Origin of the sequence: Reichenbachiella sp. (assembly GCF_039969095.1) — a bacterium.
Classification (GTDB): domain Bacteria; phylum Bacteroidota; class Bacteroidia; order Cytophagales; family Cyclobacteriaceae; genus Reichenbachiella.
Map to the genome: position 1 here is coordinate 461,372 of NZ_JBDVOL010000015.1, position 57,671 is coordinate 519,042.

Below are 57,671 nucleotides of genomic sequence, written 5' to 3' on the forward strand. Positions count from 1 at the left end.
ATTCCTCAATATTTGACCAAGCATCATCGATCAAATATGCAGACAGAATTATTTGGGCATACTTATGATGCGCCTTTTGGGATTTCTCCAATTGGGTTACAAGGATTGATTTGGCCGAAGGCACCGGAGATTTTGGCAAAAGCAGCTCATAAGCATAACATTCCCTTTATCCTTAGTACAGTCACTACAATGGATATAGAGAAAGCTAGCGAACTGACAGAGGGAAAAGCTTGGTTTCAATTGTACCATCCAGCCGAAGATCGCTTGAGAGACGATGTAATCGCTCGCGCAGCAGCAGCTGGCTGTGAAGTGCTAGTGCTCTTGGCCGATGTACCAACTTTTGGCTTTCGCCCAAGAGATATTAGGAACGGTTTAGCCATGCCACCTCGAATGACATTTCGAAATATTAGGCAAATTATGACACGACCAGAGTGGGCCTTAAGAACATTGATTCATGGTCAGCCTCAATTTCAAACGCTGAAGCGCTATATGCCCAAAGGATTAGACATGAAGCAACTGGGTCAATACATGGACACAACTTTTTCTGGCCGACTGAATGAGGAGAAGATTGCACCAATCAGGGATAAATGGAAAGGGAAGATTGTATTGAAAGGGCTAGCTAGCATGGAAGATGCCGAAAAGGCAGTTCAACTCGGTTTGGATGGCATTATAGTTTCTAATCATGGAGGAAGACAATTGGATGCTGGGCAGTCCACAATAAATCCTATGAAAGGTATTGCCGCAGCTTATAAAGACCAAATTAAAGTCATGATGGATAGTGGTGTGAGGTCAGGTCCCGACATTGCGAGAACATTAGCCAATGGAGCGGATTTTGCGTTTTTAGGTCGAACCTTTATGTACAGTGTAGCTGCTTTAGGAAGTAAGGGTGGTGACCATGCCATCGGGCTGCTCAAAACACAGCTACAGCAAGTCATGGAGCAAATCTGCTGTGAAGAGACGCAAGACTTTTCTAATTTTAGAGCTGAATAAAAATGGATAATTATTGGATCATTGAAGAATTCCGAAGAATCAGCGAAGAATCGATTAGTTTAGTCTCAAGCTTGGCATCAGGATTTTCTATCTGATTAAGTAAGGTTGCAATAGCCATTTTTCCCATTTCTAAAGGGCTTTGATTGACAGAGGTTAGTGAGGGAGTGGTGTATGCTCCCAGCGGTTCGTTACTAAAACCTACAATGGCAATGTCTTTTGGGACATTGATTCCTGATTCTTGAAGTACTTGCATACAGGATATTGCTGCAATGTCATTTGCAGAAAAGATAGCATCAGGTTTTTGTTTCAGGCTGAGTATTAGATTGGCGAGCTGTTTACCATCTTGCGATTTTAGTGAGCTTTTGTAAATCAAAGTAGGATCTTCAGTCAGGTTATACTTTTGTAGAGCCTGTTTATATCCTGTGAGCCGATCCTGATAGATGCTGACATTTTCTAATCCTGTAAAATGAGCAATGCGCTTACGTCCACTTAGTATAAGGTGCTCTGTGGCGTCAAATGCTCTTGCGCAATCATCGATAAGTATATTGTTGGCTGGAATTGCATCACATCTTCGATCGAAAAAAACAATTGGTGTTTTTTGAGCTACAATTCTTTCTAGATGATCATATTGATTGGTCTCCATGGCCATCGACATTATTATTCCATCTACCTGACTGGACAACAGTGTTTCTATTAGCTGCCTTTCTTTGTCCAATTGATCCATAGACTGACCAATTATTACTCGATAGTTATTCTCAAAAGCAATCTCCTCAATTCCTGCAATAGCGGTAGAAAGAAAGTATCGAGAAATACGGGGTACAACTACCCCAATGGTTCGAGTTTTTTGGCTTCGCAGATTTGAAGCCAAAGTGTTTCTGAAGTAGCCTAATTCCTTAGCCTTGGCTTGAATTAAATCACGCGTTTTTTTCGTCACTCTCGGGCTATCAGCAAGCGCTCTGGATATCGTAGAGCTATCTTTTTTGAGAATCCGAGCAAGGTCGTGGATCGTGATTTTGTTCTTCATTATTGCAATTTAGACACTTTTTAAAGATTAAAATACAATCGATTGTATTTTTGTGTACTTTTGAATAAATGAAAATAAAATGAGTATGAAACATGAAGTGAGATATGCTTCTTCACCAGAGGCAGTAAAGCAGTATGATACGGCTGCTTTGAGAAAGGAATTTTTAGTTGAAGACTTGATGGCGCCCGATGAGGTGGTATTGGTTTATTCTCATTACGATAGATATATAACAGGTTCAGCCGTTCCTGTAAAAGGTGATTTATCACTGGAAGCCATAGACCCTTTGAAAGCAGAACACTTTTTAGACAGAAGAGAACTAGGTGTCATCAATGTTGGAGGAGAGGGTGTGGTTACCGTGGACGGATCGGCATTTGAACTGTCCTATAAGGATGCGCTTTACGTGGCTAAGGATAGTAAGTCAGTGGTATTTTCTAGTAAAGATGCTGCTAAGCCGGCAAAATTCTATTTGAATTCTGCACCTGCCCACCAAGCATTTACAACAAAAAAGATCACGAAAGAACAGGCAAATAAAATTGAACTTGGTTCTTTAGAAACAGCAAATCACAGGATAGTAAACCAGATGATAGTGTCTAGCGTTGTCGAGACCTGTCAGTTGCAAATGGGAATGACTGAATTGAAAACCGGTAGTGTTTGGAATACTTTGCCTTCACATGTCCATGATAGAAGGATGGAGGTTTATTTCTACATCGAGGTACCGGAAGGTCAATCTGTGTGCCACTTTATGGGGCAGACCGATGAGACTAGACACATCTGGATGCAAAATGAGCAGGCAGTGATTTCACCGCCATGGTCGATCCATTCAGGTGCTGGCACATCGAATTATACGTTCATATGGGGTATGGCTGGTGAAAACCTAGACTATGGAGATATGGATGTTTGTCCAATTCAAGAATTAAGATAAAAGATATGTCATTAGAATTATTTAACCTCAAGGGCAAAATAGCATTAGTTACTGGTGCTACACATGGTTTAGGTATGGCCATGGCCATGGGACTTGGAAAAGCATGTGCTACTGTGATCATCAATGGTAATTCTTCTCAAGAGAAGATTGACAATGCCTTGAAGGAATATGAGGCAGCTGGTATTTCAGCCAAAGGCTACAAGTTTGACGTGACCAATGAAGCTGATGTGAAAGCAAATGTTGCAAAGATCGAATCAGAAGTGGGCCCCATTGATATTTTGGTAAACAATGCAGGAATCATCAAAAGAGTACCATTGGAGGAGATGGAAGTTTCTGAATTTGAGCAGGTGATCAAGGTAGATTTGGTAAGTCCATTTATTGTTTCTAAATCGGTAGTCAAAGGTATGATTGCTAGAAAATCGGGTAAGATTATCAATATCTGCTCTATGATGAGTGAATTGGGTAGAAACACAGTTGGTGCCTATGCGGCTGCTAAGGGTGGATTGAAGATGCTTACGCAAAATATGGCAACAGAATGGGCCAAGCATAACATTCAAACCAATGGAATAGGGCCTGGCTACTTTGCCACAAGCCAGACTGCACCAATCAGGGTGGATGGTCATCCTTTTAATGACTTTATAGTCGGCAGGACTCCAGCAGGTAAATGGGGAGATCCTTCTGATTTGGAAGGAGCAGCCATATTCCTGTCCTCAAAAGCCAGTGATTTTGTAAACGGACAAGTGATTTATGTGGATGGTGGCATCTTAGCAACTATTGGTAAACCTGCCAACGAGGATTAATAGTAGAGGATCGCGATAGAAGTCGCGAACTCTTTTTTATTTGAACATGATCTAATAAATAATGAAATCAGCATACTTTTTTTTATCGTTAGCACTAGTCATTTGCTCTTGTGCACCTAAGGATACGAATGTTTCGTTTGTCGTTTCGAATACCTTACCATTTGAAAGAAGCAGTGAAGTCATTCAAGTGCCTAACGATATGATTCTTTTGAAGGAAGGTCAGCAATTAGAAAACCTCGGAATTGAAGATGAACAAGGCAACTTAATTTTGGCACAATATATAGATGATAATCAGGATGATATTTCTGATGGAATCTTATTTCAGCCGACAGTGCCAGCCAACGGTCAGGTAAAGTATGTTTTGAAAGAATTAAGTGCTGATGAGCAAACACCTTTAACTAAGAATATCTGTTTCTCAAGATTTGTACCAGAACGCACGGACGATTATGCATGGGAAAATGACAAGGTGGCCTTTAGAGTTTTTGGGCCAACCGCCCAAAAGATGATAGAAGAAGGAGTGCGAGGAGGAACACTTACTAGCGGTATAGATTGTTGGCTCAAGAAAGTAGAGTATCCTATTATTAACAAATGGTATAAAAAGTATGAATCTGATCCCAGTGCTTACCATGTAGATTCTGGTGAAGGTCTGGATAATTTTCATGTAGGTATTAGTAGAGGATGCGGAGGGATTGCGGTAAAAGCTAAGGATAAATTCTTTACTTCAAAAAATTTCACTTCTTACCATACGGTATCCAATGGTCTATTAAGAACAGATTTTATATTAGATTATGCTGACTGGTATGCAGGGGATTCAAATAGGATACATACTTCTAAGAGGATCAGCCTTGACAAAAAGAGCAACCTTAGTAAAATCGAAATGCAAGTAACTGGTACAGATGACATTTGGGCAGGTCTTACTTTGCATGAAAATGATGGAGAAGTAACCGTAGACTCTTTGGGGGGATGGGTGAGCTATTATCAGCCTCATGGAGAAAGCCATCTGGCAACTGCGATTGTAGCCAGCCCAGGTACATTTAGAGGATTTGAAAAAATAGTAACATCTGAAAAGGATTTAAGTCACACCTATATTGACCTAGCTGTAAAAGAAGGGAAGGCCGTGTATTACACTGGATTCTTTTGGGAAGAAAGTGGTCAGTTTGAAAGCAAGGAGGCATGGGAGTTGTACCTCAATCAGTTTGTTGCTCAGCTGAATAGTCCAATGAGCATTACTTTAGAATAACGGAGGCAGGAGAATACCCACCTTTTGAATCTTTGATCGGTTTTCTCAAACAGACTCTCTTCTTCTCTTGTATTTTCTTACAGCCGCCCTCACTAAAAAATAACTAAGCACTGATATAGGAATCGAAAGGAAAAGATTACCAACCATAAACCTCAGGGTATAATCAAATACTTGATCCAGCTGTTGGAATTCAAACGCTACGACTTCTGTATCGCCAAAAATGGCTTCGCCTATTTCATAGCTTGCCCAGTAGATAGGAGCTAGTGTCCAAATATTCCAAACCACCATAGCCGAAAACAACGCATATTTATTAATCGTTTTGAAAATAGCAACTATAGCCACACCGATTAAAATACTAATACCCGGAGTAGGTAAAATGGCTACAAAGCTCCCAACAGCAAAGCCCACGGCTACCGAATGATCAGAAGTCTTGGTCTTCAATACTTCGATAAAGTGTCGTTTGACCTTGTACAACAGTAAGTCTTTGTAATTTTTCACAGTATCAGATTAAATCCATTTCTTGACTTTAAAATAGATGAGCATGGAAATAAAAATAGCTCCCATCACTCCCCAAGTATAGAAATAGCCATTAGGATGATGAAGCTCTGGCATATTTTCGAAGTTCATCCCATAGATGCCGGCGATGAAGGTGAGTGGGATGAAAATAGTCGCTACTGTTGTGAGTACCTTCATCGTTTCATTCATTTTTTGGCTTTGAGAAGCAAAACAGATATTGGTCAAACCTTCTAGTGTTCGCAAAGTCGCTTCTATTTCTTCCATGGCTGCGGAAGCAGAGTTGCCCAAATCTCGATAGTATTTTAGGTTGTTAGCGTGAATAAATTTGCTGTCTCCATTCATTAGATTGGTTAAGGCTTCTTTGAATGGGCTCAATGCTTTTTTAATTATCTGCGCATTTTGTTTGTGTTTTTCAAGCACGATTAAAGTGGATTTATCAGGATCTTCGATAACTACCTTTTCTATCAGCGAAATAGCCTCATTAGTCTGATCTATAGTTTCAAAGTAGTTGTCTAAAATGGCGTCAAGCAACTGTGATAACAAATAGTCACTGGATCGCTTGCGAATGAAACCAAGTCCTTCTTTGAGCTTATTGCGAATTCCTTCGAAGTGATCACCAATTTCCTCCTGAAAGGATACCGCATAATGAGCACCTAATACAAAGGACAACTGCTCCACATCGATTTCTTCATTGTTTTTGGCAATGGATTTAACACTGAAAAACAAATGATCATCATATTCTTCTACCTTGGGTCGCTGGGTAGTATCCAGGATTTGCCTAATGGTGAGTCGATCCAGGTGTACTGCTTTGCCCACTGTTTTGAGCAGTTCTACGTCGTGGACACCGTGGAAATTTAGCCAAGATATATTGTTGCCTTGTGCCTCTTTTAGGAAAGAAAAATCGTCCAAATCATTTTCCACAGTATAGGTCTTGGCGTCAAATTGATAGAGCTGACTTTGAACCGACTCCATTTTCTTCTTCCCAATAAAGGTAAGCTCAGCTTTCGCTTTGGCTTCAGACTTCTTGTCGGAGTACAAATTTTGCCCGAAGGCGCCCAGACTCTTTATGCCTTTTAGCAAAAGTTTGTCAGGTCTGGTGATATCTATGGCTTTCATTTCATTTTCCTTTAAAATTTGCTTCTCTTCTCTCCAAAAAAGACATCAAGCCTTCCTTGGCATCCTCGGTTTGCATCAAGTGGTTTAGTGCAGGCATCAAGCCCTGTTCCGCTAGGTTCGATCCGTCCAAAATGGCAGTTTTGGCACTGGCTAATGTGGCCTGAACAGCCAGTGGGGCTTGCTGGGCTATCCGTTCGGCAATAGCAGTAGCCTGACTTACAGGATCCTTGCTCAATTCCTGTACAAGCCCAATCTTCAAGGCTTCTTGCGCTTCGAACATATCGCCAGTCAACAGATACTTCATGGCATTGCCCCAGCCACATCGCTGCTGAAATCTGATCGTAGCACCACCAAATGCGAGGATGCCGCGTTTGACTTCTATCTGACCGAATTTGCAGTCATTGCCAGCGATGCAAATGTCATTGGCTAGTATCATTTCGATTCCTATGGTCAAGCAAGTGCCTTGCACTGCAATGACTACCGGTTTCGTTCTCTTTTTGTCAAAAATTTGAAGTGGGTCTATTTTACCATCTTCAAAAAGTTTTGCTCCTTGCTGAATGTGTTTAGAAACATCTGCCAAATCCAGTCCAGCTGTAAAATGATCACCATTAGCATACAAAAGCCCACATCGGATGTCAGGGTCAGATTCCATGCGTGTGTATGCCTCTGATAACTCTTGCAGCATCGCATAGGTGAAAGCATTCATCTTATCGGCCCGATTGAGTGTGATGTGCAAAACGTGATTTATTACAACAGTTTGGACTAACTTTTCTTTCATGATTAAAATTTGATAATATCCATTCTAAGCTAATGAAAAGAGGTTTCCAGTCATACTGAAAACCTCTTTATTTCAAAGATATCTAGCGCCTAGGCTGACTGACTTATTTCCCTTAGTGCTTTCAAAGCGAACTGCACTTCTTCCTCTGTATTGATCACACAAGGCGTCAACCTTGGAATACTGTCTAGATAAGGGGAAGCACTGGCAATTACGCCTTTATGGTGAAAGGCTTTTACCACCTCTTCTGCACTCATTCCCTTCACCCTAAATCCATTGATTCCTGAAGAAAGGTAGGGGTCCATAGGTGTGGTACCTTTAACATTGTTCATTTCAGCAATACCTTCTTTGACCATTAGAGCCAGTTGTCGTGTTCTACTTTCAACCTTTTCTTTTCCGATGGCCATTTGAAACTTAAAACCTTCGTGAAGCGACCAACGGTGTTCGAAAGTATGAAACCCTCCAGGTGTTTGGAGTTGATTGAAAGCTATGGGACCTTCTGGTGTAATACCCATCCACATATTGTATGGGTCGTCAGAAAATGCCGGAATAGTAGGTAGAACCATATCCCAGGCGTCTTTTTTAGCCCAGATAATACCTGTGCCTCTTGGGCCAAAAATCCATTTGTGTGTACCTGCACAAAAGAAATCACAGCCCATGGCTTTAATGTCTATGTTTTCAACACCGAATCCATGTACACCATCTACACAGAGATAAATTCTATCGGCTTCATCTCTGTTGCTGTTGGCTTTTTTTACGACCTCAGCAATTTCTTTTATCGGGTGTTTCAATCCGTCACAGGAATGTACCCAGGTAATGGCGACAATTCTTGTTTTTTCTGAAATGGCAGCCGCTATTTTACTTGTAATTTCGTCTACGGTTGCTTCTGCTGGATCGTCATATTCAGCTATTCTTTTTACCGTAGCTCCATTTTTTGCAGCGGCATAGTCAATGGCTTTATCAGTCACGAAATGATCGTGTGTGGTACTCAATATTTCATCGCCTGCTTTTAGTTTCAAACCAGAGTATAGCAGTGCCAATCCCATGGTGGTACTGTCAGTCAAAGCGATTTCTTCTTTTTCGGCTCCCATATATTTGGCCGCCGCTTCGCATTGAATATCATCGATGGTCATAAAATTTTCTTCCCAATATTCTACAGGACTTTCATCAAATTTTTGTCTATGCATTTCAATGGCTTTCCGCACAGGGTATGGGTGGGAGGCAAATAGCATTTGTGCCATTTGGACATTTTTGTGAGACAATATGAACTGGTTACGAACAGATTCCCAAGAGCCGTCGAGGGTGGGAATGGATGGGGTGGTTTTAGATTCGGCTTCACAGCCAGCTAGAGCAGGTAGTGCAAGTGCAGCACCAAATGCCAGACTTGAGTTTGACAGAAAATTTCGTCGTTTCATGAATTTATGGTTTGTTGAGGTGTATAAGTTACTGAATTCCACAGAAATGTCGAAGAAGGTTGGCGCGTACCTATGACATTCATCAAATCGCTAAGAATCATGGCAGAACAAAAATATGAAACTAGCTTTGTGTCATGAGAGAACAAGAGCAATTGGAGGAAGACCTTAAACTAGTCGTATGTAGCGCAGCCGCCTCAGCCAAAAAGTTTGTAGGAACTGGTGAGAAGGAAGCTGGAGATCAGGCGGCAGTTGATGCTATGCGTAGGGCTTTCGAACAAGCAAAGATGGATGCAGTTGTGCGTGTAGGAGAAGGTGAAAAGGACGAAGCACCGATGCTCTATGTGGGTGAAAAATTAGGAAATGGTGGAGGGCTAAAATTGGATATTGCTGTTGACCCGGTGGAAGGAACTTCTCTAATGGCTGCAGGAAAACCGAATGCGATTGCTGTTGTTGCGGCGACTGAACGAAATGGTTTTTGGAGTGCTGGTAGTGCTTATTATATGAAAAAGATTGTGGTTGGACCTACAGCAAAAAGAGCCGTTGATATTACTAAATCCACAGAAGAAAATTTGAAAGCCATTGCTCAAGCAACTGGTAAAAAAACAGAAGACTTGGTCGTTTATGTGTTGGACAAACCTCGTCATGTTGAACTGAGAAAAGAAATTGAAGCATGCGGAGCGACAGTGGATTTACATCCAGAAGGTGATGTGATCGGATCAGTTTTGGCACTGATGCCGGATAGTGAAGTGGATGCACTGATGGGAATTGGAGGCGCGCCTGAGGCAGTGATCACGGCTGCGGCTGTGTTGGCACTAGGTGGTGATATGCAAGGACAGTTGGCACCGCAACATAAGGAGGAACGAGAGGCACTTTTGAAAGATGGAAAGGATTTGAGTCAGGTGCTTTATCTCCATGATTTAGTAAAAGCCGATTGGGCAGTTTTTGCAGCCGCTGGAGTTACTGCAGGTGTATTGTTGGATCAACCTAAAGAAACCACGACAGAAGAAATTTTGGTTGATTGTCTTGTGATTGGACCTGAGTCAGGGAAAATTCATAGTGAACTTTATTCTTATTCACCTATTAATACAAACGGAGCCCAATAGTAAGGTCTGCTGTACTCTTCATCATTAATCAACTTCATTTTTGCTTTTCTCAAAGCACCACTAAAAGTATTATAAGTAGTAGAATACAAGTGATTGTGATAAAAATCGATCATTAATTTTGACGTCGATTCATCTGCCACGGTCCACAGAGAAACTACAAGGTTCTTAGCTCCAGCATAAAGCAATGCCCGAGACAAACCTATGATCCCTTCTCCTTTAGAGATTTTCCCAAGACCTGTTTCGCAGGCGCTTAAGCAGACCAAGTCGGCATTGATATCTATGTTGTAAATATCACCTGAATAAAGACTGCCGTCTTGCAAGAATATTCTAGACAGATTAGGTTCGGATTCGTTGACCATTCCGTGCGTGGCAAAGTGGATGTACTTGTATTGCTTGACGTCTCCTTTGGTCAGATTAGCTTTGGAAGCTTGTGATTCTGTAAGTAATTCAGCTTGTCGATCGTTGGCTTTAAAGAGATATTTGATTTCTTCAATCTCAGCTTTCGAACCTGGTAAGTCGTTCAATCTGCCAGTCAAACCTTGATAACGCTGATTTTGAAAGTTGATCGGAGCTACCAATAGTATGTTTTCAGTTGCACCTTGATAGGTGTCTATTTCTTTCTTACGCTGGACAAACAAAGTAGCAGAGTTGTCATAGCTTACGTTATACTTTTTAATCAGATAAGGCAATTGAGAATAACTCAACTCATCATCCAATTTTGTCTCTGTAATTAAGGCTTCAAAAGGTATGGTTGAGAGGCTACCTTCAGGGATGATAATGAGTTGATTGATATTGCTTTTGAGCTTCATCGGGAAGAGCTCAGTGTACAATCTTTGAGCGGTTTCAGTGAAGGAATTTTTCACATCATACTTCATTGAATTTCTCAATCCTAGTATCTGTTTATCAAAATCATCGGCTTTGGGCTGATTAAACATTTGGTAATTATCAGCAGTAATGCAGAAGGAGAAAATTCTCGAGTCAGTAATGAAATGGGTAATTAGAGCTGTATTGTCATTCAATTCACTTTGAAGTGCGGTTAATTCCACATGCTTCACATTAAATTTCAAATTGTAATAATTTGGGTAATCGGCTTCTAACTGTCTTACGAATTCATTGTATGAATTATTCAGGGTAAGTAATCTTTGTTTTAGCTCAGCCTCTTTATCAGGATATTGATTGGTAGCTAGCATTTGTTCTTGCAATACAATGTCAGCTTTAAGCGTACTTTCTTGAGTAATTAATTCAGTTGGAATACCTGAAAATTCTTTGGCATTGGTGTCCTGAATAGCAGATAATAAGACCGCCGATTTACTTTTTTCTGCAAATGAGAATGCTTTTTCCAAATAGGGTTTGGAATTTAAAACCACCTGACTCATTTGATAGGAAAGCGATACCCCTGACTCATATATTTCTGATGCTTTAGCGCTCAAGGTGATTTTATCTTTTTCACTCAATCTAATTTGACGAATATGACTCACCAATTCATCCGCTTTTTCGAGCGTTTGTAGTGCCGCTTTCAGGTCTCTGAATTTGAGCGTCTTGTTGTAATGGTACAACTCTAGAGCATCAGCTTTTTGCTGCAATGAACTGAGTAGAATATCAGCATTGTAATAATTTTCCAGCTTTGGATTTTGGTATATATCAGTAAGGCCTTGACCTGCTAAATTAGCATAAATGGCTTTTTGAATGGTCTCAACAGCCATTTTATATTTTTCCTGCTTTAAATAAATATCACCTTTTAGGTTATAAAGGTTAGCGATTTCGGGATGTTTTTTACCATATAATCTCGTATACATGCTTAATGCTTTGTCCTGATAGTTCAAGGCCTCATCGAATGCTTGCTGATGATAGTAGACATTACTGATGCTGAAGGCTACAAATGCCTTGCTTGGGTGATCGCCTTCATATAAATTGTCCCAGATGTCCGAGACTTTTTGAAGGTTTTCCAGGGCTTGTGGATAATCCTCTTGAGCGTCATATTGCAAGGCAAGATTATTGAGCACCAGTGCAACTTTAGGATGATTTTCATCATATAGTGAGCGATAAACTTTCAAAGCATTGTTGAAATAAATGACTGCAGCAAAACTATTCACATCCGCATTGACCAAGCCGATATTGTTGTAAGAGTCAGCTACTTGAGGGTGATTTTTACCGTATAATTCTTCGCGAATGTTTAAAGCATTTTGAAGATACTGAAGCGAAAGATCAGCGTTTCCGTTATTCCAATACGCGATGCCTAAATCGTTGTAGCAATTAGCTATTTCCTTTGAAGAAGTAGCTCCAGCAGTTTCAAATAAATTTTGCGCTTTCAACAGGTCGTCTAGTGCTTCTGCATTTCTACCAAGATGCAGATAGGCATCGCCTTTCACGCTATAGTTTTCTGCCAAAAGCAATGGAGTATATTGTAGCTTTTCTTCAATCGCATTGCATATTTCTAATCCTGCTTTAGCATTTCCGAGTCTTGTATTTACTTCAGCTATTCTCAGTTGGCATTGATTGGCATCAGAAGATGTAGCGTTTTTGAGTACCTCAGTATAAAGATCCAATGCCAATCTATATTCACCAGCTTCAAGGTGTTCTTCCCCTTTTTGGTAAACCTCATTGTATTCTAATTTTTGTCCTGTAGTGAATAGAGGAATTAGGCAAATGATGAAGATAGATAATTGTCTTTTCATGCTGTTAAAATCTAAATCCATAAGCAACAATAAATACCTGTTTTCTTGTCAACCCATCTGGGTTTACCTCTCGATCTGTAATCTTATGTCCATAAGAAATTTTGATGCTATTGGTCACGTCAAAATTATAGGTGAAGCTGGATAAAAGAGTAAGCGCAAGGCCTGTTGTTCCTTCCAGTTTTGAATACTCGCCTGTGTCTCTGTCGGCGATTTGATCTTTGGTGATTCTATAGATAGGCAACAGTCCCAGATTAAAACTGTAATTAGAAAATCGAAAATTTCTTTCCACCCGAAGCATGATATCTGTTCCTCGTTTAAGTTTGGTGGCATTATCGTACGTTAGAACGTATTCTGCGTCTGGGTATACCGGAGGCTGCCATTCTCCTCTCCAGAAATTATTTTCGTTCGCGGTTAGTGCCATTTGTACACCAGTGGCAAACAACCACTTGGAACTAATCATGGAAGCTCCAGCGACAAAATCAAAGCTTCCTAAACTGGTCTGATAATACATCGGCAGTGACAACCCTTTGGCAGCTGGATTTTTAGATCCACTGTCTTTTATGTTGGCATCATTGCTTGGTATTTTCATACCCAATGTAGCGTTGAGGTCAAATTTTTCTGTGCTTTTTAGTCGTTGTGTGGCACTTAGTGAGATATCTCCCATTCCAGAGGTATTATCAAAATTTCCATTGACCCATTGATAAGGAACCTTGATTTGAAACCCTAAATTTTGTGTAATGGAAAAAGAAGCATCCAAGTTGGCTACCTGTATAATTGGAGAAGTGGTTGTTTCTCCATAGTAGTAGCTAAGCTCAATAGTTCTCAGTTTTAGTTTAACTTTTTTGTTGTAGGCTTGGTCAGGTTTCATGGCTCCCATGGTACAAAATCCAGCATCGCTACAGCCTTGAGCAAATACTTTTTGATCAGCCATCAGACAAATCACTACTAATAGTGCAAGCCCCCATTTTATTTTTTCCATAGCTCGAAATTAACGGTTGTTTTGTATTGCTAAAATTTCTTAGTTCAACGCAGGTTTTTATTCGATCAATTGAAATCAATCTTCGGTTGAGTCATCACCAATAGAGCTAACTATTGGATCAGTGCTTAAGTTCCCACTTTCGGATAGGGCAATCGCCACAAACCTTAAACTCGGAATTTCTTCGCATACAATAATCATCATCACCGTGATCGGTACACTCAGAATCATACCCATAATTCCCCAGATGGCTCCCCAAATGGTCAACGACAGCACCACGACCAATGAACTCATATTCAGGGAATTTCCCATCATTTTGGGTTCGATAATATTGCCAACAATTACTTGTATAACGCCAACAGAAACTAATATGTACACGAAAGGCGCCAATTCACCAAATTGCAAAATGGCAAAGAATGCTGGGAATAAGGTAGCTATCAATGATCCTACAGTAGGGATATAATTCAGTACAAAAATTAACATGGCCCAAAAGAATGGCGAATCGATACCGAATAGAAAGAGTACTATATAACTTAATAGTCCCGTGATGAAACTGACAAAAGTTTTCAACAAAAGATATCGACCAATGTTTCTGTCCATCTTGTTGAGTAAGCTGAATTTTTTCTTACGTGATTCGTCATTAGGATAAAAAGCCTCCATTTTTTTATCAAAAACGGTTTCCTCTATCAATAAGAAAATGATGTAGATCAAAATCAAAAAAGCATCTCCAAAAAGCGTGGTTGCAGTATCAATCATCATGCTGATGAATTGCGTAAAATCTGCATTAGTTACATATCCGATGAGCTGATCTGAGACATTGATGCCTGCGAGTCCATCCAATTCTTCTAGTGCCAATAGCAAATTTGCCTGATATTCTTCAAGATTTTCTGAGAGCTGAGACATACTGGCATAAAGTAATTTTCCAACTACAAATAGTATGACATTCATAAACAAGAACGAAAAAGTACTTTGAGCCCAAACGGGTACTTTGTCTCGCACAAATGGAATTCGTACCAAATATTCTCTTGCCTCATGGATAATAAACCACACCAACATGGCCACAATAAATGGAATCACATATTGTTCGGAATAATAAAGAATCATAACCACAGCAACTGTGCTAATTAATAAGTATGTGATTTTAGCCAGGTCGGGAGATTTGACAGAGTTTAGCGCAGACATTATATAAGTTTTAGTTTTCTAAGGTTGAGTCGCTGGGTTGAACATTTAATTTCTAAAGATATTGTAAAAATATGATCCTGCCATATTAAAAAATCGTTGGTTCAATAAAGTTTATTTTAGGGTCGCTTTCGTTGAAGCCCATGATTTACATTAAATTTGCGTTATCAAGAAAATAATGAGCTTTCAGGTCATTTTAATGGCATAAGGAAAGCAAATAGAGCCATGGAGCAATTGGAATTAGTACCAAAGACCAGAGCAGAGTATCTGGCAGAAATTGTCAGACTGAAGAAAGTAAAGAATGCCGTTTTGCTCGCACATTATTATCAAGAGCCAGATATTCAGGATGTAGCTGATTTTGTAGGTGATAGTTTAGGTCTATCCAGAAAGGCGGCAGAAACTGATGCTGAGATTATCGTATTTGCTGGTGTTCACTTCATGGCAGAGACTGCCAAAATCATTAACCCGACTAAGAAAGTTATCTTGCCAGATGTGAATGCAGGATGTTCATTGGCTGAATCTGCACCAGCCGGACCATTCAAAGAGTTTGTAGACGCTCATCCAGACCATATTGTGGTGACTTATATCAACTGTACAGCAGAGATCAAGGCGATGAGCGACATCATTTGTACTTCGTCCAATGCAGTTGATATCATCAATTCTATTCCAAAGGATCAGAAGATCATCTGTGCACCAGATAGAAACCTGGGAGAATATCTTATCCAACAAACAGGACGAGATATGCTGCTTTGGGATGGGGCATGTATGGTGCATGAAGCATTTGCGATGGATAAAATTTTGGATCTGCATAAGGAAAACCCACAGGCTAAATTCATTGCTCACCCTGAGTCTGAGCAGCAAGTGCTTAGAGTGGCCTCTTTTGTGGGGTCCACCGAAAAGCTCCTTAATTTTGTGGAAAAGGATGAATCACAAGAATTTATCGTAGCTACAGAAGCTGGCATCTTGCACGAAATGCAAAAAAGAGTGCCTAATAAAAGACTTATTCCAGCACCTGCAAAAGAAGACAACACTTGTGCTTGTAGCGAATGCCATTTCATGAAAATGAATACCTTGGAGAAATTATATCTCTGTCTAAAAAATGAAACCCCCGAAATTGATGTTCCCGAAGAGATAAGAAAAAAAGCGCTCGTACCGCTAGAGCGTATGTTTGAACTATCAAAATAATTAATGATCAAACACGATTTCCTAATTATAGGCTCAGGTCTGGCAGGATTAACTTATGCGCTCAAAGTGGCCAAAAGATTTCCTGAAAAAAAAGTAGCCATTGTGACCAAGGCTGCAGCCAATGAGTCGAATACTAAATATGCCCAAGGTGGAATGGCCGTGGTAATAGATACCGTCACAGATTCTTATGAGCAGCATATTCAAGATACACTCATTGCTGGAGATGGGCTTTGCGATCGTGAGATTGTAGAAATGGTAGTCAGAGAGGCTCCAGATAGACTAAAAGAATTGCTCAGTTGGGGGGCAGAATTTGATAAAAATAATGTAGGTGATTTTGATTTAGGTCGTGAAGGTGGACACTCACAAAATCGAATTATACATCATAAAGACATCACGGGTTTCGAATTAGAAGAGACACTGCTGGATCAAGTGGCTGAATGTGATAATATAAGTTTGCTGAGTCATCATTTTGCAGTGGATCTTATTACCAATCACCACATCCAGGAATGGAAAGGTAGAGAAAATAATAAGTGTTATGGGGCTTATGTGCTGGACGAAGAGACAGGTAAAATTGAAACCTATCTATCTAAAATTGTTCTGCTTGCCAGTGGTGGGATAGGTCAGGTCTATCAAAACACAACCAACCCCATGGTAGCCACTGGCGATGGGGTGGCGATGGCTTATCGCGCAAAGGCAAAAATTCAAAATATGGAATTTGTTCAATTCCATCCTACAGCACTTTATGATACGAGACCGGGGCAGACTTTTCTTATTTCAGAAGCTGTTCGTGGTTTTGGTGCGCTATTGCGAAATCGAAAAGGTGTACTTTTCATGGAGAAGTATGATGAAAGGAAGGAGTTGGCTTCCAGGGATATAGTCTCGCGTGCCATCGACAGCGAATTGAAGAAAAGCGGGGATGAATATGTGTTTTTGGATTGTCGTCATTTAGAGCCCGTAGGATTTGAAAACCATTTTCCGAATATTCTTCAAAAATGCAAAGAACTGGGAATCGATTGGAAAAAGGATATGATCCCCGTGGTTCCTGCAGCTCATTATTTGTGTGGAGGTGTGGTGACTAATGACAGGGGGCAAACTCAAATATCCAATCTCTATGCCTGTGGTGAATGTGCATATACAGGGCTACATGGAGCCAATAGGCTGGCCTCTAATTCGTTGCTAGAAGCACTGATATTTGCCCATCGATGTTATGAAAAATCGAGTGAAGATGTAGCACATGTCGAGGAGAATGCTAAAGTGCCAGATTGGAGTGAAAAAGGAACAACAAATCCAAAAGAGCTAATCCTGATTACCCACAATAGAAAGGAAGTGCAGGCGATTATGAGCAATTATGTTGGGATAGTAAGATCAGATGAAAGACTCAATCGAGCATCCAATCGTTTGAAGGTGCTCTATGAAGAAACCGAGGATTTGTATAAAAGAACAAAAATCTCTCCTCAACTTTCCGAGTTACGAAATTTGATAACCATCGCCTACCTTATTGTAAAACAATCGCAGGCACGCACCGAAAATAGGGGCGGGTTTTACAAAGAAACCTAATCGATAAGGGTTATTGGGTGCAATGAAGTTTATTTATTATCGTTAACCTCCGTTGATATGAAAACAAAACTTAGCAAGTTCCTGCTGTTGATTATATGGTTCATCACCGCTTGTGATGATGACGTTGCTCCTAAGTTTGTGCTACCTGCCGATACAGATTTATCCGATGCCTTTTATGTACATATCAACTTGAATGATCGATCTGATGACACTTTCAAAGTAGAAATGTATGTGGATGGATTGTCGAAGGACAATGAAATCTTGCAATTTGCTGCTACCGTTCCTGGCACTTATGATATCTCCAACGTGGGTCGGTTTATAAAAAACTTGCAGGCATTTGATGAGTCAGGTAATGAAATAAATGTAACGGCAGTTGCTGTGAATCAATGGAAAATAGCAGACCCCTCTTCGACTTTTAAAATTATTTATGAAGTTGCAGAGACTTTTGATACAGAAGTATTGGAGTTTCCTATCTACGCCATGGCTGGTACTTCTATTGAAAATGATCATGTACTTTTAAACACACCTATGGTAATTGGGTATCCCACTGGACTGAAAGAGCGGGATTATTTCGTTTCTCTAGCCTACCCTGATAGCTGGTCATTGGGAACAGCTTTACCTGAATATGAGGAAGATGTTTTTTGGGCGTCAGATTTCGATCATTTGGCTGACTCACCTATTTTGCTTGGTAATCTTTCAAGTACTTATGTTGAAGTAGGTGGTGCAGATATAAGCATTCATGTTTATTCTGCTGGAGAATTTATAACAGGTAGCCATGTATTAGCAGACGTCAATCAAATTTTACTGGATGCTGAGGCTTTTCTCAAGGTCTTACCTACGGATCAATACGCCTTTCTGTATCATTTTGGGGACAGGCATGAAGGGGCCTTGGAGCATTCTAAGAGTTCGGTTTATGTTTTGCGCGACCGCGAATACACTCAAAATTTTGGGAATGGTATAAAAAGTATTTCAGCGCATGAATTTTTCCATATCGTTACTCCTCTTAATATTCACAGTGAGATCATTGCTGATTTCAATTTTGCTGTGCCCACTCCGTCACAGCATCTTTGGTTGTATGAGGGTGTCACAGAATGGGCCTCTGACTTCATGCAGTATAGAAATGGATCCATGGATTTAACTTCACTTTTGAATGAATTGGGCACAAAAGTGCAGATTGATAGCCGGTTTGATTCTAATTTCAGTCTGCAGCAAATTGGTTCAGAAGTCTATACCATTGATGGAGGTGGACAGTTTGGCAACATCTATAACCGTGGTGCATTCGTAATCAGTTTATTGGATATAAGACTACTCGAATTGTCAAACGGAACCAAGGGAATGCGAGAAGTGGTACTCGAATTGATTGAAGATTTTGGGCCTGACCAAGCGTTTTCGGAGGTGGAGTTCTTTGATACGATAGTGGAGATGACTTATCCAGAAGTAAAGACTTTTATTGATGATTATATAAAAGGAACCGAAATCTTACCTATCGAATCTTACTATAGTAAATTAGGTATTGAATATAATGAATTAGATTTTAGTTTCAGAAAAATAAGTGACCCTACTGCAGAACAAGTTACTTTATTTGAAATATGGTCTAAAAATCTTTAGGGCTTACCATCCCATGCGACACTCTTCGTATCCTCGTTTTTTACCAGCTTCATAGCCAGCCTGGTAACCAGTTTTTTTACCTTGGGAAAATCCCGCTTCATAGCCTTTTTCATGTCCCTTGATATGTCCTTCTTCATGTCCTTCTTCTGCTCCTTGTAGTTGACCTGCTTCGAATCCACTTTCAAAACCTTCTTCCCTACCTAAAACTAGACCTTCAGCTTTGCCTTGTGCTATGCCTTCTTGAAGACCTTGTTCATAAGTACTACATGAGCTAAGCAATAGAATAAAGGGAAGCAATAGGGAGATTTGTTTTTTCATAGCTAGCTGAGTTGGTAAAATATAAACTTAATATGGATAGAATATAATTATACTAAGATACGGATTATCTTATATAAACTATCTATTCGATCACTAAAGAGAAAAGGAAGCGGGTTTTCTACGAGAAAATCATCAGTATAAATACGGAGGCGAGCATGGGTTAATACCTTTACTTTTGTAAATGATAGTAATACTATTAAAATGTCGAATATAACAATTGTTCTTGCTGATAAGTATTTCAAAAAAGACCCACAGTCATCCGAACTTGGACGAAAAATTGTGAGTGAGGGACTGACTATGCTCGATGAATTAGGTTTTGAAGAATTTACCTTCAAAAAACTTGCAGGCAGTATTGAATCTACTGAAGCTTCCATTTATCGTTATTTTAAAAACAAGCATAAATTTCTGGTGTACTTATCCACGTATTATTGGTCATGGCTCGAATATGTTATTGAGTTTGAAACACACCATTTAGAAGAGGCTTCTGCAAAACTGGATCGAGTTATTGATATTATTTGCCATTCATACGAGTTGCCCATGGTATTGGACCTTCCAGGACTGAGCATTTCAAAGCTTCGTCGTGTGATAGATAATGAGTCTGATAAAACATATCTCAATCGACAAGTGGATGAAATTAATAAAAAGGGGCTTTTTATGGGGTATAAAGAATTGTGTGGAAAGATTTCATCTATCATACAAGAACTGAAGCCAGAATATCAATATCCCACAGCTTTAGTGAGTATGTTTATTGAAACAGCACATCACCAGACATTCTTTGCTCAGCACTTACCGGCACTTACTGAAATAGGATCAGATAGAAGTAAATCTTTGGAAGAGCAAAGTGCAGATTTTATTAAGCACACAGTCAAGTCAGTATTGGAAAATAATCATGGAATGGGAAATACAGCATTATGATAGAAAGTAAGATTTTAGATGAAAGCATAAAATTCTCTCCATTAAAGAGGCTTTTCAATATGCTATCGCTAGACAAGCGAGAGATATTGATCATATATGCCTATGCAATATTCAATGGGTTGATCAATTTGTCTCTACCGCTGGGTGTGCAGGCGATTATCGCCTTTGTTATTAGCGCGGAATTTTCTGCCTCTTGGGGACTTTTGATTTTTGTAGTAGTAGTGGGAGTGGCTGCATCTGGTGTAATTCAAATACTACAGCTTTCACTCACCGAATTACTTCAACGCAGGATTTTCACCAGAGCGTCTTTTGAATTCGCTTATCGTATTCCAAGGTTCCGCATGGAGGCGGTTACCAGTTTCTATCCTCCAGAATTGATGAACCGATTCTTTGATACCCTTAATGTACAAAAAGGGCTCCCAAAGATTCTAATAGATTTTTCCAGTTCTACCTTACAGATATTATTTGGCTTGATTTTGCTCTCGCTCTATCATCCGTTCTTTGTCTTTTTCGGTTTTTTACTTGTGGGTTTGATGGTGCTGATTTTTTACCTCAGTGGCCCCAAAGGATTAAAGACTAGTATCCTTGAGTCTAAATACAAATATCAGGTGGCGCATTGGCTAGAGGAGTTGGCTCGTGTAATGGGAACATTCAAATTGGCAGGAGAGACCAAATTACCGATTGAGAAAACCAACGAGTATGTTGCGAATTATTTGAAGTACAGAAAGCAACACTTCAGAGTGCTCATATTTCAATTTTCAAATATTGTAGCTTTCAAAACTATTATCACGGGTGGGCTTTTAATTCTTGGGAGCATTTTGGTGATCAATCAGGAAATCAACCTTGGACAGTTTGTAGCTTCTGAAATCATTATTCTTCTCGTACTTAGTTCAGCAGAAAAATTAATTTTAACGATGGAGACGGTTTACGATGTGTTGACTGGGTTAGAAAAATTAGGCCAAGTATCTGATATTTCACTGGAAAAGGAAGGTGGGTTATCGCTATCAGAAGTCTCTAATGCTAAAGGTGTATCAGTTGAACTATCCAATCTCTCTTACACCTTCGAAGGTGAAGTTGAAAAGGCGTTGAATAAAATTAATTTATTTGTTGAAGCTGGTGAAAAAGTAGCGATTACAGGAGAGAATGAATCAGGTAAAACTACACTTATATCTGTTATTTCAGGTCTCTATCATGATTATGAAGGCTCTGTTTTATTCAATGGAATTCCATTTGCCGACATTGATATCACCAGTTTCAGGTCGGTAGTCGGAGACAACTTGAACTTGCAGGATTTATTTCATGGCACCCTCGCTCAGAACATATCTGTAGGAAAAGATGATGTTACCTTAGAGGACATTTTGCGTGCTATAGACCAGGTAGGCCTCAATAATTTTCTTAAAAAACTCCCAAAAGGTCTCGCCACTATGATAAGTCCGGAAGGGCAAGGTTTATCAGATAGTATCAAACAAAAACTAATCCTCGCCAGAACGTTGGCCGAACGACCGAAAATAGTAGTCATGGATAATGCATTGCATGGACTGGATTTCGAAGACCGAAAACGAATCAGTGAAATTCTGACCAGTAAAAAACAAGCCTGGACTTTGATATCTGTGACCAATGACCCATTGATCCTACAAAACTGTGACAGGATAGTCACCTTAGAATATGGTAAGGTAGTGGATATCTCGCCTTCGAAAATGAAAACTAAAACGAAGAAATAGCCATGCTGAATATTTCTAAAGAACCCATGGAAAGGGATGAGATATTGAAAGATCTTTCATCGTATCAGGAAGTTATGGCTTCCCATGCCAGTCGGAAATTTGTCTATCTTTTGTGCGGCATTTTTGGCTTGATTATAATCGGTCTGTTTTTGCCTTGGACCCAAAATATTAGAGCAAGGGGTACGCTTATTACTTTAAGGCCTGATGGGCGAGAGCAAGCTATTAACTCAGTAATCTCAGGACGAATTGAAAAATGGTATGTCAGGGAAGGTCAGCTGGTAGCAAAAGGTGACACGATTCTACATATTTCTGAAATGAAAACAGAGTATTTAGACCCCAATCTTGTGGGTAAAACCCAAAATCAAGCTAGTGCCAAAAAAGCTTCCAAGGAAGCCTATGTGAGCAAAGGAAAAGCACTTGAACAACAAATAGAGGCTCTTTATCGCAATAGGGATCTAAAACAAAAACAGGCTCAAAATTACCTTCAGCAGTCGGCCTTCAAGTTGAAGTCTGATAGTATAGACTATCAAACCAGTTTGATCAATTTAGAAATTGCTCAAAGACAATTTGAACGTCAGCAAAAACTATATAACCAAGGCCTCAAATCTTTGACAGAATTTGAAGGTAAACGACAAAAACTACAAGAGTCAGTCAATAAGAATATATCAGCTCAAAATAAGTGGTTGGCTAGTCAAAGTGAATATATCAATGCAGAGCTCAATCTGAGTACGGTAGAAAATGAGTACAGTGAAAAAATCGCCAAGGCAAGGTCAGATAAAATGTCGGCACTTTCTGGTGAAATGGAGGCAGAGAGTGAATATAACAAACTGTCTATTCAGCAGGAAAGCTACGCTAAGCGCTCTAGTTTCTACTATATCCTAGCTCCTCAAAATGGATACGTAACCAAGGCCAATAAATCTGGAATTGGAGAAATACTGAAAGAAGGCGAACAAATTTTCACTTTTGTTCCAGAGCGAACAGAAATCGCAGTGGAATTACATGTAAGACCGCTGGATCTGCCTTTGATACGAGAGGGAAGAAAAGTGAGGTTACAGTTCGATGGCTGGCCTGCTCTGGTATTTAATGGCTGGCCGGATGTATCGTTTGGTACGTTTGGAGGTAAGATTGTGGGTTACGATAAAGTAGCAAGAAATGGAACATTCAGAGTATTGGTTGCGCCTGATCAAGAAGATGTTGAATGGCCTACTTTATTAAGGTTAGGAAGTGGAGTTTATGGCATTGCATTGCTCAACAATGTCCCTGTCTGGTATGAACTTTGGCGAAATTTGAATGGGTTTCCTCCGGATTTTTACATGAATGCGGAAAAACAAGCTAAAGCAAAGAAAGGGGTGAAGTATGAATAAGCTCCTAATCATTGGTTTGCTTTGCTTCTGGCAAGTTGAAACTTTCGCGCAAGAGGACAGCTTACAACAATTGAGTTTGAATCAATTCTATAGCTTGGTCCGTCATTATCATCCGATAGCAAAACAGGCTCAACTCATTTTACAAAGAGGCGAGGTAGTGGTTAGTCAGGCACGAGGCGCCTTCGACCCCAAATTGGTTTCTGAGTATCAGACCAAACAGTTTCAAGGCAAAGATTATTATGATGTTTGGGATAGTTATGTAAAAGTGCCTACCGTACTTAATGTGGAATTAAAAGCAGGCTATGAACGCAATAGTGGACAGTATTTGAATCCCGAACATACGGTTCCAGCAGATGGGTTGTATTATGCTGGAGTAAGTGTACCCTTAGGGCAAGGCCTGATTCATAATAGTAGAAATATCAATTTGAAAAAGGGAATGGCTGAGCAACAAAACCTAACGAGCCAGGCTAATTCAGTTTATAACAATCTATTATTGGATGCCAATTATGTGTATTGGAATTGGTTTGAAACTTTTCAAAAAATGAAGGTAGCTGAGGCAAGCTTAGATTTGATTAGTGAGCGTTATGAAGGGATTCGAGCTTCTGTTATAAACGGAGACAAAGCAGCTATCGACTCTGTAGAAGCTCTTATTCAAGTACAGAGCTGGAGAAACGAATGGAACAAATCAAAGCTTAATTATCAAAACGCTACGCTTCAAATGGAGAATTTTGTTTGGGACTCCACACAAATATTTGTTTCTTATCCTGATACCATTTGGCAAAAGCAAGAAATATTGGTGGTTGATGAATATATCAACTTTGCTGTAGCTCACCATCCAGACCTGAATGCGATGGAGGCCGATTTGCTGACACTTGAGCTGGATAGAAAGCTGGCTGCTGAAAACGTCAAACCGGTGTTGAATCTGAATTACAATTTTCTGATGGCCAGCGGAAACGCTTCAGATGAGTCGATGGCAGGGCTAAGCAATAATTACAAAGGCGGATTTGAATTTAGTTTTCCATTATTGATACGAAAAGAAAGGGCGAAACTCAAGCAAACAAAAATAAAGCTGGAAGAAGGAGGCTTGAAATTATCAAGCAAATCCCGTGTAGTGACTAACAAAGTTTTTCAATCCTATGGTAAAATCATTGTCTTACTGGAGATGCTGGAAGAGCAGAGGAGAATTGTTGAAAACTATCAAAAACTTTTGGAAGGTGAAAGAACAAAATTCGTAAATGGAGAGAGTTCTGTTTTTTTAGTAAACAGTCGAGAAAACAAAAAGATTGCTGCAGAAATGAAATTAGTCAATCTAGAGGCTGAATACGGTAAAGCCATTGGGATGGTCAATTGGTCGAGTGGATATTTTACCAATCAGCTGATAAATTGATTTACAAATCAACAAGGCCTGACTTGACGGCATAGACTATAAGTTCAACAGGTGACGTGAGCTCTAACTTTTTGAGCATATTTTTTCTGTGAGAATTGATCGTATGTGTGCTTACATGAAGTTTTTCTGCAATTTGATTAGTTGTCAACCCTTTGACTACATATTCAAGCACTTCAATTTCTCGTGCCGATAGAATGTCATTTGTTGCGGTTGTTTTTTCTTCGAGCTGAGGCTGGATGAGTACATCTAAGATATCCCCACAATAAAATCTTTTACCTAGTCGAATACTTTCAAGTGCGGTTTTTATTTCTTGTGCGTCACAATGGGTGGTCAAAATGCCTCGGATTCCCATTTCCTTTAGTTGCTGAATAAGTGAATGGTCAGCCAGATTAACTACGAGCAGGATGTCTACATTGGGCAATAAGATAAACTCCGCTATACGAGAGAGGTTTTTGTTCTTGTGTTGAGATAAATCGGCTAATATGAGATTGCTACAGGAAGTGTCCATTGTAGAAATCTCCTCCAATTTTGCTATCGACTGAGTAATCTGAAAGTGAGTGGAGTCATTGATAATTTGCTTCCAGCCCATCAAAGAGACATAGTTCGGATTAACAAGAAATGTACGTGTAGCCGGCAATATTTTCTATTTAGAATAATTCTAAACAAAGCTAGGTGTGAATGCTCGCTTTTGCAAATTGTTTGGAATGATTCTAAATAAAATAAAGGCTATCGTTGAACTTCATAAGATATCTTCACTCTATAGATACTGTTATTCACAATTCCGGAATTATGTGCCGCTCCGCTGAATACAATATAATAAAGATTATTTTGGGTATCAGTGCTTAGTTTTCCACCATCAAGAGTTAACGAGAAACTTACATACTCTCCAGTAGGAATATTTCTTGTACCTGCTGATTTTGCACTCCCACTTGTGTCAAAAGGAACTTGTGTAATATCTACTTTAGCCACTTTACTTTCAATATTATCAGCAACTACATCGACCTGCAATACAGAGGCATCAGTAGGGAGATTTATTTTTGCTATCAATGAACCAGATTGATCTTTAGTGCCAAAAATATAGGCTCTTGTTTTAGATATCCCTCCTGAATTATCGTATCTCGCTTCTTGTTGCATTTCTTGTGAAGTGCCTGCTATTTCAAAATCTTGAGCGGTTAAATAATAGTACTGCGGTCCTCCATTTGCGTCATTTCCTGCTGGGCCTTGAGGTCCTTGGGGCCCAGTATTTCCCGTATTACCCTTAACCCCTTGTGGACCTTGCGGGCCAATAGCTCCGGTAGCACCAGTCGCTCCTGTCGGCCCTGCTGGCCCAATTTCTCCTTGTGGGCCCTGTGGTCCTGTAGCACCAGTTGCACCTGTGCTTCCCGTATCACCTTTAACTCCTTGTATTCCCTGAATTCCTTGTGCACCATCAGCCCCATCATTTCCTGCTGGTCCTTGAGGCCCTATGTCACCTTGAGGTCCCTGTGGTCCGATAGATCCAGTAGCCCCTTGAGGTCCTGCTGGCCCAATTTCTCCTTGTGGGCCTTGAGATCCCGTAGCACCAGTTAACCCAATATCACCCTGAGGTCCTTGAGGACCTTCATCGCCTTGTGGACCTTCGTCACCTTGAGGTCCTGCTGGTCCTGTATCACCTTTTGGGCCCTGAGGTCCAGTAGCACCAGTTGGCCCTGTTAAACCAATAATCCCCTGTGGTCCTTGTGGTCCAACATCCCCTTGCGGTCCTTGCTCTCCGGTGGCACCAGTAGCTCCTTGTGGGCCTTCGTCACCTTGAGGTCCCTGTGGTCCGATTTCTCCTTGTGGACCCTGCGGCCCGATAGCTCCAGTCTCACCAATTGGGCCTTGCGGGCCTATTAATCCAGGATCTCCTTTTAGTCCTTTTAAAGAAAGTAAAAACGCTTCCTCAGTTCCTTCATTTCCTTCTTCCAACCAAATTTGATAAGCAGAGAGTCCGTTTTCGCCAGCTTCCCCTTGAGTTCCTTCGCCTAGTGAAGCAAAAAAATCTTCTTCGGTTCCTTCATTTCCTTCTGCTATCCATAATTCATAAGCAGATTGACCATCTTCTCCATCAGTTCCATCCTCACCATCGGCTCCATCTTGTCCAGCAGGCCCTTGCGGGCCAGTTTCTCCTTGCGGACCAGTTTCTCCTTGGGGTCCTGCAATCGAACTACCAGAAGTTTCTGCATAAAGAGCATAAGGGACGCTTAGCATTTGAGTAGTTCCTAATGTTTGAAAATTGGATCCACCATTAGTATCAATAGCCACTTCAATGAAGTAGGGTCCATCACTCCAGTCAATGGTATTGAAGGTGCCCGAAGTCGTGCTTCCATCCCCTATATTCATACCTACCAATCCATAGTCATTGGAGTTTACGGAATGGGTTTCCGAATAGACGGTGGTGCCTGAGGCACTTCCTTGCACTAAACTGATCTGAAAACTGACATTCTGGTTAGCAATAGGATCTCCGTCTGCATCACGAGCTATAGCTTGATATTTAAAGGCATTGGGAGACTGTGCTAAAACAGTTGTTGTAAAGATTAAAAGAAGAAAGCTGAAGAGTAATAATTGCTTCATGGTTACCTTGTTTTGGATAGTTTAAATTTTTTAATAGGCTGCTGGCTCGAGTCAAGAATTTGCATGGCATAGGCACCAATACCTAAGTGACTCACATCAATAATTTTTTGGTTAGTGTGGGTAGTAAAATCCTGATAGACAGTTCTTCCTGTAAGGTCAGATATGATTATTTGATAATTGGATACCATATCATCGAACTGAAGGGTGAGCTGATCTTGAATTGGATTAGGAAATGCTTGAATATTTACAATATCTCGATTGACATCGAGGACATAGGGATCTACTTCTTCTACTTGCACGCCAGATGAAAGTGAAACTTCACTATTAGTGTATGAATCTAAAATGGCACCACTCAATGTCCAGCTAAGTTGAATGTCAGCTCCAGTGTAAAAACCTCCTGCCGAAGCAAAAATAGAGGGGGCCAACTCTTGAGCGGAGCAATGCAGTGAAAGAGAAAATAAGAAGGAGAGCAGTATATTTTTCATGGTCAGACTTTCCGTATATAGAAATAACTTTAACCACCGAAAGCAATTCGGGGTCCAACCATTTTTCTCAAGTCACCAAAAATAATGTAAATAAATCACAATAAAACACAATTTATACAAACTATTGAAATGTATAATATTTCTTATGGGTGTTTTATATCAGGAAGCATTATTTTTTCTTATCTATTTTTTTAGGGTCAATATTTTGTAATGATTATATTTAGTTGAATGATTCAATGACTTAATAACAATCATTATGACAACAGTACTTGTAGTGGACGATTCGAAGTTTCAAAGAGAGACTATTAAAAACATTCTGGAAGAGGGAGGATATGAAGTAATAGGCGAAGCAGCAAATGGTGAAGACGCCATTAAGTTAGCCCTTATCCTTAAGCCTGAAATAATAACATTGGATAACGTACTACCTGATATGTTTGGGTTGGACGTGATGGATGAGTTAAATGACGTTGATTTTAAGGCTAAAGTAATCATGATAAGTGCAGTAGGGCAAGATATTGCCCAGCGGGAGGCTAAGGAAATTGGGATCTTAGAATATCTTGTCAAACCATTTGATAAGCAAGATTTACTAGATAGGGTATTGAAACTTGCTACAATGTAGGAGTTTTACTTCTAGGCTGATCCATGAGTGAACACCTTTCAAATTTTCAAATTCGACCGCGCTTTAAGATAAACTTGCCGCAATCACCTGAAAAAATTGCCACCCAATTAAAAGATCGTATAAAGATCAGTGATGATGGAATCCATGGCACGGTGATCGAAGGCCATGCCACACTTTCGCTACCTCCTAGAGATCAACATTATTGGTCGCCTCAGTTAAGCCTTAGTTTTGAATCTTCAGAGACTGGAAGTGTCTTGAGAGGGTTGTACGGTCCAAGACCAGAAGTCTGGACGATGTTCGTATTGTTCTACTCCATTATTGGGTTTGCAGTTTTAGTGATATTAGTCATAGGATATAGCAATTGGACCTTAGGCCAGTCTGCCCAAATCCTATGGCTAGTCCCTGCCCTTGTTGGGATTTTTTTGACACTTTATTTGGTTTCCTACTTTGGTCAGAAAATGGGTAGAAAACAGATAGTTACTTTGCATAATTTTGTTGAGAAGGCTTTGGATGTCAAATTTCAAGAATGAAAAGATGACAATTTTCGTCGTGTATTATTCCTATGGTCATAATTCTGAATTCATCGAAAAACGTGCTTTCTTTATGAATCTAGATGTATGTTGAGTTAATTTTAGTTTGAATTGAGTACAAGGTAAATTTTGTAGTTTTAGGTCTAGACTGTATGAATAAATTTATTATATCAACTAACATTCTCATTTTTCTAATAGTTGCCTTTTGTTCAGTGAGTGGTCATGCGCAAAGCGTATCTGGCAATGCCACTACAGCAGCCCAAGATGGTTCTCAACCTGATGTATTTTCGAACATTACAAATGCCACAGGCTCGTCAGATGCAACTTCTGCAACAGTTACTGGGCTAGATGATGGTGAAGTGTCAGAATACTTGGAGTTGACGGGTTTTGGATTTTCTATACCTGGTACTGATCAAATTGACGGCGTTTCAGTTACCATTAGGGGACTGGTATCTCATAACAGCTTAAGAATTAATTCGGTACTACTCATTGATGAAACAAGCACTCAAGTAGGAGATGAACATGCATCTAATACCCCAATAGGAACAACTATTAATACAGTAGCTTTTGGAGGTAGTACTGATGATTGGGGACTCGGTGGTTCACTATCTCAAACTATGGTGGAAAGTGCTAATTTTGGTGTAGCAATTCGGCTAGGAAAAGGGTCAAATGCAGGAGGCGAGAGAACAGGAGATATCTATTGGGTTGAAGTAACGGTGTATCATAGCCAGGCATCTACAGGTGCATTTTTGAGTTCTCAAACCGGTGATTGGAATATTGGGACTACTTGGGGAGGAGGGTGTACGGTTGGTTGTATTGCAGGAATAGATTTTCCTGCGGATGATTATGATGCCGAAATTAATGGCGGGCATACAGTGACAATTCCAGCCGGATTTGATGCAGTTTGTGAAAAACTAATTCTCAATGCGGATGCTGACGATACCAATGCGTCAACATTGACAATGACTGATGCTACTTCTACTTTGTTAGTTGATGCCAACGCAACTTTAGTCGCACCCACAGCCCAGACAGCATCTGTAACGAATACCGTAACAATGAGTGGGGGTAATATGACTGTCAATGGTTCATTATTCCTAGAAGCTGATCGGAATGCTCCACCTGCTAGGTTTTGGGGAGCGTTGGTTGATGTTGGTGGAGGTACCTTAGAAGTACTTGGAGACATCAGTTTCACCAGTGATAATGCATCTGCAATTTCGGAAGTCGATTTGAGTACTGCAGGTAGTACATTGATTATCTCTGGAGGGTTTATAGAAGAAGGTTCACCAGGGTTAGGGCAAACACTCACATTAGGTGCTGATTGTACAGTGGAATATAATGCAGCAGGCGCTCAAAATATTGAAGGTCAAATTGGAGGATCAACTCTAGCATATGACAATTTAACTGTTTCGACAAGTGGCGTTAAAACTATGTCAGAAGATATTACAGTCAATGGTGCTCTTTCTCTGCAAGGAACGTCCACTTTCGCAAATGGAGGAAATACATTGACTTATGGAGGTACTTCATCTTTAGAGTATGCAGGGATTGCAAACCAGACAGCTGGTAATGAGATGGATGCCGCCGGCAACGTTCAAACGCTCATTGTTAATAATGGAAACAACTTAATATTGAGTTCAAGTGAAACTATTGATGACGCCATTACATTGACTAATGGGAATATTCAATTAGGTGCTAATAATTTAACGCTAGCATCAGGAGGAACAATTTCAGGGTATAGTACCTCACAATATATTATTTCAGATGGTTCAGGGTATTACGAAGAAACTACAGTAGGTGCAACGGTTTATCCTGTAGGAACTTCAAGTTATTATGACCCGGTTAGGTTGACACCTACATCCAATGCATCATTTCAGGTGAGCGTTAGTAGCGGCCCCACATCTCCAAATGATCCAGATCGTACGGTACAGTTAGAATGGCAGATTGGAACTGGCGGAACTCCAGGGGCAACAACTATAGCTTTGGAGTGGGATAGAACTAATCAAGAAGGCAGTGATTTTCAGGCCAATGATGGCATGGGCATAGTAATGGGACAATTTACAGGAGGGGAATGGGAAGAACAAGCTGCCGGCTATACTGAAGACTCCCCTTCAGGAAGATCTAGTGCATCTTCTAGTTATTCTACATTTGGTACTCCATTTGCAGTGGGAGCTGATGACTTATCTTTACCAATAGAACTATTAAATTTTGAGGCAAATCATTTAGGAACTCATGTCAGAGTAGAATGGGTGACTTCAAGTGAAATAGACAATGATTTTTTCACAATAGAAAGAAGTGAGGATGGAAGATCCTGGAACGAAATCTCTATACTCAAAGGTGCAGGAAACTCCTTAATTCAAAGAAATTATCTATTCAACGATAATCTACCGTTAAATGGGTCTAGTTATTATCGACTTAAACAAACGGATTTTGATGGAAAAATCGAATACTTTGAAGCTGTTTTGGTAAAGAATCCATTTGCTTCTGACAATAGCATCATGCTGTACCCCAATCCAGTAAAAGATCGAATTTCCTTGTCAGGAATCAAAAATGAAATATCTCAAGCCGTACTTTACAATGCTTCAGGCCAATTAGTTTTAATATTAGATTTTCGTAAAATAGAAGAAATTGAATTACAATTGAATCAGATTCTTGAGTCTTTAAGCCCTTCTATCTACTTATTGAAAATCGAATCCCTATTAGGAACTCAAAATTTGAAATTTGAAAAACAATAAGCACTCAGCAATTATCTCCCTACAATATTAAAAGCACCCCAGTATTTGGGGTTGGGATATTGATTTTTAAGTTCTAATTGAGCATTTCTGAATGCGATGTGTCTGTCTTTTTGAGCGTTTAGATTTTTGTAAAAATTGATCATCAGATCCATGGTAGTTTGATCATTCACTTTCCAAAAACTCATCACCACAGATTTACTTCCAGCAATTAGAAATGCACGTTGTAATCCATAAACTCCTTCACCATTTTCAACACGACCCATCCCTGTTTCGCAGGCGGACAAGACCACCATTTCCGTCTGATTGAGCTGGAGGTGCATGGCCTCATAGGCCGTTAGAATACCATCTTCTTCCGTTTCGGATTTGTTTTGGTAAATGCTAGATGCACCGCTTAAAAATAGCCCAGAGTAAAATAGGGGATTGTCTTTGGGACTTGATTCCTCGAAGAACCCGTGAGTGGCTATGTGTAGGATCGTAGGGTTTTGCAAGTCTTTTATTTTTTCTTCAATAGCGTCTTCACCCGTGAGCACCTTTGTTTTCCATTTAGACTCATCCAAAATGGATGCTATGGTAGTTACTTCTGAGTAAGTCCCTGGCAAGGGCTCTAGATTTTCAATGTTGGTAAATGCTCGAGTCGCAAAAGTTTTTTGGATTGTGTTCTTGACGGAGGTACTTTCTTTTATATCTAGATTATACGTAGGAAAGCCGACTAAAAATACTTGACCATCTTTAGGTAAGACTGAATTCTTCTTTATTAATTCTCGAGTACTCGTTACTAATCGGACATCTAATTCATCTATGACAAACTGATTGGATGTAGGGTTGAGTAAAGTATTAATATTGATTTTGTGATAAACGCCATCACCTGAGAAATAAATTCGATTGACTCCAGAAAGCTTAGATACAATTGGTTCCCAATAATTGTTGTAAGAATTAGTGTCTTTTAGTTCAAAAGAAATCGCATTAGTATAGGCCTGATAGCCTTTCGATTCTAGATAATTTCCGTTCTTGATATGAACAAATGAAATTTCATCACTTCCTGCTTTTATGATTAATGCGAGATAATGTATCTGATCAGTATAAAATCCACCATTTGAAAAATCATAAGTTTTGAATCGAACAATTTCTACAGCGGCTTCAGCTTTTTGAAGAGATTTTTTTACTTTTTGAACCAATTCAGGTTCATAGACTCTATGTGAAGAAGGTTCCATTCCCTGCTTGATCAATTTGATCTGGAGACTATCTATCTCTTGCTGAATGGTCTGTTGATCTACTCCTCGATTCATTTTTTCATCGTTAGAAAGCGTAATAGATCTGGCCAATAAATTTTTCTTGTCTAGTAACTTTTGATAGGTGTTTTTAAGCGTGCGATCTTCCGATTTAGTAACAGTGTTTTGAATTTTAGCAGCATCATTAAAAAGTAATCCTTTGACTAGCAATTGGTTTTCATACAGTTGGTGGAGGACGGTTTGATTCAAATCTGTTTGGTTGATTGCAAAAGAATTAAAAGACTCGAAGTGTTGTTTTATTTCTCTATAAAAGAGCAATTTTCCATTCTCACTCATGGCAGAGAAATAGGTAGCAATCTGATTAATCAGTTTGTTATTCAATGCTTGATAATTGCTGTTGGCTAGGTCGTTCAATTCGAGTTTTACAGCCAAGCCAATGTAATTTTCAAGAAAGGGAATGAGGGTAGGGTGATCAGGTGAAACCTGCTCAAGATCGGAGAAATGTTCGAATGAGCTTGAAATATATTCCCAGGCTTTTTGGTATTCGCCAAGTGCATAATACACTTCGGCACAGCCTAAATCTAGTGCCGGATCTTGGTCAGAATATGAACCAGAAGCTCTGGTTTTATTCATTTTTTCAATGACTTCTTTAGCTTCATTATATTTTTGAAGGTTGACATAAGAAATGGCCAGTTCCTTTTGTGCTAAGACATATTTAAGGTCTGTGGCACTAGAAATCTCATTCAACGCCTTTTTATGGAAATAAACAGCACTGTCTGCTTGTCCCCACCTTCTGTAGTAACTGCCAATATTGATATACGCATCGTATAATTGCTGGGGTTGCTGATTGGCTATTAAAAATTCAATAGAGGCTCTGGCATATTGAATTGCTTTTGGATAATCCCCCCAGGTATAATAAACCATTGATAAGTTGGCTGAAAGGCTGGCTTGATCTGTTTTTATATTGTTTGTAATGGCTAGATTCAACGCTTGATTCCCAGTTTGAGAAGCGGCAGCATAGTTTCCAATTTCTCTATAACAATGAGTGAGCCAAGACAAAATGGATGTTTCCCAGGCTGGCTGAGCCTGGTCGTATTGACTGTAGAGGTCATTGCATTGATGCAGAAGGTCGATGGCTCCATAAAAGTCATAAGCTTGTGCAGCAGCTACTGCTTGCGAATAATATTTTGGGTAACCATTTGCCTCTAATGGAGAGTCATTATTAGATTCCCGAAAGTTGTAATTGGCCAACTCAGGATAGTTCTGAATAAACATATTGAGATATTGTTCTGTGGCGGGATTGTCTTTGAGCGCTGCTCTGATCAAGGGGATAGCCGCTGGCATATTGGCACTCATCAATTCTACTCCAGCCAATAGCATTTTTGCATATCCGAAATCAGGAAAATAGTCAATACTCTGCTGGAAGTGAATCCTCATTTTTTCTAAGTCTCCTAAAGCCCAATAGATTTGGCCCAATGCAAAATTGGCTTTGTAGTTTTTTGGAGAAATGTCTAACGCCTTTTCATAGTGAGTTATGGCAGGTTCTGGTTGATTCAGGCTCGTATAATAGGCTCCTAATTCCTGATGTAGTTCGAAAAGATCAGGCTCCAGCGATAATGCCTTTTGGATGTACTCATGTTGTACTTTTGTAGAAGCATCTGCGACCACTTGTGTCCATAAATAATAATATGCTCTGCCAGAGGAAGGAAATTTCGATTTAGCCTCTTCGAAATCCAATACCGCTTGCTCGGAATTCTTATTGTACAAATACATGAGTCCTTGGAAAAGGAGGAAGTCTGCTTTTGTTTTGTCTAAAGCAACTAGCGTTTCTGAATGAATGAGTGCCTGTTTAAAATTTTCTTGTGCAGCCTGTGGTTTTCCATTGAATTGGTATTGATTGCCTAATTCGAAAGTAGCATTGGCTAACCCCCACAAGGCTTGTCTATTCTCGTTTTTGTTCCACGATTTTTGATAGGACTGTATGGCTTTTTCATATTGTAGATTCGAAAAATAATCATTTCCGTCGCTGAGCCAGTTATCGCTTTTCTGGGTTTGTCCGAACAGTGTGAAAGAAACAATAAAGAAGAGTACAGCAAGAATATTTCGATTGTTGATCATTGGTTTGTTACGCGATTAGCGCACGCAAGATGTCACGATTCCATGAACTGTCAAAACTGGATAGGAAAAGGCTAAGAAAAATATGTTGAAATAAATATGAAGCCGATTTATTTGTTAAAAACATCGAGGTATTAGATTCCAAAATTATCTTAGCCATTCGTACTCTTCACAACAGAAAATTTAAGATGCTTAGACTATTTATACTTTTTGTTTTCGTTTCTTGTAACTATTTGGTAATTGGCCAGGATCAGTTTTTAAAGGAAATGCAATCTCATAAGAATATATTCGAAATGGGTGTTGCAAATGATCTTCATGTTAGGGATACAATTTTCTGCTCTTTAGATGATTACCATGACTTGATGAATAGTTCACGGGAACTAACGGAAATTGGAAATTATAGAAAGTCTATCCACTTACTCATTAGAGCCAAAGAGCTATTCGAGCAATCAATGAATAAAAGTATTGGTTCTTTTAAATCTATCACTCAAAGAAATCCATATCCAGACTATTACATTGGGTTAAACTTCATGTTTTTGGATAATACGGATAGCGCTATTCTCTATTTTAGAAAAGCTATCATGGAGGCACCATATTTTACGGAAGTTTACAATGAAATAGGAAACATTTTTCTTAGAAAACAACTTACTGATTCTGCATTAGTTTATTTCGAAAAAGGGTTGTTAATAGATCCGAAATCGACTCTTTTAAATCATAATACAGGGCTTACTTACTTTATTAACAAACAACCAAAACGAGCTCAAAAATACTTTTTGAACAACATTGGAGTTAATCCCGATTTTGTCCCATCCTATCTGTTAGCTGCTGGAATTTATGAAAACTCTGATAATTTTCATATGGCGGAAATTTTTTATTCAAAAGCAATTACAATCAGTGAAAATAAAGTTGAATACCTAATAGCCCGCGGGTATTATTACGTTAGACAAAATGAACTAGAACGTGCTTATTTAGATTTTAAATCAGCTGAATCACTGGATAATTTGGGATACAATGAGTTGTGGCAAATTGCTCTCATTGAGCTAAATAAAAATCAGTTTTCTAAAGGAATGAAATATCTTGAACAGATGTCAATCATTCAACCATTATTTAGTGAAAACTTCAATTTTAAGTCTAATGAATATCTGGATATTGAAATTGCTGCACTTCTCAATTTATATATTGAAAATGAACGTACTTCCTATGAACAAGAGTTGTTAGGCAGGTTGTTAAGTGAAGTTTTTTTTAATAAGAAGAATGGAACTTACATGGAAGCTGGAAAGCTATTGAAGATGTATCCAAATTCTGAGATAGTCAATAGGGTTTGGATATATTCAAAAGCATCACTTTACATCAAACGTGATGACGTTTCATATCAATTGGCCAATAATTTTATTACCAAAATTGATATGGTACAGGAAAAATTTGTGTGTCCTGAATTATATCTATTGAAGGCTACTATTCTATATAAATATGGTGCTGTTAAAGAAGCATTAGTGGAAATTCAAAAGCTAATTAAGCTAAATCAGACCTATGCAATTGCTTTTTTTTATCAAGGGAATATTTTTTATGATATTAAAGAATATGATTGGGCAATTGACTCATATACTCAAGCTATGTATTTAGCCCCTGATTTTTTAAGGGCTAAAAATGCAAGAGGGTTTGTTTACTCAACTAAGGAAAAATATCAGGAAGCTATTGAAGACTTTAAATCCATAATTTCGGAAAATAGTAAGGATGGATGGGTATATAAAAACTTAGCCATGTGTTTTCAAAAAATGGGAAAAGCTGATAGTGCTTTGTTCTATTATAATCGGTCTCTTGATATTGAACCAACCTTGATTGGGTCCTTGTTTAACCGAGGTAATTTGTTTTTGGCCGAAAACCAGAAGGAACGAGCATTGTTAGATTTTAATAGAGCAATTGAGTTAAATTCTGATTTTTGGCCTGCCCGAGAAAAACGAGCAGACATCCTTCTTGAGATGGGTGAATTGAAATCTGCAGTTGACGATTATCTAGTCGTTTTAAAATTCTATCAGCAGGAAAAGTATAAATTTTCCAATAGAGGAGACTCTTATTTAGTTGTTAGAAAGTATCAAATTGCTAATAAGTTGTTGATTTCCTTATTTGAAAGTTTAAAGGAATTTTCTTCTGCAGAAAAGTGCAAAAGAATGGAGAATGAAATAATTATTGAATATTCTGAAAATTACTCAGCAACGGGCACTTTTCAATTTCAAAGAAAAGAGTACTTGGAAAGTAAAAAGCAATTTCAAATAGCCCTTACGTTAAATCCTAATAATTATAACGCTCAGCATTATAATGCTTTAGCTTCACTCTGCCTTGGTAATGTTCAAGAAGCAAATGAGTTGTACAGGCAATTTAAAAGCAAAGCAAATACAGAGAGTATTTCTAATGCAATATTTATTTTAACAAAGTTGGATTCAACGGATCGCTTAAAGCACGAAGCTGATCTTGTTATAAAAAATATTCTTAGTCAATGAGTTCGATAATTGGAGAATTTAATTCTAAGTTGTATTTTATTTCCTATTCCTTATCATTCTGGTCACCTCCTCTTCCGATACGATCCCAATGGGTCCAGAATAAATTCCCCCTTCGAGCCCCATATCAATGACTTTGACTGCGATTGTGTTTTTACCCTTTTCGTTTAGTAAGCCATTTGGAATGGAGTATACACGGAGGGTTTGATAGGATCCGCTTTGCCCAAAATCTCTACCATCGTCGGTTTCTCCTATTTTTTGTCCATTTAAATAGGTGATGTCAAAATCGTCAATTCGACCAAGAGTCAGATAGTAGTTTTCACTTTCCTCTGGTGTAAAACTAAGCTCGAATGTTTTTCGATACCAAGCAGTACCGTCAAGTGAGCGATAACCTTGATTGTCCCAATAAGATGGGACTAGAACGATATCCCAGTTGTCGTCGTCTAAATCGGGTTCGCTAAACACTCTCCTGTTTGATTTAGTAAATTTCCATGGACCATATAGATTCTGAAGCAATTGTTCGCTACCACCAGAGACATAAATTCCAGGTTCTCCTTTTACGATCCCACCATTTTTATATTCGTCATACACCTTTACGGCAATCACATTGTCGCCATCGAAATTGATCAATTCATTGCCAATGAAATACTCCCGATTCGAATCATATCCTGTTCTGAATCTTGGTGGAAAATCACCTGTTTTTCCTACTAAAGTGCCGTTCAAAAAAGTTTCGTCCACATCATCGATAAAGCCAAGCACAAGATAGTGAGCTTCATTTTGTCTTAGGATTCTGCCGTCGAAGTGAATACGATACCAAGCAAATCCATCGTAGCCATGGAAACCGTCATTTTCCCAATCTCCAGGTACTTTGATGTTGACCCAAGATTGATCATCATGACGTGGCTCTGCCCATCGATTATTTGTTCCGATCTGGAACTTCCATTGTTTTTCTAAATCAATTACTCTGTAGTGATTTTTAAAATTATTGTGAACGACCTGCTCGTGATCATCAAAGAAGTCATTGAATATAAGTTCCCAGAAACCTGGTTCCTTCTCTCTATCCTCTTCCGACTGAGCCGAAGAATATGACGCCCAATGCAAGACAATCAAAAAAACGGCTAATGTGATTTTTGTGGTGCTTTTCATCATTTTTTTGCATTTTTAGCAATGACCATTTCTTCAGAGTAAAAGTCAGACTGTTTCTTTTTCTTTTTGGTTTTGACATACATAGTAGCTGTACTATCGCGCATGTCAATGACGAATCCATAGCTTCGCATCATGTGAGTGCCGATGATGGCTGTGATGCGTTTGCCGGTTCGGAGTTGGATGGATTTAGCTACTGTAGAAAGGTCGTAGGCGTAAGATTGCCCCTTGAGTTTTACATTTCCGAATTTCAGTTCAGCACGAGTGACTTCTTTCAGACCATTGTTGGCAGATCCGAGACCTGATACATTGATGCTACCGTCATTGGAATGACTGACAAAGAACCCATATTTCTTCTTTGCTTCACTATCCAGGACTGTATACTCAGATCCAGTGTCTAATAGTACCCATGTTTTTTTGTCATTGAGTGTCATTTGAATAATCGGTTTTCCTCGATACTTTGCTTCTACAGTTTCTAATTCTTGTGCTCGGGTAAAGTTGCTGACCAGCCCGACAAGTGAGATAACTAAAATAAATTTTTTCATGGTTTTGAGTTTTATGTTATTGTTGAATTCAAAATAACGCCGACTCATGTTACCGTGTGTCACCCTTGGGTAAACAGATGTCACAAATTGTCAAAACCTTAATATCCCACCATTTTATATCCCATCCCATGAACCGTTAATATGATCTTGGGATCGTTTGGATTGATTTCTATTTTTTGTCGAAGTCTAAGAATAAAATTATCTACCGTTCTGGTAGTAGGAAATTCGTCGTATTTCCAGATGTTTTTCAACAATTCATCCCGGCTTACAATTTCTTGCTGATGGTGCTTCAGAAATTTGAGTACTTCAAATTCCCTATGAGACAGTTTAATTTCTTCCTTACCTTTTTTAGCAATACAATTTTTGAAATCAACTTCCATCAAGCCAATGGTTTCAAATTGTTGAGGTGTAGAAGAGTTACTTTCTTGAGTCCTCCTTAATACAGCTTTAACTCTGGCGAGTAATTCACGAAGACTAAAGGGTTTGGTGATGTAATCATCCGCCCCCAATTCCAAACCGAGTACCCGATCAATTTCTTCACCTTTGGCAGTCAGCAGAATGACAGGTACTTTGTTGCCATCCATTCTTAGTTTTTTACAAACATCAAAACCAGACATTTCGGGCATCATGACGTCCAAAACCAGCAAATCGTACGACTGGTCTGCTACTTTTTTTAAAGCTGCTTTTCCGTCTTCTGCCAGATCTACCTGATAGCCTTCAAAAAGCAGATTGTCTGCTAGTCCTTCCCGCATGGCGGGCTCATCATCTACTACTAATATTTTATTCATATTTAGTTTTGATTATGGGAAACTTAAGAGTGAACGTACTACCCAAGCCTAGTCGAGAATCTACGATCACTTCTCCTTGATGCGATTCCATGATATGCTTGACCAAACTTAGACCTAGCCCAGTACCTTTGGTTTTTTGAGTTAAAGCACTTTCGACTCGGTAAAATTTATCAAATATATGTTTCTGTGTGCTTTTTGAAATGCCAATGCCTTGATCTTTGATACTACAGCAGGCGAATCCATTGGCTTCAAATGTCGTAATGAATACTTCTTTTTGGCCATTCCCATACTTTATCGCGTTTTCAATCAAATTGGACATGGCTTCTTCGAATGCTTGCACATCTATGGATACTGGAAGTGAGTTTTCATTTAATGTCAGCTGACTATCGATTTTCTTTTCAGCAAAATAATGACCGTAGCTTTCATGCAATGATTTGATTAACTCATTTAATTCTTTTTCTTCAAAGCGATAAGTCTTCCTATTTCCTTCAATTCTGGAGAAATCTAAAATGTTGTTGACCAAAAAAGTTAATCGACCAGATTCCTGATGTATCGTTTGATAGTAATGATTCTTTTTTTCGTCGGAGGTGATTCGGCCAAGCATGAGGGTTTCGGCATACATGCGAATAAGTGACAGAGGTGTACGAATTTCATGGGATACGTTGGAAACAAAATCTGATTTGAGCTGTGCGATTTTTAGTGCGTTCCTGATGTTTCTAATCATCAAGTAGGTACCAATCGACATGGCAAAAAGGGAAAAAATCAAGAAGTATAAATTTTCCTGCGCTCTAGCCTTAATCAATTCTGTATAACTTTTTCCTTTGGGCTGAATGTATAAGTAGGAGTTAGGCAAGATCCAAAGTTTGTTTTTAACAAAGGTCTTTTTCAGTTTGAAAGCTGTAGTGCGATACAGCAACTGTTGAGCTGTTTGACTGGGTGGCCAGTTGTCAACAGCTATGGAGAATTCGTCGTGATTGATTTCTTGCATTCTAGGGCCCAGAATTTGCTCGATCCAAAATTTCCGTTCTACAATAAAAAGAGCATTGTATAGTACAGAATCTTGGTCATACGCCATGATTGTAAAGCCCGCCTGATCAGGCCTCAGTCCATCGATTGGTACCCAGTCATCCGCAGATTGAATTTTTTGGAAACCAGCTTCAAGGTATTGGGATAGGCGGTTGAGGACAGAGTCCTTTTTTGAATACCATTGATCTATTCCTTTTTTTGTATTTGCATTGATACTGACATATTCATTGCTGCAAATGCTATCCACTTGCGTATCCATATTCTTTAGCACGAGCATCTGAATAGATTCATTGCCTAGAATCAACATATTGGCATTTTGCATCAAGGTCTGCTGATTATCCGCAAGTTGTCGTACCCACCTATTCATCATGTCGTCCGCATATTGATTAAGTGAAAAGAGTACGGCTTCCATTTGTTTTTCATAAGCAGTTGCTGCCATTTTTTCATCTTCATCTAAAGACCGAACCTGCAGGTAGGCATAAATGAGGAAAGGCGCAACTATGAGGATAAGAATCAGAAAAAGTGCTCGTACTTCCTTAGTCATGGTGCTTTTGAGTTTGCAAGGCTAAAAATAACTCATTTACAAATCCTTTGGGTTGATTGTATAGGGCTCTTTCAACTATTCATTTCTAAGCGTATCTACAGGATTAGCTTGGGCACCTCTGTAAATCGTGATACTCGTGGTAGTGATACCAATGATGAATATGGCCAAGGCGCTCAGCGCGACCGTGGTCAACTGAATAGGAATATGAAAGGCGTATATCAAATCCAAGATCCAGGTCGCGCCGAAGTAGCCGCCTACACTGCCGAGTATACCGGCTGTCACTAAAATGATTATAAACTCTTTGTTAAGTAGATAGAGGATGTTTTGCATGGTAGCGCCCAATGCTTTTCTGATGCCCAATTCTTTGGTGCGTTTGGCGATATTCAAGGAAGCCAATGAATAGATGCCAGAAGCAGAGAGTAGCCCGCCGAGTATGGTAAGAAATAAGAATATCTTTTTCAGATTGCCATTGGTTTGATTGCTTTCTGCAAGGACTACATCTTCCTGATAGCGGCTGGAATAGGGTTGTGTGGGGTACATTTTTTTCCACTCTGATTCCAAATATTTATTGATAGCGCTTAAATCCTGAGCTTGTCCTCTTACGATCATATTTCTCCAACGCTCACCGACAGTAGCGTAAAAAATGTAGGGTTCTGGTTCTTTGGATCGAAAGACATTGTCTACAAAGTCTTCTATCACTCCAACTATCTTTTTCTTCTGTTCACGGATCGTAACGTATTGACCTATTGGGTCTCCTTGAATATTTAGGGTTTTCAAGAATTGTCTACTCACCACCGCTGCTTCCTCAAAATCATTTGTTTTGAAATAGTCTGCAGGACGGCCTTGCACAAAATCGAAATTCATGGTTTCAAAATAGTATTCACCAAATTCTAAATGTCTGACTTCGATTTCTTGACCTTCAAATGAAATGGGATTTGGGTAACTGCTATAGCCAATTTGATGTTCAGTTGAGCCTACCGCTAATACTTTTGGATTCAATCGAGCTTTGGCTGCCAATGCATGATATTCTTTTTCGCTTTTTATATCAATAAGCATCAATTGATCCTTTTGGTAACCAAAATCTATTTGTTCCTGAAATTTGGCATTTTGTATAAAGACAATTCCGCCTATTAATACGATTACAGAAATTGCAAATTGGACAGAAACGAGTGATCGGGTTAAGAGATTGGTGCCTTTCACTTGTACTTTTCCTTTCAGTAGTGAAATGGTATTCAACTTGGAGCTAAACAAGGCAGGATACACACCAGCCAAAAGTGCAGTGATGAGTACTAATGAAAGTAGAGTGACCATCAGGTTGGTTCCACTCAGATCAGATAGACCATAAGGCAATTCCCACATGGCTGTAAACTCAGGAACGATGATCGTCGACATCACATAACCTGCTACTAGTGCAAGTAAAGCTACAATTACTGTTTCCAACATGAATTGAGTGATGATTTGTGTTTTGTTTGCTCCAAGGGATTTTCTTACGCCAATTTCTTTGAGTCGATTGGCCACCATGGCAATAGAAGTATTGGTCAAATTGAAACAGGCAATCAACATGATCATGACGGCCAAAATGATGAATATAAGTAGGGGTTCTAAAGGAATAGGAGCATTGACGTAGCTCCAGGTGAGGATCGTAGGATCGATTTTGGATTTAAATGGTTCTAGACTTACACGTTCTACTACCTGCTCTTTGAATGCTTCATTGCGTCTGGGCAAGTATTTGTCAAAATATCCTGCAATTTCATCTGCTCGGGATGGGTCTTCCAGTTCAAAAAAGGTTGCAGGAGCGTTCCAATCGCCCCATACGGGTTGATCCAAAGCGCGCATTTCTTCAAAGTGCTCGAAACGCATTACCATAGGCAAATAGATTGAGCTATTTACCGAGACTTTAGCCAATACTCCCCCAACCACAACTTTTTTCACTACACCACGAGCGAAACTCATGGTAAGTACTTTACCAATGGGATCTTCATCACCAAAATATTTTTTGGCAATTGTTTCACTTAGAAAAATGCTGTGCAAGCTTTTGAATGCTTGATGATCACCTGCAATTAAAGGGAAATCAAAAAAATCGAATAAGGTACTATCTGCATAGGTCACATACTCACCGAAGGTATTGTTGGTATTGGTAGCTTCGTTGATATAACTCACGCTGGCTCCACCTCCCTGACTGCCCGCATATCTCAGGTACCTTTTGATACCGGCAATGTCGGCAGTCGCCATTGGGCCAATTGGTGTGGGTGTGCTGACTGCCTGTCTAAAGTCAGAACCATTTATAACTACATGCGAATGCACTCGGAAGATATGACTGACTTTTTCTTCGTCATGAAAGTCGTCAAATTCAATATTGAAGGCAATAAGAATGTATGCTGTTAGACTACAAGCAATGGCAATGCCCAAGCCTAATGTATTGATGATTACGTAATTCTTATTTTTGATCAGGTTGCGAATAGCAATGAGTAGATAGTTTTTGATCATGGTGTTTATCGTTTTGTCAAAGGTGAAAGGATTTTTCAAAAATCCACTTCAAATGGTTTCATTCCTTGTCTGAGAATGTCATAAGATGTCACAAGACTCTGTGATAATGCGAAATCCTTATTGAAAGACCCCTGCTGACTCCGCTGACGCAAGCTCACTGTCATTAAGTTAAAGATCTGTCATTCCGACTGGGGGAGGAATGTTTTGGCCTATTGAAGTCACAGCTATAATCGTTTAGATCTCTCCTCACGTTGAGATGACAATTAAGCAGTTCCATTTGCCATTCGCTGGATCGCATACACAACAATCTAGTTGAGGCTAATTTCATATTAGAGTCTGAACATTGGAAATACCATAGCACCATCGAATATACACGTGATTAAGGCTTTTGGATATCGATTATATTTGAATGTGAAGTTGAATAGGTACGAGCTACAAGCTCGCACCAGCAGGGGGACACTTAATACAGCAGGGGAAATTGTGCTGGTGGAATAACCACGCGTTACGCTGAAAAAGCTAAACGCGTGCAAAGTTTGGCTGAGAGCAAAGGCATAAACTTCAAGGGTTTTCACTATTATAACCATGTATAAAGTGAAAACCCTTGAAAGCAAAAGCTTATTGGCTTTATCTGATTATCTAATTCAGTTTAATCAACCATACTATTTAGTCAAACTCAGCATGAACTTAGCCACTTCAAAACGAGTTTCATCATCGATATGCTTCTGCGGAGGCATCTCGGCGAAATCCTGACGTTTTTTGACTGGGTTCGCGGCATATTCCGCAATTCCTTCTGGGTTGTTTTTGTATAGTGCTTGGATCACTTTAGTAGGTGGTCCTATCATCTTAATATCATAAGCATGACATCCAGCACAAATCCCATAATAAGTCAACTTTGCACGCTCCGAAGCAGTGATGCTTCGTGGTTGTACAAGTTCGTCCAGCAGAAATGTTTTTACATTTTTAGTGTTGGAAATGGTCGCTTCGCCATACCCCCCAAGGCCAAAGGTTCTGTATTGACTTTTATTTCTTATGGTACTACCCTTGCCTCCACCAACTGCAACAATGTCTGGGCCTAATTCACTGAATTGTGTCATCATGGCCACCTTGATTTCTTCAATAGGATCGGTGCCATTGCCGTGCATGAAGTTGTCTAAAATAACCAACCGGTCTGGATACGGATCTGAGTCTGGGTCTTTAGATATTTGAGCACCAAAAGATAAGTCTGTAATGGCAATTCCAGCGTTGATGTTGCCGGAAATGATGTTGTTTTCTACAATGACGTCGTCAGCAGCCATGATCACAATTCCTGTGCCCCTTGGGATACTGGATACCATCGAACCTGGAATGGCAAAGTTTGGCGTATTGTTATTTACCACAAAATTGTCTCTCACAATTACATCAAAAGTTGTTTTGATCGGTAATCCTGGAGTGATGAACACCAAAATTCCACCGGTGTTGTCATGCACATAATTGCTTTCTACCAGCGCATGTCTTGAGTTTTCTATCTCAATACCTGCCACACTTTCGAATACTTCATTGAATTTTACATCCACGTTGTCGCACATCCCTACATATATGGCAGCATCTTCGATGCCCGACAAAATGTTGTACTCAATCAGGCCATTCTTACCAAATTGAGGGAATATGCCATACACGCCTGTATCAATGATCCAGTTGTTTCGGATGACGTAGTTGTTGCCAGCCTGTCCCATGATGGCATTTCCTTTGTATTTAATGATTTTGAAATTCTCAATCGTGATATTATTTCCAGAATATAAAAAGGCATCATTCAGTTGTGATTGTCCATCTAAAGTGGCCCATTCGCTATTGACTTTTACTCCCTGAAGTGTAATACCATCCTTGTCGATGTACACCGTTTCGTTATAGACGCCTGGATAAACCCTAATCAAGTCACCCGATTTGGCTTCGACCACCGCATCTTGAATTTTGTCTCCTTCCTTGACCTCAATGATTTTCCCGTTGATTGGATCATATGAGCTGGGTATCGTTCCGGTATTTCCCCCTTCGTTGTTTATATAAGTAACTGGTAGAGGTATAGCCATAGGAGGGTTGAACCATGTTTTTCCAATGAATACACCTGCTGATAGAAGGACTATCCCTATCAGAATCCGAGGCCATTTTTTAGATTTTTCCATACTTTTAATATTGATATTTTTAATTTGCTAATTTAGATTCCAAGGCTGATGGTATTTGATCTGGGACTTTTGGTTTGAAAGTTTCGTCCGTTAAAGTCTTTAAAAAATCAACTAAACGATCAAGTTCATGATCAGCCAAGTTGGGTTCCCATATATGCCAATGTAATATGAGCTGTTCATTTTCAGGTACGGCGTGTCCTCTGCCATCCGTATAAAATTGCACAGTCTCCCTTAAATCCTTAAATCTTCCAGAATGCATATAAGGTGCTGTTTTTTCAATATTTCTAAGGCTAGGAACTTTGAATCCTCCTCTAAACGTAGAATCGTTCATAGGAATCTGAGCGCCGGGGTCAAAGGGCATGCCTTCAGGATCTGGTGTGCCTAAGACTGCAATTTGTTGATTGGTGAATAGCGGAGGGGTATGGCATTCCGCACAGCGAGCCACGAATGATCGGAAAACGTTAAGCCCTTCTTTCTCCTTTTGCGTCAAAGCGTCTGAGTAACCATGGGCATATTGATCATATCTACTATTCAATGAAATCAATGAGGATTCAAAAGCGGCGATGGCTGTATAGATTTCTGGCAACGAGATGTTATTGCCTCTACGCTCAGGAAAAGCAATGGAGAATAGCTTTTTGTATTCATCAATTCGATTCAGCGTAGCCAGCAGGGAGTCAGGGTTATTTCCCATTTCATGTGCATCATATAATGGCCCCTTCATTTGTTCTTCGAGAGTCGTGGCTCTACCATCCCAGAAGAACCTTTGCATGTAGGCGACATTCCATAGCGAAGGAGCTGATCGAGGCAAAACGTAGTTGTCTATCCCAACACTTTGGCTCAAACCGTCGCTAAATCCTTTGTCCGGGTTATGACAGCTGGCACAAGAGATGGTGCCGTCGCGTGATAAGACAGGGTCGAAGAAAAGATAACGTCCCAAATCAATTTGCTGCGGAGAAAAACCAGCTCGAACCTCTGGTAATGCCGTTTTCAGTCCGCCAACGCCTTTATCATTTAATGAACTGTACATCATATACAGGTTGCGAGGCTCGCATTGATTGTCGCTCGTTAGTTCAAAGCCAGGAGGGCAGGTGTCACACAGCTTGATGATCGCTCCGTGATCTCTCAAGGCATTATTGAACCGAATGAACAATAAAATAGCGGCGAGTAGTATGGCGGAAGTAAAAAATCCTTTCATCACTTCTCAAGAGATTTTATGTATGCAATCACATTGGATAGTGCTTCGTCATCTGGTAACGAGGTAGACATCATCTGCATCTGTGAGCCATAATCATCTTTTGGATGCGATCCTCTGGTACCCGCCTCAAAGTTTTTGTATTGTTTATATAAATACCAATCATCAGTGCCAACTAGTCTAGGAGCGTTTAAGTCCTTATTACCTATCCCACCTTCACTATGGCATGCGCCACAGATCATGCTGTAGTATTGCTTGCCAGCCTCAGGATCACCGTCTATAGTTTTAGTTGTGTTTGACTTAGGCAGTGATTTAATATGAGCAACTACGGATACTATTTTTTCGGGGCTGTCTAGTAATTTGGCTATAGCTGCCATTTGCGTTCCTTGTGTATCAGAAGGATCAGTACCGCGAATTCCCGTTTTAAAATTCTCTAATTGTCTTATTAAATACCAATCATCTTGGTTGACTAGAGACGGGGCGCCTAAAGACTTATTGCCTGTTGCATTTTGGCCATGACAAGCCACACAAGTCTTGAATAGTTGAGCACCATCTTTGTTATTGCCACTATCAGTTGCTGAGACAACTACTGGAGTTTCTAGTTCAAGCTTTTTTTCGCTTTCAGTAGACCTACATGAGAACAATAAACACAATCCCCAAACCGCTATATCCCTACGCATATTCAAATGTTCTTTCGATTAAATTTTATCTATCTAAGTAAACTTTGGAAAAAGAGATATGAATCCCTAATAGCATTAGGATTTAGGGATAAACCAAACTGATTTGGGGTGAACGCAAAGATTTATTCAGATTGTAAATCATTTAAAAGATCTACAAAATACTGCTTATAATTTTTGGAAACAGGAATTGGCTTGTCATATCCGTTCAATTCAATATTGTATCCCTGACTATTTTTTTGGATAACGGCCACCCGATTAATATTCACCATATAGGATCGCTGGCATCTTCTAATTGGTTGATTTGACAATTGGTGTTCCAGTATTTTCAATGTGGTACGAACCAATTCTTTTTTGATAAGGCCATCTTTGAGATAATATACTTCTACATAGTTATCTGCAGAATTTAAAAATAGCAGTTGACTATTGTCTACTACCAGTTTAAGGTCACCATTCGAGTCAGTAATCTTTACCAGGTGATTAGTCGAAATTGAGCGTCTATTCTTTTCTGAAAATTTGAAATACAATATGACTCCAGAATATGGAATCAGTCCCACTAGTAGTGATTGTTTAATTGCCAACCAGTATTCATGTAATAAATCAGATTGGCGCTCACCAAATAAAAGTGCCATCAAAAAACTGATCAAGAGCAATTCTAGCGTAGTCCAAACAATAAAATGTTTGTTTGTAAACCGTTGAAAATTAAGATGTTCTTTGAGTACTATTTGTGTTAGAATGAGATAAACCCATGCCACTATACCGAATGCAGAAAGGTATAGAAATTGAGGCATGTCGATATTTTGAGGCCATTTTTGCACATTGAAAGGAACGTACAAATTCATGAAAAATATAGCATATATTCCTATTGCAGAAGCTAAAGTCCAACGACTTTTCTTACTGTCTAGTGCGGAGAATTGGCTATTTAGAAACTGGTTGATAATATTAGCTGATTTGTTTGATAATCTGGAACATTTTTCAACTCCCAATTTATACTTTCTTATGAAATCTTGAAAGTACTTTCTTATAGTAAAATACTTAAAGTATTCGGATTTTGTATGGATGTTTTGAACTGTTTTCTTGTCAAACTGGAAGTGCAATTGCTCCATATATTATATATATACAAAAAACTATCCTTTCCTGAGCGTAGACAAACAATCGTGCTTTCCTATAGAGAAGCGGTCTATGCAGTCAAGCTTCAAATCCATGGACAGAGTCATCATTCACCTGTAAAACCAAGAGTTTAATTAAACCTAATAGGCTCATTTCACCCCATTTATAGGCCTGGTTATAATTATTACATGTTTTTTCTAGATCATTAATGGTTAATGATTAATTAAAATTTGCATCATGAAGCCAAGTGAATTGAAAAAGGGGCCTTCAAATAGATTGCGGGACAAAATTTATCCTATGATGAGACTAGCATTATTTCTCACAGTATTAAATGTGATGACAGCAACGGCTTCAGTCTATGCTCAAAGTGGAAAGTTTTCTTCTGGAAATAACCAGGTTGATACCCGTGAGGTGACTGGTAAAATTGTTTCTTCAGAAGATGGAATGGAGCTGCCTGGAGTAGCTGTTAAAATTAAAGGTACTGACAAGGGTACAATTACTGACATTGATGGGGAATTCAATCTCACTGTTGAAAATAATACGATTCTATTGGTGTCTTATGTTGGTTTTATTTCTCAAGAAATTCAAATACATAACCAAGACCATTTAGATATTATTTTGCAGGAAGATGTTGTTTCTCTGAGCGAGGTGGTAGTCACGGCATTGAATTTAGAAAGAGACAAGCAATCATTGGGGTATTCCATTACTCAGGTGGAGAGTAAAGAAATCACCAGTGCTAAGGAAGATAATTTCATCAATTCGTTGTCTGGCAAAGTAGCTGGTCTACAAGTCACTCAGTCTTCAACAGGCGTAGGCGGATCAACTAGAATAGTCTTGAGAGGCATATCATCCATGACAGGCAATAATCGACCGCTTTTCGTAGTCGACGGAATACCAATTAATAGCAGTTTTCAGCAAAGTGGAGAAATTGATTATGGAGATGCGCTGAGTGATATCAACCCTGAGGATATAGAGTCGATGAGCGTGTTGAAAGGGGCTGGTGCAGCAGCCATGTATGGTAGCAGGGGTGCGAATGGCGTGATTTTGATCACCACTAAAAAAGGGACACAGAAAAAAGGAATAGGGGTAGAGTTTAGTTCAGCTTTTTCAATATCAAACCCTTTGGTGTTACCAGATCTGCAAAATGAGTACGGTCAAGGCGCATATGGTGTTTACCCCAATATTAATTCAGAAGGCTTCCCTGACAATACTGATCCTTGGTCATGGAGTTATGGGCCTAAGATGGAAGGTCAGGAATTAGTGGATTGGACGGGTCAGTCAAAGCCATATTCCCCTAAGGGAAATCCAATGGAGTCGTATTTGCAAACCGGAACTCAATTCATCAATTCTATCAGTGTAGAGGCCGGCAACGAGAAATCTTCGGTTCGAACCTCTTTCACCAATCAAAATAGTAATGGCATGTCGCCAAACAATTCATTGAGTAGACAATCATTTAGCATCAGAGGGGTTTCGCAGTTGAATGACAAACTTTCAGTCGATGCTAAGCTCAACTATATTCATAATCATGTGAAAAATAGACCCATGCTGACCGAAAATGGTGCAAATGCCGGAATGACATTGACAATAATGCCTCGAAATATTGGGACGGAAGATCTGGAAGCCAATAAGTATGATGCGGATGGCAATGAAATGACCTGGACCAGTGATCGGACATATAACAATCCGTATTGGGTGCTAGACAATGTGGCCAATCAAGACTACAAGAACCGTGTTCAATCCTCATTGGCTATTAATTATAAAATAATTGAAAAGCTGTCCTTACTATTGAGAAGTGGATTTGATCAATCTAGTGCCAGGACAGAAGCCTACGCCAATGCAGGTACTTTAACCATGGGCAATGGAACAGGAGAATATTCGAAAAACACAAGTAATAGTCTTGAATGGAACTCCGACTTTCTTTTAAATTATCATGGAGAGTCTGGATCTATCAATTACAGCTTAGGCTTAGGTGGAAACATCAGGTACAATGAAAGTGGGAACTTAGGCGTCGAAGCTACACGAATGAATGTACCAGGATTTTACACGATGAGTAATTACTCATCTCAAATAGCTAGCGAAGATTTTAGCAGTAAAAGGGTGAATTCACTCTATGGTTTAGGGTCAGTCTCGTACGAAGATATCTTATATTTGGATTTGACCTACCGTAGTGATTGGTCATCCACATTGCCAGTAGAGAATAGACAGTATGACTACTACTCTCTTAATATGTCCTGGTTGTTCTCCAATACCTTCGCGTTACCAGATTTTATAAACTCAGGAAAGATCAGAGGATCTTATGCCAAAGTCGGAAACGATACGCAACCCTATCAAGTTGATCAATACTATACTTTGAGCAGAACGTCGCTCGATTATCCATTAGCTTCTGTGCCAGACCGCTTACCCACCTTGGATTTGAAACCGGAAGAAACTTATTCTTGGGAGTTAGGTGCAGATTTAGTCATGTTTAGGAATTTGAGCGTCAATGCGACTTATTATTGGAGTGAGTCCAGAGACCAAATAATGTTCGTGCCGCTCGGTTTTTCAACAGGGTATGATAGCAAAATACTCAACGCAGGAACTGTTCAAAACAAAGGAATAGAGCTTCAGGTTGATTTTAGCCCATTTAAAAACACAAAAGGATTTTCATGGACTATGACTGGGACTTTCACAAGAAATAGATCCCTTGTCACAGAAATCCATTCTAATCTAGAGAGTTTGGTATTGAGTTCGAATTGGCACGCAACGATAGAAGCAGTACCAGGTCAGCCTTATGGAGAAATTTGGGGCGTAGATTACAAAAGAGATGCTTTAGGAAATAAGTTGATAAACGAGCAAGGTCATGCCCAACGAGGAGAACGTGTTTCCCATGGTAACATTAATCCAGATTGGATGGGAGGATTCAGAAGTAGTTTTAGTTATAAAAACATTAGCCTGAGTTTCTTGATAGATGTGAGTATGGGTGGTAATATTTACTCTTGGGGCAAATCATATAAAATGCTATATGGCACAGGAGCAGAAACACTAGAGGGAAGAGATGAATGGTATGCTACTCATGATCCAGCAACAAATTACCAAGTCCCACTGCCTGGAGTGACACCAGAAGGATTTGTAGAGTCAGGAATAAATGAAGGCACAGGTCAACCCAACACAGTTCCAGTTCAGCCAACATTTATTGGTTACAATTTATTTGTTAATACGATCATTACTCCATCGGTTCTGGACGCATCAAGTGTGAGATTGAGAGAAGTAGTGATCAACTATAAGCTTCCACGAAAAATAGGAAGTGTATCTATACCAGAGACCACACTTTCCCTAACTGGTCGTAACCTCTTATTTTTTTACAAACCGGCCGATCATATAGATCCTGAGGCAGGCTATAGTAGTGGAAATACGGGCAATGGGTTTGAGCACAGTACATTGCCTTCAGCCAGAACTATGGGGGTTCAATTAAGAATGAAGTTTTAAACAGAGCAATGATGAGCATGAATTTTATATACAAAATTTTGACTGTATGGATACTGTTTTCGATGGTTTCTTGTACGGATGAGTTTGGTGATATCAACGTTGACCCGAACGCATTATCTGATATAGATCCTGAGGCCATTTTCAGTAAATCAGTTCACAATCTTTTTAGTACTGGTGTTCGCAGTTTGCAATATCAAGCAGGGGCTCAGTATTCGCATTTTTATGTAGGTCTCAATGTGGATCACCAAACAGATATTTATAAAATTGATTTTACAGGAGGACTCTCAAATTCTGTTTTTGAAGGTTACTATAAGGTATTGCGACATAGCAATGAAGTGAGGTATTTGACGGAACCAGGAGGTGAGTACGAGAATTCATTACAACATGCCATCGGCTCAGTGATATCACTTTATACTTATGCGACACTCACAGATGCATTTGGTAGCGTGCCTTATACAGAAGGTGGATGGGGAAGAAAGGATATTTTGCAACCAAAATATGACGAGCAAGAGACTATTTATAAAGGAATAATAGAAGAACTAGCCACAATATTGGCAGAAGTAGAATCTGGAGATCCAGCTAAGGGCTTTCCTAGCGGTGATCCAATTTATAACAACGACCTTACCAAATGGGCAAAATTTATTAATTCATTCAGGCTGAGGCTTGCAATGAGAATGCGGTTTGTTGATGCTTCGTATGCAGACCCGGTGATTGCTGAATGTATTTCAAAACCATTAATTGATGAAATTTCGGACCAGGTCAAATGGACTGGTCTAGAAGCCGACATCTCGTTGAATAATCCTTGGTATGATATTTTTCAATTTTTCAGGTTTCGAATGGGAGAAAAGATTATTGATCAATTAAAAAACACGAATGATCCAAGATTGTCCATTTATGCAAAACCTAATGTTGACGGAGAATACATTGGTATGCCGAATGGTTTGGCTGATAGTACATTTCCTCTTTGGGACATTGACAATACCAGTGAGCCTACTGATGATTTAGTGGGTATCGACGCTACCACCTACTTGATGACAAGTGCTGAAATCTATTTTTTGAGAGCCGAAGCTGCATTGTTCGGCCTTACCTCTGAAAATAGTAATGCCATGTATCGGCTAGGAATTAGTCAAAGCTTGTTGCAATGGGGGGTGTCGCTAGCAGAAATAGATGATTTCCTGCTAGAGCCATCATCAACGCTAAGTGGGACTCAAGAACAACAATTTGAACAAATAAGTACGCAAATGTGGATAGCGCTGGCACCAAATTTTGGAGAGGCCTATTCGAATATTCGTAGGACAGGATACCCAAGAATTCCACAAAGAGACGGAATCAATTTCGCGAAAGGAGACACAGATGGATATCTGCCTTCGAGGTTGGTGTATCCTTTGAACGAACAACTTCAAAATCCTTCCAATTACGAAATAGCAGTAGAACAAATGAACGGCGATGATCTCACCAATAAAGTGTGGTGGGATGTGCGCGATTAAAATAATTTCTTTAACTAGTAAACTTTAATGATATGAAAAGGATAATTACTTCAATATTAAGATTGTCGTTATTGTCAGCTCTAATGTTGATAAGTGCTTGCTCTGAGGATGAAGACCCTCCATTACTGGGAGTGATCGGTTTTCAAGCTGATGCAGATAACCCATTTAAAATCACATTTTCAGTACAAACTGAAAATGTGACAGAATATAGTTGGGATTTTGGTGATGATGCTGGTACAAGTACAGAGGTCAACCCAACTTATACTTATGCAGATGCCGGAGCTTATGAGGTAGTACTAACTGCCACAGGCCAGGGCGGAACAACGACTGCCTCAGTTACGGTAACTATTGCTACATCTATTAGCGAAATGCTAAGTGGGGGCCCTAATGCTACTGATGGTAAAACATGGGTGCTTAGCACCTCTGTTACAACAGGAAGCGATGGTGCTGGGCACGTATCAAATTTAATGAATATTTTGTTTGGTGCTCCTGACAATGCCTTGAGTTCAATAAGTGGTATTCCTATCGGATTAGAAGCTGAGTATGACAATGAATTTACCTTTTATGATGATGGCAGTTACTCAATAGACCCAGTTAACGGCAGCGTACTTTCTAGTGTTGTTCATGCCAGGGTGCTAGAAGAGCAAAGCTTAACAACTATTACAGATGTATCAGAAAGTACTTCGACGTTGCCCATGGCTGCTGCTACCTTCACTCCAGCTACGAATGCGACTTGGTCATTGAGTCATGACGACCACATAGTCACTGCTTATAATGAGATAGGAGTGCCAGCAGATCAAATTGTGTCCGAAGAGATAACTTTCGATTTTCCTGGAAATCCTTCTACAAAACAGGCCAGAATCGTATTGTCGGATAATCAATTTCTCGGATTTTGGGGAGGTACCCCTACTTATATCATTAAATCGATCTCTGCGGAAAGAATGCAAATAGCAGTTCCAATAAACGGCCTCGTAGAATACTACCCAGCACCTACGTTGATGATTACTTTTACTTTTGTTCCGAAATAATTATTTCAAGATATTAAGTGTTGAAAGTCGTACCCTGGTTTGGGTACGGCTTTTTTTCAATTTAAATCTACATACCTGAATAGTGATGTTACTATTTGCTCTATGATATCGTTTTCCTAGTTGCTGAAAAACCTAATTGATCAGTACCTTAAATACATCAATGTTATCCTGGTCTATTATAGTTGGACTAAACAAATAGGCATTAAAACTTACATCTTGAATTGTCAGATTGGTGAATTTGCCAGTGGCCTGACCAGATAATATCGCCTGAACAATGTTTGCTGTTTTCTTAGCCATGGGCTGAATGGGTTTAAAAGCAGTCATGTTTTGAACACCCATTTCAATTCTCTTAATGGTTTCTTTAGAGGGATCTTGCCCGGTCACATAAATTTTTTGTAGTAATTCGTTATTATTCGCAAATTCAGCCAAAGCACTCACACAATTATCAGTCGCAGCTATAATGGCATTTACATCTTGCAGATTTGGTTTGAGGTCATACAGTTTTAGAAGTACCGACATTTCGCTCCAACTATCAAGGATGATGTCATTCACGATATTCACCTTGCCAGCATCTAAATAGGGCTGCAATACCTCCATCTGGTTATCTCTGAATACTATTGCATTATAGTCAGTCGTTGGGCCATTCACGAGAATGATATTTCCTCCATCTGTGTTTTTTAAGACAGATTGAGCTTGTCTTCTGCCGATTTCAGCATTGTCGTAGCCTATAAAAAAATCGATTTCACTATTAATAATAGGGCGCGCATAAGCCACTACGACAATGTCTCTTGCTTTAGCTTCAGATACAATGTCGCTCATCTTTTCTCCATCTACAGCTATGATGATCAGTGCATCTACTTCATCGGCAATCATGGTTCGTGCCTGTTTTTTTTGAACCTCCAATTGGGAATGAGCGACTTGTATGTCGGCAGCAATGTCTAGTGCTTCCATGGATTGCTTCAAATGCATGGAATCTATTTTCCACCTTGCGCTTGCAAACTGGTCAAATAGAACACCGACTTTATAATTCTGACTAATTGAATTTTGAATAAAGGAAAGTAAAACCGTTAAGGTTAGAAGTATTGCTTTCATGCTAGCTATAGTTTAATTGAACATATCAAAATGTTGGGCGTATTTGGCTTAAGTAGTTTTTAACCAATATAATAAAAATGGTTGAGTTCTATAGCGGTAATATCATGGAAGCGCTAGAACCCTGACCTGAAAAGGTCAGGGTTCTAGCCTAATGAGATTGATATCGAATTACTCAAACAGCCCTGGTAGGAACAAACTTAATTCTGGCAAATAAGTCACCAGCATTAATACGATGATCATAGCAATGAACAGCGGAATCAAAGGTTTGATCACTTTGTCTAGCGAAATTCCCGCTACACCTATGCCTACAAAAAGTACCGAACCCACAGGCGGCGTACAAAGCCCTATGCAAAGGTTCATCACCATGATGATTCCAAAGTGAACGGGGTCGATCCCAATAGCCGTAACTACTGGTAGGAAAATAGGAGTAAAGATCAAAACTGCTGGAGTCATATCCATGAATATACCGACTGCAAGCAACAGCAAATTGATGAGTAGTAGAATCACCCAAGGGTTGTCAGAGATACTGAGCAATCCGGCGGTCACCGCCTGAGGGATGTCAGCGTAAGCCATCACCCACGACATGCTCATCGAACAAGCGATCAATAACGCTACTACTGCAGTGGTACCAACAGATCCAATAGCGATTTGTCTGATTTTTTCAACCGTCAATTCTTTATAAACTAGGGACAACACAAAAGTGTACAGTACGGCGATGCCCGAAGCCTCAGTAGCTGTGAATATACCTACCACGATACCACCAATGACGACCACCAACATCATCAAACTAGGGAAAGCTTGAATAAAAGTGCTCAAGACCTGGCCCAAACTAGACTTGTCCCCTCGAGGGTAATTTTTGATTTTTGCATAGATATAAGCGACCAGCATCAGTGCCAATCCCATCAATAATCCAGGGATATAACCAGCCAAAAAGAGGGCAGCAATTGACACTCCACCACTGGCCAAGGAGTATACAATCAAAATATTGGATGGTGGAATCACCAAGCCTGTCGTAGATGAGGCGATGTTGACCGCGGCGCTATAGGACTTTTCATATCCTTCTTTTTCCATCCTTGGTCCCAAAGTGCCACCAATAGCTGAAACTGCGGCCATAGCCGACCCAGAAATCGCGCCAAACAACATGGCACCGATGATATTGACATACGCCAATCCACCAGGAAAAGAACCAACCAGTGCTTTAGCAAATGCTATCAAACGCTGAGCAATGCCTCCTTGATTCATGATTTGTCCGGCAAGGATAAAAAATGGGATGGCCAGCAAGGAAAAGCTGTCCAGACCAGTAGCCATTCGCTGAGCGATGGTAGTGAAAGCTGGAAGTGTATCTATGTTG

The 57,671-nt window shown here is 39.6% G+C and carries 43 protein-coding genes (2 of these 43 running past the window's edge); 19 read left to right on the forward strand and 24 right to left on the reverse strand.

Annotated features, from left to right (window positions below; translation table 11 throughout):
• Positions 1–990: the 3' portion of an alpha-hydroxy acid oxidase gene (locus ABJH98_RS17305; RefSeq protein WP_348309026.1), read on the forward strand. Its footprint begins 159 nt before the window's first position; the window shows 990 of its 1,149 coding nt (coding positions 160–1,149); its start codon lies beyond the left edge, outside the window; the stop codon is at positions 988–990.
• A 10-nt stretch (positions 991–1,000) separates the two neighbouring features.
• Here ABJH98_RS17305 and ABJH98_RS17310 read toward each other — a convergent pair whose 3' ends face one another.
• Positions 1,001–2,014 carry a LacI family DNA-binding transcriptional regulator gene (locus ABJH98_RS17310; protein ID WP_348309028.1) on the reverse strand — a complete coding sequence of 338 codons (1,014 nt, stop codon included), beginning with the start codon at positions 2,012–2,014 and terminating at the stop codon, positions 1,001–1,003.
• 79 nt (positions 2,015–2,093) lie between these two features.
• On the opposite strand from ABJH98_RS17310, the gene kduI reads away from it, so the two are divergent.
• The 3 genes from kduI to ABJH98_RS17325 all read left to right on the forward strand — a co-directional run bounded on the left by kduI (position 2,094) and on the right by ABJH98_RS17325 (position 4,976).
• Positions 2,094–2,936, forward strand: coding sequence for a 5-dehydro-4-deoxy-D-glucuronate isomerase (kduI, locus tag ABJH98_RS17315; protein WP_348309029.1), 843 nt, complete (start codon positions 2,094–2,096; stop codon positions 2,934–2,936).
• A 5-nt stretch (positions 2,937–2,941) separates the two neighbouring features.
• Positions 2,942–3,736 (forward strand): gluconate 5-dehydrogenase, encoded by a 795-nt coding sequence (locus ABJH98_RS17320; protein ID WP_348309030.1) that lies wholly within the window; start codon positions 2,942–2,944, stop codon positions 3,734–3,736.
• 61 nt (positions 3,737–3,797) lie between these two features.
• Complete coding sequence (locus ABJH98_RS17325) at positions 3,798–4,976, forward strand: DUF4861 family protein (protein WP_348309031.1); 1,179 nt, start codon at positions 3,798–3,800, stop codon at positions 4,974–4,976.
• 45 nt (positions 4,977–5,021) lie between these two features.
• On the opposite strand, the gene ABJH98_RS17330 is transcribed toward ABJH98_RS17325, so the two are convergent.
• From ABJH98_RS17330 to ABJH98_RS17345, 4 genes are all read right to left on the reverse strand, one after another.
• Complete coding sequence (locus ABJH98_RS17330; RefSeq protein WP_348309032.1) at positions 5,022–5,474, reverse strand: DUF2062 domain-containing protein; 453 nt, start codon at positions 5,472–5,474, stop codon at positions 5,022–5,024.
• Positions 5,475–5,483: 9 nt separating this feature from the next.
• A complete protein-coding gene (gene corA / locus ABJH98_RS17335) occupies positions 5,484–6,608 on the reverse strand; it encodes a magnesium/cobalt transporter CorA (protein ID WP_348309034.1) in 1,125 nt (374 codons plus the stop codon).
• Between the two features lies 1 nt (position 6,609).
• A complete protein-coding gene (locus tag ABJH98_RS17340) occupies positions 6,610–7,386 on the reverse strand; it encodes a crotonase/enoyl-CoA hydratase family protein (protein ID WP_348309036.1) in 777 nt (258 codons plus the stop codon).
• An 89-nt stretch (positions 7,387–7,475) separates the two neighbouring features.
• The gene (locus ABJH98_RS17345; RefSeq protein ID WP_348309038.1) at positions 7,476–8,798 is read right to left on the reverse strand and encodes an aminotransferase class V-fold PLP-dependent enzyme; all 1,323 of its coding nucleotides are present in this window, start codon (positions 8,796–8,798) and stop codon (positions 7,476–7,478) included.
• Between the two features lie 134 nt (positions 8,799–8,932).
• On the opposite strand from ABJH98_RS17345, the gene glpX reads away from it, so the two are divergent.
• On the forward strand, positions 8,933–9,901 hold the full coding sequence (gene glpX, locus ABJH98_RS17350) for a class II fructose-bisphosphatase (RefSeq protein WP_348309040.1): 969 nt from the start codon (positions 8,933–8,935) through the stop codon (positions 9,899–9,901).
• Here glpX and ABJH98_RS17355 read toward each other — a convergent pair.
• The 3 genes from ABJH98_RS17355 to ABJH98_RS17365 all read right to left on the reverse strand — a co-directional run bounded on the left by ABJH98_RS17355 (position 9,868) and on the right by ABJH98_RS17365 (position 14,734).
• Positions 9,868–12,576 (reverse strand): CHAT domain-containing tetratricopeptide repeat protein, encoded by a 2,709-nt coding sequence (locus ABJH98_RS17355; RefSeq protein ID WP_348309041.1) that lies wholly within the window; start codon positions 12,574–12,576, stop codon positions 9,868–9,870. The genes glpX and ABJH98_RS17355 overlap by 34 nt on opposite strands.
• A 4-nt stretch (positions 12,577–12,580) precedes the next feature.
• On the reverse strand, positions 12,581–13,555 hold the full coding sequence (locus ABJH98_RS17360; RefSeq protein ID WP_348309042.1) for a hypothetical protein: 975 nt from the start codon (positions 13,553–13,555) through the stop codon (positions 12,581–12,583).
• 75 nt (positions 13,556–13,630) lie between these two features.
• Positions 13,631–14,734: an AI-2E family transporter gene (locus tag ABJH98_RS17365; RefSeq protein WP_348309043.1), complete on the reverse strand. Its 1,104-nt coding sequence runs from the start codon at positions 14,732–14,734 to the stop codon at positions 13,631–13,633.
• Positions 14,735–14,956: 222 nt separating this feature from the next.
• On the opposite strand from ABJH98_RS17365, the gene nadA reads away from it, so the two are divergent.
• From nadA to ABJH98_RS17380, 3 genes are read left to right on the forward strand one after another with little or no spacing between them, the layout of a single operon-like run.
• Complete coding sequence (gene nadA / locus ABJH98_RS17370) at positions 14,957–15,916, forward strand: quinolinate synthase NadA (protein WP_348309104.1); 960 nt, start codon at positions 14,957–14,959, stop codon at positions 15,914–15,916.
• Positions 15,917–15,919: 3 nt separating this feature from the next.
• Entirely contained in the window at positions 15,920–17,473 is a 1,554-nt protein-coding gene (gene nadB / locus ABJH98_RS17375; RefSeq protein ID WP_348309045.1) for an L-aspartate oxidase, read from the forward strand.
• A gap of 57 nt (positions 17,474–17,530) precedes the next feature.
• On the forward strand, positions 17,531–19,081 hold the full coding sequence (locus ABJH98_RS17380; RefSeq protein WP_348309046.1) for a peptidase: 1,551 nt from the start codon (positions 17,531–17,533) through the stop codon (positions 19,079–19,081).
• A gap of 3 nt (positions 19,082–19,084) precedes the next feature.
• Here the strand turns inward: ABJH98_RS17380 and ABJH98_RS17385 are convergent, their stop codons facing one another.
• A complete protein-coding gene (locus ABJH98_RS17385; RefSeq protein ID WP_348309047.1) occupies positions 19,085–19,399 on the reverse strand; it encodes a Yae1 family protein in 315 nt (104 codons plus the stop codon).
• Positions 19,400–19,600: 201 nt separating this feature from the next.
• Here ABJH98_RS17385 and ABJH98_RS17390 point away from each other — a divergent pair, with 201 nt between their 5' ends.
• The 4 genes from ABJH98_RS17390 to ABJH98_RS17405 are packed head-to-tail and all read left to right on the forward strand — an operon-like array spanning position 19,601 to position 24,786.
• A complete protein-coding gene (locus ABJH98_RS17390) occupies positions 19,601–20,314 on the forward strand; it encodes a TetR/AcrR family transcriptional regulator (RefSeq protein ID WP_348309048.1) in 714 nt (237 codons plus the stop codon).
• Positions 20,311–22,035 (forward strand): ATP-binding cassette domain-containing protein, encoded by a 1,725-nt coding sequence (locus tag ABJH98_RS17395; protein ID WP_348309050.1) that lies wholly within the window; start codon positions 20,311–20,313, stop codon positions 22,033–22,035. The genes ABJH98_RS17390 and ABJH98_RS17395 overlap by 4 nt, the downstream gene beginning before the upstream one ends.
• Before the next feature lie 2 nt (positions 22,036–22,037).
• The gene (locus tag ABJH98_RS17400) at positions 22,038–23,399 is read left to right on the forward strand and encodes an HlyD family efflux transporter periplasmic adaptor subunit (protein ID WP_348309052.1); all 1,362 of its coding nucleotides are present in this window, start codon (positions 22,038–22,040) and stop codon (positions 23,397–23,399) included.
• Positions 23,392–24,786 carry a TolC family protein gene (locus tag ABJH98_RS17405; protein WP_348309053.1) on the forward strand — a complete coding sequence of 465 codons (1,395 nt, stop codon included), beginning with the start codon at positions 23,392–23,394 and terminating at the stop codon, positions 24,784–24,786. The genes ABJH98_RS17400 and ABJH98_RS17405 overlap by 8 nt, the downstream gene beginning before the upstream one ends.
• A 1-nt stretch (position 24,787) precedes the next feature.
• Here the strand turns inward: ABJH98_RS17405 and ABJH98_RS17410 are convergent, their stop codons facing one another.
• The 3 genes from ABJH98_RS17410 to ABJH98_RS17420 all read right to left on the reverse strand — a co-directional run bounded on the left by ABJH98_RS17410 (position 24,788) and on the right by ABJH98_RS17420 (position 27,863).
• Positions 24,788–25,375, reverse strand: a complete 588-nt coding sequence (locus ABJH98_RS17410; RefSeq protein ID WP_348309054.1) for a response regulator transcription factor — start codon at positions 25,373–25,375, stop codon at positions 24,788–24,790.
• Between the two features lie 137 nt (positions 25,376–25,512).
• Positions 25,513–27,378, reverse strand: coding sequence for a hypothetical protein (locus tag ABJH98_RS17415; protein WP_348309055.1), 1,866 nt, complete (start codon positions 27,376–27,378; stop codon positions 25,513–25,515).
• Between the two features lie 2 nt (positions 27,379–27,380).
• Positions 27,381–27,863 carry a T9SS type A sorting domain-containing protein gene (locus tag ABJH98_RS17420; protein WP_348309056.1) on the reverse strand — a complete coding sequence of 161 codons (483 nt, stop codon included), beginning with the start codon at positions 27,861–27,863 and terminating at the stop codon, positions 27,381–27,383.
• Positions 27,864–28,119: 256 nt separating this feature from the next.
• Between ABJH98_RS17420 and ABJH98_RS17425 the strand changes: the two genes are divergently transcribed.
• The 3 genes from ABJH98_RS17425 to ABJH98_RS17435 all read left to right on the forward strand — a co-directional run bounded on the left by ABJH98_RS17425 (position 28,120) and on the right by ABJH98_RS17435 (position 31,741).
• Positions 28,120–28,482: a response regulator gene (locus ABJH98_RS17425; RefSeq protein ID WP_348309057.1), complete on the forward strand. Its 363-nt coding sequence runs from the start codon at positions 28,120–28,122 to the stop codon at positions 28,480–28,482.
• 74 nt (positions 28,483–28,556) lie between these two features.
• The gene (locus ABJH98_RS17430) at positions 28,557–29,012 is read left to right on the forward strand and encodes a hypothetical protein (RefSeq protein WP_348309058.1); all 456 of its coding nucleotides are present in this window, start codon (positions 28,557–28,559) and stop codon (positions 29,010–29,012) included.
• A gap of 152 nt (positions 29,013–29,164) precedes the next feature.
• Positions 29,165–31,741, forward strand: coding sequence for a T9SS type A sorting domain-containing protein (locus ABJH98_RS17435; protein ID WP_348309059.1), 2,577 nt, complete (start codon positions 29,165–29,167; stop codon positions 31,739–31,741).
• A gap of 11 nt (positions 31,742–31,752) precedes the next feature.
• Here ABJH98_RS17435 and ABJH98_RS17440 read toward each other — a convergent pair whose 3' ends face one another.
• On the reverse strand, positions 31,753–35,088 hold the full coding sequence (locus ABJH98_RS17440; RefSeq protein ID WP_348309060.1) for a CHAT domain-containing protein: 3,336 nt from the start codon (positions 35,086–35,088) through the stop codon (positions 31,753–31,755).
• Positions 35,089–35,378: 290 nt separating this feature from the next.
• On the opposite strand from ABJH98_RS17440, the gene ABJH98_RS17445 reads away from it, so the two are divergent.
• A complete protein-coding gene (locus ABJH98_RS17445) occupies positions 35,379–37,583 on the forward strand; it encodes a tetratricopeptide repeat protein (protein ID WP_348309061.1) in 2,205 nt (734 codons plus the stop codon).
• Positions 37,584–37,619: 36 nt separating this feature from the next.
• On the opposite strand, the gene ABJH98_RS17450 is transcribed toward ABJH98_RS17445, so the two are convergent.
• From ABJH98_RS17450 to ABJH98_RS17490, 9 genes are all read right to left on the reverse strand, one after another.
• A complete protein-coding gene (locus ABJH98_RS17450; protein ID WP_348309062.1) occupies positions 37,620–38,729 on the reverse strand; it encodes a beta galactosidase jelly roll domain-containing protein in 1,110 nt (369 codons plus the stop codon).
• Positions 38,726–39,268 carry an aspartyl protease family protein gene (locus ABJH98_RS17455; protein ID WP_348309063.1) on the reverse strand — a complete coding sequence of 181 codons (543 nt, stop codon included), beginning with the start codon at positions 39,266–39,268 and terminating at the stop codon, positions 38,726–38,728. The genes ABJH98_RS17450 and ABJH98_RS17455 overlap by 4 nt, the downstream gene beginning before the upstream one ends.
• Positions 39,269–39,366: 98 nt before the next feature.
• Positions 39,367–40,056 carry a response regulator transcription factor gene (locus ABJH98_RS17460; RefSeq protein ID WP_348309064.1) on the reverse strand — a complete coding sequence of 230 codons (690 nt, stop codon included), beginning with the start codon at positions 40,054–40,056 and terminating at the stop codon, positions 39,367–39,369.
• Entirely contained in the window at positions 40,049–41,626 is a 1,578-nt protein-coding gene (locus ABJH98_RS17465; RefSeq protein WP_348309065.1) for an ATP-binding protein, read from the reverse strand. The genes ABJH98_RS17460 and ABJH98_RS17465 overlap by 8 nt, the downstream gene beginning before the upstream one ends.
• 75 nt (positions 41,627–41,701) lie before the next feature.
• Complete coding sequence (locus ABJH98_RS17470) at positions 41,702–44,113, reverse strand: FtsX-like permease family protein (protein ID WP_348309066.1); 2,412 nt, start codon at positions 44,111–44,113, stop codon at positions 41,702–41,704.
• A gap of 659 nt (positions 44,114–44,772) precedes the next feature.
• Positions 44,773–46,269: a parallel beta-helix domain-containing protein gene (locus ABJH98_RS17475; protein WP_348309067.1), complete on the reverse strand. Its 1,497-nt coding sequence runs from the start codon at positions 46,267–46,269 to the stop codon at positions 44,773–44,775.
• A gap of 19 nt (positions 46,270–46,288) precedes the next feature.
• On the reverse strand, positions 46,289–47,464 hold the full coding sequence (locus ABJH98_RS17480; protein WP_348309105.1) for a cytochrome c peroxidase: 1,176 nt from the start codon (positions 47,462–47,464) through the stop codon (positions 46,289–46,291).
• Entirely contained in the window at positions 47,464–48,141 is a 678-nt protein-coding gene (locus ABJH98_RS17485) for a c-type cytochrome (RefSeq protein ID WP_348309068.1), read from the reverse strand. Before ABJH98_RS17485 ends, ABJH98_RS17480 begins: the two co-directional genes overlap by 1 nt.
• A gap of 122 nt (positions 48,142–48,263) precedes the next feature.
• Positions 48,264–49,244, reverse strand: coding sequence for a LytTR family DNA-binding domain-containing protein (locus tag ABJH98_RS17490; protein ID WP_348309069.1), 981 nt, complete (start codon positions 49,242–49,244; stop codon positions 48,264–48,266).
• A gap of 301 nt (positions 49,245–49,545) precedes the next feature.
• Here ABJH98_RS17490 and ABJH98_RS17495 point away from each other — a divergent pair, with 301 nt between their 5' ends.
• From ABJH98_RS17495 to ABJH98_RS17505, 3 genes are read left to right on the forward strand one after another with little or no spacing between them, the layout of a single operon-like run.
• Positions 49,546–52,713, forward strand: coding sequence for a SusC/RagA family TonB-linked outer membrane protein (locus ABJH98_RS17495; RefSeq protein ID WP_348309070.1), 3,168 nt, complete (start codon positions 49,546–49,548; stop codon positions 52,711–52,713).
• Positions 52,714–52,730: 17 nt separating this feature from the next.
• Complete coding sequence (locus ABJH98_RS17500) at positions 52,731–54,200, forward strand: SusD/RagB family nutrient-binding outer membrane lipoprotein (protein ID WP_348309071.1); 1,470 nt, start codon at positions 52,731–52,733, stop codon at positions 54,198–54,200.
• A gap of 32 nt (positions 54,201–54,232) precedes the next feature.
• Positions 54,233–55,228: a PKD domain-containing protein gene (locus tag ABJH98_RS17505; protein WP_348309072.1), complete on the forward strand. Its 996-nt coding sequence runs from the start codon at positions 54,233–54,235 to the stop codon at positions 55,226–55,228.
• Positions 55,229–55,360: 132 nt separating this feature from the next.
• On the opposite strand, the gene ABJH98_RS17510 is transcribed toward ABJH98_RS17505, so the two are convergent.
• Entirely contained in the window at positions 55,361–56,320 is a 960-nt protein-coding gene (locus ABJH98_RS17510) for a substrate-binding domain-containing protein (protein ID WP_348309073.1), read from the reverse strand.
• 168 nt (positions 56,321–56,488) lie between these two features.
• A protein-coding gene (locus tag ABJH98_RS17515) for a TRAP transporter large permease (RefSeq protein ID WP_348309074.1) crosses the window boundary here: on the reverse strand, positions 56,489–57,671 show its 3' portion. 110 nt of this gene lie beyond the right edge of the window; the window shows 1,183 of its 1,293 coding nt (coding positions 111–1,293); its start codon lies beyond the right edge, outside the window; its stop codon occupies positions 56,489–56,491.

What these genes read in the sequence shown, in the direction of transcription:
- ABJH98_RS17310 (WP_348309028.1), bottom strand. Translation starts at nt 2,014, where the DNA reads ATGAAGAACAAAATCACGATCCACGACCTTGCTCGGATTCTCAAAAAA.
- kduI (WP_348309029.1), top strand. Translation starts at nt 2,094, where the DNA reads ATGAGTATGAAACATGAAGTGAGATATGCTTCTTCACCAGAGGCAGTA.
- ABJH98_RS17320 (WP_348309030.1), top strand. Translation starts at nt 2,942, where the DNA reads ATGTCATTAGAATTATTTAACCTCAAGGGCAAAATAGCATTAGTTACT.
- ABJH98_RS17325 (WP_348309031.1), top strand. Translation starts at nt 3,798, where the DNA reads ATGAAATCAGCATACTTTTTTTTATCGTTAGCACTAGTCATTTGCTCT.
- corA (WP_348309034.1), bottom strand. Translation starts at nt 6,608, where the DNA reads ATGAAAGCCATAGATATCACCAGACCTGACAAACTTTTGCTAAAAGGC.
- ABJH98_RS17340 (WP_348309036.1), bottom strand. Translation starts at nt 7,386, where the DNA reads ATGAAAGAAAAGTTAGTCCAAACTGTTGTAATAAATCACGTTTTGCAC.
- ABJH98_RS17345 (WP_348309038.1), bottom strand. Translation starts at nt 8,798, where the DNA reads ATGAAACGACGAAATTTTCTGTCAAACTCAAGTCTGGCATTTGGTGCT.
- glpX (WP_348309040.1), top strand. Translation starts at nt 8,933, where the DNA reads ATGAGAGAACAAGAGCAATTGGAGGAAGACCTTAAACTAGTCGTATGT.
- ABJH98_RS17355 (WP_348309041.1), bottom strand. Translation starts at nt 12,576, where the DNA reads ATGAAAAGACAATTATCTATCTTCATCATTTGCCTAATTCCTCTATTC.
- ABJH98_RS17360 (WP_348309042.1), bottom strand. Translation starts at nt 13,555, where the DNA reads ATGGAAAAAATAAAATGGGGGCTTGCACTATTAGTAGTGATTTGTCTG.
- ABJH98_RS17365 (WP_348309043.1), bottom strand. Translation starts at nt 14,734, where the DNA reads ATGTCTGCGCTAAACTCTGTCAAATCTCCCGACCTGGCTAAAATCACA.
- nadA (WP_348309104.1), top strand. Translation starts at nt 14,957, where the DNA reads ATGGAGCAATTGGAATTAGTACCAAAGACCAGAGCAGAGTATCTGGCA.
- nadB (WP_348309045.1), top strand. Translation starts at nt 15,920, where the DNA reads ATGATCAAACACGATTTCCTAATTATAGGCTCAGGTCTGGCAGGATTA.
- ABJH98_RS17380 (WP_348309046.1), top strand. Translation starts at nt 17,531, where the DNA reads ATGAAAACAAAACTTAGCAAGTTCCTGCTGTTGATTATATGGTTCATC.
- ABJH98_RS17385 (WP_348309047.1), bottom strand. Translation starts at nt 19,399, where the DNA reads ATGAAAAAACAAATCTCCCTATTGCTTCCCTTTATTCTATTGCTTAGC.
- ABJH98_RS17390 (WP_348309048.1), top strand. Translation starts at nt 19,601, where the DNA reads ATGTCGAATATAACAATTGTTCTTGCTGATAAGTATTTCAAAAAAGAC.
- ABJH98_RS17395 (WP_348309050.1), top strand. Translation starts at nt 20,311, where the DNA reads ATGATAGAAAGTAAGATTTTAGATGAAAGCATAAAATTCTCTCCATTA.
- ABJH98_RS17400 (WP_348309052.1), top strand. Translation starts at nt 22,038, where the DNA reads ATGCTGAATATTTCTAAAGAACCCATGGAAAGGGATGAGATATTGAAA.
- ABJH98_RS17405 (WP_348309053.1), top strand. Translation starts at nt 23,392, where the DNA reads ATGAATAAGCTCCTAATCATTGGTTTGCTTTGCTTCTGGCAAGTTGAA.
- ABJH98_RS17410 (WP_348309054.1), bottom strand. Translation starts at nt 25,375, where the DNA reads ATGGGCTGGAAGCAAATTATCAATGACTCCACTCACTTTCAGATTACT.
- ABJH98_RS17415 (WP_348309055.1), bottom strand. Translation starts at nt 27,378, where the DNA reads ATGAAGCAATTATTACTCTTCAGCTTTCTTCTTTTAATCTTTACAACA.
- ABJH98_RS17420 (WP_348309056.1), bottom strand. Translation starts at nt 27,863, where the DNA reads ATGAAAAATATACTGCTCTCCTTCTTATTTTCTCTTTCACTGCATTGC.
- ABJH98_RS17425 (WP_348309057.1), top strand. Translation starts at nt 28,120, where the DNA reads ATGACAACAGTACTTGTAGTGGACGATTCGAAGTTTCAAAGAGAGACT.
- ABJH98_RS17435 (WP_348309059.1), top strand. Translation starts at nt 29,165, where the DNA reads ATGAATAAATTTATTATATCAACTAACATTCTCATTTTTCTAATAGTT.
- ABJH98_RS17440 (WP_348309060.1), bottom strand. Translation starts at nt 35,088, where the DNA reads ATGATCAACAATCGAAATATTCTTGCTGTACTCTTCTTTATTGTTTCT.
- ABJH98_RS17445 (WP_348309061.1), top strand. Translation starts at nt 35,379, where the DNA reads ATGGGTGTTGCAAATGATCTTCATGTTAGGGATACAATTTTCTGCTCT.
- ABJH98_RS17450 (WP_348309062.1), bottom strand. Translation starts at nt 38,729, where the DNA reads ATGATGAAAAGCACCACAAAAATCACATTAGCCGTTTTTTTGATTGTC.
- ABJH98_RS17455 (WP_348309063.1), bottom strand. Translation starts at nt 39,268, where the DNA reads ATGAAAAAATTTATTTTAGTTATCTCACTTGTCGGGCTGGTCAGCAAC.
- ABJH98_RS17460 (WP_348309064.1), bottom strand. Translation starts at nt 40,056, where the DNA reads ATGAATAAAATATTAGTAGTAGATGATGAGCCCGCCATGCGGGAAGGA.
- ABJH98_RS17465 (WP_348309065.1), bottom strand. Translation starts at nt 41,626, where the DNA reads ATGACTAAGGAAGTACGAGCACTTTTTCTGATTCTTATCCTCATAGTT.
- ABJH98_RS17470 (WP_348309066.1), bottom strand. Translation starts at nt 44,113, where the DNA reads ATGATCAAAAACTATCTACTCATTGCTATTCGCAACCTGATCAAAAAT.
- ABJH98_RS17475 (WP_348309067.1), bottom strand. Translation starts at nt 46,269, where the DNA reads ATGGAAAAATCTAAAAAATGGCCTCGGATTCTGATAGGGATAGTCCTT.
- ABJH98_RS17480 (WP_348309105.1), bottom strand. Translation starts at nt 47,464, where the DNA reads ATGAAAGGATTTTTTACTTCCGCCATACTACTCGCCGCTATTTTATTG.
- ABJH98_RS17485 (WP_348309068.1), bottom strand. Translation starts at nt 48,141, where the DNA reads ATGCGTAGGGATATAGCGGTTTGGGGATTGTGTTTATTGTTCTCATGT.
- ABJH98_RS17490 (WP_348309069.1), bottom strand. Translation starts at nt 49,244, where the DNA reads ATGGAGCAATTGCACTTCCAGTTTGACAAGAAAACAGTTCAAAACATC.
- ABJH98_RS17495 (WP_348309070.1), top strand. Translation starts at nt 49,546, where the DNA reads ATGATGAGACTAGCATTATTTCTCACAGTATTAAATGTGATGACAGCA.
- ABJH98_RS17500 (WP_348309071.1), top strand. Translation starts at nt 52,731, where the DNA reads ATGAATTTTATATACAAAATTTTGACTGTATGGATACTGTTTTCGATG.
- ABJH98_RS17505 (WP_348309072.1), top strand. Translation starts at nt 54,233, where the DNA reads ATGAAAAGGATAATTACTTCAATATTAAGATTGTCGTTATTGTCAGCT.
- ABJH98_RS17510 (WP_348309073.1), bottom strand. Translation starts at nt 56,320, where the DNA reads ATGAAAGCAATACTTCTAACCTTAACGGTTTTACTTTCCTTTATTCAA.